37 protein-coding genes and 1 other RNA gene are annotated in these 40709 nt (G+C 60.8%); 28 read left to right on the plus strand and 10 right to left on the minus strand.

Annotation, left to right across the window (positions count from 1 at the left end; translation table 11 throughout):
* From GOB87_RS11775 to cas2e, 5 genes are all read left to right on the plus strand, one after another.
* On the plus strand, positions 1-460 hold a 460-nt coding region (locus GOB87_RS11775; RefSeq protein WP_194303332.1), incomplete at its 5' end, for a type I-E CRISPR-associated protein Cas7/Cse4/CasC.
* 6 nt (positions 461-466) lie between these two features.
* Positions 467-1252: a type I-E CRISPR-associated protein Cas5/CasD gene (cas5e, locus tag GOB87_RS11780; RefSeq protein ID WP_166316927.1), complete on the plus strand. Its 786-nt coding sequence runs from the start codon at positions 467-469 to the stop codon at positions 1250-1252.
* Positions 1249-1938 carry a type I-E CRISPR-associated protein Cas6/Cse3/CasE gene (gene cas6e / locus GOB87_RS11785; protein ID WP_166316930.1) on the plus strand — a complete coding sequence of 230 codons (690 nt, stop codon included), beginning with the start codon at positions 1249-1251 and terminating at the stop codon, positions 1936-1938. The genes cas5e and cas6e overlap by 4 nt, the downstream gene beginning before the upstream one ends.
* A gap of 13 nt (positions 1939-1951) precedes the next feature.
* Positions 1952-2911 carry a type I-E CRISPR-associated endonuclease Cas1e gene (cas1e, locus tag GOB87_RS11790; RefSeq protein WP_166316933.1) on the plus strand — a complete coding sequence of 320 codons (960 nt, stop codon included), beginning with the start codon at positions 1952-1954 and terminating at the stop codon, positions 2909-2911.
* Positions 2892-3233 carry a type I-E CRISPR-associated endoribonuclease Cas2e gene (cas2e, locus tag GOB87_RS11795; RefSeq protein WP_166316936.1) on the plus strand — a complete coding sequence of 114 codons (342 nt, stop codon included), beginning with the start codon at positions 2892-2894 and terminating at the stop codon, positions 3231-3233. Before cas1e ends, cas2e begins: the two co-directional genes overlap by 20 nt.
* Positions 3234-3739: 506 nt before the next feature.
* Here the strand turns inward: cas2e and GOB87_RS11800 are convergent.
* The 4 genes from GOB87_RS11800 to GOB87_RS11815 all read right to left on the minus strand — a co-directional run bounded on the left by GOB87_RS11800 (position 3740) and on the right by GOB87_RS11815 (position 6715).
* Positions 3740-4252 (minus strand): cupin domain-containing protein, encoded by a 513-nt coding sequence (locus GOB87_RS11800; RefSeq protein WP_194303333.1) that lies wholly within the window; start codon positions 4250-4252, stop codon positions 3740-3742.
* A gap of 112 nt (positions 4253-4364) precedes the next feature.
* Positions 4365-4838: a TspO/MBR family protein gene (locus GOB87_RS11805; RefSeq protein ID WP_166316939.1), complete on the minus strand. Its 474-nt coding sequence runs from the start codon at positions 4836-4838 to the stop codon at positions 4365-4367.
* 228 nt (positions 4839-5066) lie between these two features.
* Positions 5067-5783, minus strand: coding sequence for a YfdX family protein (locus tag GOB87_RS11810; protein WP_166316942.1), 717 nt, complete (start codon positions 5781-5783; stop codon positions 5067-5069).
* 140 nt (positions 5784-5923) lie between these two features.
* Complete coding sequence (locus GOB87_RS11815; protein WP_166316945.1) at positions 5924-6715, minus strand: inositol monophosphatase family protein; 792 nt, start codon at positions 6713-6715, stop codon at positions 5924-5926.
* 227 nt (positions 6716-6942) lie between these two features.
* Here GOB87_RS11815 and sucC point away from each other — a divergent pair, with 227 nt between their 5' ends.
* The 3 genes from sucC to GOB87_RS11830 all read left to right on the plus strand — a co-directional run bounded on the left by sucC (position 6943) and on the right by GOB87_RS11830 (position 9715).
* A complete protein-coding gene (gene sucC, locus GOB87_RS11820) occupies positions 6943-8142 on the plus strand; it encodes an ADP-forming succinate--CoA ligase subunit beta (protein WP_166316948.1) in 1200 nt (399 codons plus the stop codon).
* Positions 8142-9017 carry a succinate--CoA ligase subunit alpha gene (gene sucD, locus GOB87_RS11825; RefSeq protein WP_166316951.1) on the plus strand — a complete coding sequence of 292 codons (876 nt, stop codon included), beginning with the start codon at positions 8142-8144 and terminating at the stop codon, positions 9015-9017. Before sucC ends, sucD begins: the two co-directional genes overlap by 1 nt.
* A gap of 104 nt (positions 9018-9121) precedes the next feature.
* Positions 9122-9715, plus strand: coding sequence for a phosphatase PAP2 family protein (locus GOB87_RS11830; protein ID WP_166316954.1), 594 nt, complete (start codon positions 9122-9124; stop codon positions 9713-9715).
* Positions 9716-9783: 68 nt separating this feature from the next.
* Here the strand turns inward: GOB87_RS11830 and clpA are convergent, their stop codons facing one another.
* Positions 9784-12129: an ATP-dependent Clp protease ATP-binding subunit ClpA gene (gene clpA, locus GOB87_RS11835; protein WP_166316957.1), complete on the minus strand. Its 2346-nt coding sequence runs from the start codon at positions 12127-12129 to the stop codon at positions 9784-9786.
* Between the two features lie 293 nt (positions 12130-12422).
* Here clpA and ffs point away from each other — a divergent pair.
* The 6 genes from ffs (at position 12423) to GOB87_RS11865 (ending at position 16772) form a co-directional block, all read left to right on the plus strand.
* An RNA gene (ffs, locus tag GOB87_RS11840) (signal recognition particle sRNA small type) lies at positions 12423-12518 on the plus strand.
* Positions 12519-12610: 92 nt separating this feature from the next.
* Positions 12611-14560: a DNA polymerase III subunit gamma/tau gene (locus GOB87_RS11845; RefSeq protein WP_166316960.1), complete on the plus strand. Its 1950-nt coding sequence runs from the start codon at positions 12611-12613 to the stop codon at positions 14558-14560.
* 39 nt (positions 14561-14599) lie between these two features.
* Entirely contained in the window at positions 14600-14923 is a 324-nt protein-coding gene (locus GOB87_RS11850; protein ID WP_166316963.1) for a YbaB/EbfC family nucleoid-associated protein, read from the plus strand.
* A 28-nt stretch (positions 14924-14951) separates the two neighbouring features.
* Positions 14952-15545, plus strand: coding sequence for a recombination mediator RecR (recR, locus tag GOB87_RS11855; protein WP_166316966.1), 594 nt, complete (start codon positions 14952-14954; stop codon positions 15543-15545).
* Positions 15546-15558: 13 nt separating this feature from the next.
* Positions 15559-16368: an SDR family oxidoreductase gene (locus GOB87_RS11860; protein WP_166316969.1), complete on the plus strand. Its 810-nt coding sequence runs from the start codon at positions 15559-15561 to the stop codon at positions 16366-16368.
* A 5-nt stretch (positions 16369-16373) separates the two neighbouring features.
* Entirely contained in the window at positions 16374-16772 is a 399-nt protein-coding gene (locus GOB87_RS11865) for a dihydroneopterin aldolase (protein ID WP_166316972.1), read from the plus strand.
* A gap of 42 nt (positions 16773-16814) precedes the next feature.
* Here the strand turns inward: GOB87_RS11865 and GOB87_RS11870 are convergent, their stop codons facing one another.
* Together GOB87_RS11870 and GOB87_RS11875 are read right to left on the minus strand one after the other, a co-directional pair.
* Positions 16815-17234: a hypothetical protein gene (locus tag GOB87_RS11870; RefSeq protein ID WP_166316975.1), complete on the minus strand. Its 420-nt coding sequence runs from the start codon at positions 17232-17234 to the stop codon at positions 16815-16817.
* Positions 17235-17244: 10 nt separating this feature from the next.
* Positions 17245-18612 carry a hypothetical protein gene (locus GOB87_RS11875; RefSeq protein WP_166316978.1) on the minus strand — a complete coding sequence of 456 codons (1368 nt, stop codon included), beginning with the start codon at positions 18610-18612 and terminating at the stop codon, positions 17245-17247.
* 1133 nt (positions 18613-19745) lie between these two features.
* Here GOB87_RS11875 and GOB87_RS11885 point away from each other — a divergent pair.
* From GOB87_RS11885 to GOB87_RS11950, 14 genes are all read left to right on the plus strand, one after another.
* Positions 19746-21002, plus strand: coding sequence for a sarcosine oxidase subunit beta family protein (locus GOB87_RS11885; protein ID WP_166316984.1), 1257 nt, complete (start codon positions 19746-19748; stop codon positions 21000-21002).
* A gap of 88 nt (positions 21003-21090) precedes the next feature.
* Positions 21091-21396, plus strand: a complete 306-nt coding sequence (locus GOB87_RS11890; RefSeq protein WP_166316987.1) for a sarcosine oxidase subunit delta — start codon at positions 21091-21093, stop codon at positions 21394-21396.
* Positions 21393-24401, plus strand: coding sequence for a sarcosine oxidase subunit alpha family protein (locus tag GOB87_RS11895; protein ID WP_166316990.1), 3009 nt, complete (start codon positions 21393-21395; stop codon positions 24399-24401). The genes GOB87_RS11890 and GOB87_RS11895 overlap by 4 nt, the downstream gene beginning before the upstream one ends.
* Entirely contained in the window at positions 24394-24918 is a 525-nt protein-coding gene (locus GOB87_RS11900) for a sarcosine oxidase subunit gamma (RefSeq protein WP_166316993.1), read from the plus strand. Before GOB87_RS11895 ends, GOB87_RS11900 begins: the two co-directional genes overlap by 8 nt.
* Positions 24919-25055: 137 nt before the next feature.
* Positions 25056-26426: an L-serine ammonia-lyase gene (locus tag GOB87_RS11905; protein ID WP_166316996.1), complete on the plus strand. Its 1371-nt coding sequence runs from the start codon at positions 25056-25058 to the stop codon at positions 26424-26426.
* Between the two features lie 116 nt (positions 26427-26542).
* Entirely contained in the window at positions 26543-27799 is a 1257-nt protein-coding gene (locus tag GOB87_RS11910; protein ID WP_166316999.1) for an aromatic ring-hydroxylating oxygenase subunit alpha, read from the plus strand.
* Entirely contained in the window at positions 27796-28902 is a 1107-nt protein-coding gene (locus GOB87_RS11915) for a hybrid-cluster NAD(P)-dependent oxidoreductase (RefSeq protein ID WP_166317002.1), read from the plus strand. The genes GOB87_RS11910 and GOB87_RS11915 overlap by 4 nt, the downstream gene beginning before the upstream one ends.
* 3 nt (positions 28903-28905) lie before the next feature.
* A complete protein-coding gene (locus GOB87_RS11920; RefSeq protein ID WP_166317005.1) occupies positions 28906-29904 on the plus strand; it encodes a GlxA family transcriptional regulator in 999 nt (332 codons plus the stop codon).
* On the plus strand, positions 29901-31952 hold the full coding sequence (locus GOB87_RS11925) for an NADH:flavin oxidoreductase (RefSeq protein WP_166317008.1): 2052 nt from the start codon (positions 29901-29903) through the stop codon (positions 31950-31952). The genes GOB87_RS11920 and GOB87_RS11925 overlap by 4 nt, the downstream gene beginning before the upstream one ends.
* A 2-nt stretch (positions 31953-31954) precedes the next feature.
* A complete protein-coding gene (locus GOB87_RS11930) occupies positions 31955-33850 on the plus strand; it encodes a DUF3483 domain-containing protein (protein ID WP_166317011.1) in 1896 nt (631 codons plus the stop codon).
* The gene (locus GOB87_RS11935; protein ID WP_166317014.1) at positions 33847-35064 is read left to right on the plus strand and encodes an electron transfer flavoprotein subunit alpha/FixB family protein; all 1218 of its coding nucleotides are present in this window, start codon (positions 33847-33849) and stop codon (positions 35062-35064) included. Before GOB87_RS11930 ends, GOB87_RS11935 begins: the two co-directional genes overlap by 4 nt.
* Positions 35061-35828: an adenine nucleotide alpha hydrolase family protein gene (locus GOB87_RS11940; RefSeq protein WP_166317017.1), complete on the plus strand. Its 768-nt coding sequence runs from the start codon at positions 35061-35063 to the stop codon at positions 35826-35828. Before GOB87_RS11935 ends, GOB87_RS11940 begins: the two co-directional genes overlap by 4 nt.
* Before the next feature lie 140 nt (positions 35829-35968).
* Positions 35969-36742 carry an MgtC/SapB family protein gene (locus GOB87_RS11945; protein WP_166317020.1) on the plus strand — a complete coding sequence of 258 codons (774 nt, stop codon included), beginning with the start codon at positions 35969-35971 and terminating at the stop codon, positions 36740-36742.
* Positions 36743-36969: 227 nt separating this feature from the next.
* Positions 36970-37968: an aldo/keto reductase gene (locus tag GOB87_RS11950; protein WP_166317023.1), complete on the plus strand. Its 999-nt coding sequence runs from the start codon at positions 36970-36972 to the stop codon at positions 37966-37968.
* A gap of 42 nt (positions 37969-38010) precedes the next feature.
* Here GOB87_RS11950 and purU read toward each other — a convergent pair whose 3' ends face one another.
* The 3 genes from purU to GOB87_RS11965 form a co-directional block, all read right to left on the minus strand.
* The gene (gene purU, locus GOB87_RS11955; RefSeq protein WP_166317026.1) at positions 38011-38859 is read right to left on the minus strand and encodes a formyltetrahydrofolate deformylase; all 849 of its coding nucleotides are present in this window, start codon (positions 38857-38859) and stop codon (positions 38011-38013) included.
* Positions 38860-38874: 15 nt separating this feature from the next.
* A complete protein-coding gene (locus tag GOB87_RS11960; RefSeq protein ID WP_194303334.1) occupies positions 38875-39960 on the minus strand; it encodes a GlxA family transcriptional regulator in 1086 nt (361 codons plus the stop codon).
* 163 nt (positions 39961-40123) lie between these two features.
* Positions 40124-40534: a ketosteroid isomerase-related protein gene (locus tag GOB87_RS11965; RefSeq protein WP_166317032.1), complete on the minus strand. Its 411-nt coding sequence runs from the start codon at positions 40532-40534 to the stop codon at positions 40124-40126.
* Between the last annotated feature and the right edge of the window lie 175 nt (positions 40535-40709).

Genomic DNA, 40709 nt, shown 5'->3' on the forward strand with positions numbered 1-40709 from the left:
CAATCTGCTCAAAACGCAGACTGGACGCCATCGCAAAAACCGTCAATCAAATCGCCAAAACCCAGAAATTACCGGCCAAGCACATCAATCAAGGGTTCTTCGATCCCTCCATCTTGGCGACGAGAGCCAGACTGGTGTGGCGGAAGCGGCACTCGGCGCGCTGGCGCAGGCAGCGGCGGTCATCGCCCCTTCCGGCAAGCAGAACAGCTTCGCAGCATTGGCGCGAGCAGGCTATGTGCTGGCGGAAAAAGGAGATGCGCAGCCGCGCACGCTGGCGGGAGCGTTTGCGCATCCTGTCGGTGGGATGGATCTCATGAAAGATTCCATCGCAGCTCTGAAGACGTTTCGTGGTGAACTTACGCGGGTTTACGGGCCGGGAGCAGAGACAACATGCGAACTGGAATTGGGTAATACTAAAAGCGCCACGCTGGCCGACATCGTCACATTTTGCCGGACCTAACCGGATATGGGGCAATTCCTGACATTCGCCATGGTCGCACCCATGGCATCGTTCGGGGCGCTTGCTGTGGGTGAGCGTCGTGATGGATGGGACAGGCCAGCGCGTTCCGCTGTGCTGGGGCTGGTGGGAGCGTGTCTGGGCGTGCTGCGGACGGACGAAAGCGCACAATCCGCGCTGGCGACGGAGTATGGTCTTGCTGTTCTCTGTCAGGCATCGGGGCGTTTGTTGACCGACTATCACACTGCGCAGACTGTTCCGTCCCGGCGTAATTGGCGGCCCGCGACGCGCGCGCAGGAACTGACCGATATGCCCGATGATTTGGCTACGATCCTGTCTCGCAGGGACTATCGGATCGGAAGCTGGCATCTGGGCGCCATGTGGGTACGGGGCGAGGCGGCGCGGTGGTCTCTGGACGCATTGCACGATGCAATGAATGCGCCGGTCTTTACGCCATCATTGGGGCGGAAAGCCTGCCCTCCCGGTTTGCCGTTGGCTCCCGCTCTTGTGAAAGGCGAGAGTGGCGTCTCCGTTCTTCTGGACCGCCAGAAAAATGGCCCCGAAGCACGTCTGCGTGGGCATTATGGCTCCTTTCGAGAGGAACTCACAGCCTGTCGGAAGGAAAATCGGGAAACGCTTGTCGTGCTCGATGCGTCGGATGTGGCGGAACATGGTGCTGGGCATCGTGTTTTGCGTCGGGAAACGCGACGTGACCAGCCGATATCGCGTGCGCGTTGGCAGTTTGGCCTCCGGGAAGAAGCTCTTCTCCTGTGTGGCACGGAGATGCGCGCATGAGTGAAGGTTTTCTCTCTCGTGTGTCTCTGCGCCGGGATGCGCCGGTGCAGGCCATTGCGCGGTTGCTGGTGCCAGAAGGGGAAGGCCGGCAGCATGGAGCCGCACACCATCTGCTCTGGACCCTGTTTGGAGACGACGCCCAGCGCTCGCGCGATTTTTTGTGGCGGCAGATGGATGCCGGACGTTTCATGGTGCTGTCCATGCGGCAGCCCGTGGATGCGCACGGGCTTTTCGATATCGAGACCCGCGATTTCGCACCGTGTTTGAAGGAAGGCAGCCGTTTGCGCTTTCTCCTGCGGGCCAATGCAACGGTCGATCGCAAGACGCCCGGACGCGCGCGCAGCCAGCGGCACGATGTGGTGATGGATGCCCTGCATCGTCTGCCATCCGCAGAGCGTGGTTGTGCACGGGAAGGTCTTGTTCCCGCTGTCATGGGGGCGTGGCTTGAACGAGTGGGTGATCGCGCCGGTTTTGCACCGGACCTTGAGACACTTGTCATAGAAAATTGTGATGTGTGGCGTATTCCTCGCGCGCAGGGGCGCAGTCAGGCGATTTTTGGGGTGGTGGACATGACGGCGGACCTGACTGTGCGCGCTCCTGATATTTTTGTGCCTGCGCTTATGCGGGGATTCGGACGGGCGCGGGCATTTGGGTGTGGGTTGATGCTCGTTCGCCGCGCATCCTGACGGGAGAAAATCCATGTCCCGTCCCATCCCGGGGCTGCCCCCGCCACGTCCGATTCCCATGAAAGAGCGCTCGTCCATTCTGTTCGTGGCCATGGGCCAACTCGACGTTCTGGGCGGCGCCTTTGTGGTTGTGGACCAGAAAGGCGTGCGCACCCACATTCCTATCGGAGGCATTGCCTGCCTCATGCTGGAGCCGGGCTCCCGGGTAAGTCATGCAGCCGCAGCACTCGCGGCCCGGGCCGGAACGCTTCTGATCTGGGTGGGGGAGGCAGGCGTGCGGCTGTATGCGTCCGGTCAACCGGGCGGCGCACGGGCGGACAGGCTTCTTTTTCAGGCTCGTCTGGCGCTCGATGACACAGCGCGGCTGAAGGTCGTGCGCAAGATGTATGCCCTTCGTTTTGGAGAAGACGCGCCAGAACGAAGATCCGTGGATCAGTTGCGCGGTATCGAGGGGGCCCGGGTGCGTGAGACCTATAAGATTCTGGCTCGTTCACATGGTGCGCAATGGGATGGGCGTCGCTATGATCCTCATGAGTGGGACACTGCCAACGTGGTTAACCGCTGTCTGTCGGCCGCCACAGCAGCGCTTTACGGGGTTACGGAAGCCGCCATTCTGGCGGCTGGATACGCCCCGGCCATCGGTTTTCTTCATACGGGAAAACCCCAGAGTTTTGTTTATGACATCGCGGATATCGTGAAATTCGAGGTTGTGGTGCCGGAAGCGTTCCGCGTCGCGGCAGCGGTCCAGCGCGAGCGTCCGCTGGATGGGCAACGTGTGACCGATCCGGTGGCAACCGTCCGGCATCGTTGTCGTGATCAGTTCCGGCGTACGAACATTCTGGGGCGCCTTATCCCTTTGATTGGAGAGGTGCTGGAGGCTGGTGGTCTTGATGTGCCACCTGCGCAAGAGGAGGCCATGCCTGTGGCGTTTCAGGATTCCAAGGGGCTGGGTGATGCTGGTCATCGTGGTTGAAAATGCCCCGCCGCGTCTGCGGGGACGGTTGGCGGTGTGGATGCTTGAAGTGCGGGCCGGTGTTTATATTGGCAGCTACGGCCGTCGCGTGCGCGAAATGATCTGGGGGCAGGTTTGCGCCTATATCGAAGAGGGCAATGCCGTTATCGCTTGGGCGGCGGCGAATGATGCGGGATTCGAATTCGATACCTGTGGCCGGAACCGTCGTGTGCCGGTGGATATGGATGGATTCCGGGTCGTTGCTTTCGGTCCTGAGGCTGCTCTTCCGATGCAACTCGGACCGGCTACAGCCACCCTTCCACGGCGTCGGGGCAGAGGATAAAAGAGGCTTCATTATCGGTGGAATCTTTGACATGTAAATAATGCTGTGGAATCAAGTGTTTCCACGAAGAGTGTTCCCCGCACACGCGGGGATGAACCGTCGTTGGACATACGCTTCCCGTCGCCATTGATGTGTTCCCCGCACACGCGGGGATGAACCGGGCTGGGCTATCATATCCGCCTCGGCCTCGCGGTGTTCCCCGCACACGCGGGGATGAACTGTTCTATAATCTGGAGTTGGGGACGGGCTGCGACGTTGAAAAACATTTCTGCGAGCGGATGAAAAACGGCGCGGCACGTGAAGTAAAACCGATTGCTATGGGACAGTCTTGACGTTGATGTGAAAGACTGAGCCGCGTGAGCAGGGCCTATCAGAACCCTGCATAGTGCCCCTTGGGAGGTGGCTACGGCAGATAGAATAACACCGTGTCATCACGCTGCTTTATTTTCATGATGCACAGAAAGGATGGGGTGTGTCATCCGAAAACTTTTATGGATCGACTGCCCTCACCGAAAGCGACAGGGCCGGTCCACTGTCGGTGTTTCATCCGTCTGGATAACCATCAGTTCCACTGGCCCATCTCCCACATTACCCGCGAAATGCCCGACATGGCCTTTCGCATCCTTGCGGCTGGCCTGATCTTCTCCAAGCGAGACATCTCCCGGTCCCATGACCGCCTTCGTGCCGTCCATGGCTGTGACATACCATGAGCCTTTCAGCGGAATGATCCACTGCACCTTCGGGTCGGGGTGCCAGGTGCCGTTCCAGTGGGCGGGCTGGACGGTGAAGATCACCTGACTCTGACCGCTTGGAAGCCGGTTCTGCCATTGCGGTCCAGCCGGTTTCGACATCGACTTGAGATCGAAATTTTGCAGTGGGCACCGCGTATTGTGACTGACGCCGTTGTGGTCGGTCCAGTTGTGCCAGTACCACATGGTGGGCGGTGGTGTATCTGAGGCAGCGTGTGCATAAGACAGCGGAATGAACAGAAAAAGCGCGAGGATGGGATGTAAGCGCATCAGGCGAATCCTTTTGCGGCCTCCGGAATGGAACAGGGGCAGAATCGTTCCGACATGTTTTTCATGAAATGTCCTGAACATAGGGGCACAAAATCTTCTCTGTCCTGAAATCTCAACGATTGCGCCGCCAGACTTCATGTTGCAGCACGGATGCAAAAGCGAGCCAGAGCAGCAGCGGCGTCAGACGGCGCGATGTCGTGCGGTCCGCTGCGGTAACAAGCGCTGCTGCCGAAGCAAGTGTGCCAAGCGTGACACCGAACGCGACGTCGGGCCGTTTCCATCCGAACATCACCTTGGGAAACAGCAGCATTCCGCCCAGCGTGACAAACCATGCACGAACGGCGTGAGAGCGCTGACGCGAGGGAGGGGCTGTCAGCAGACGCGCGCCTGCATCGATCAGCGTGGCGTCGAGGCTGCTCCAGACAATGGCAAAGACCGGTGCGGGCGGTGTGTACCATGGCTTGGTGAGACCACGATACCAGTCGCGTGTGGCGGGATGTGTGGAGGTCGGGCTGTAACGGCTGCCGAGCATCTGGACTGCGCCGACCGCAACCGTCGTCAGGGCCGTCGTGAAAAGACGTTTCATGTATTGGGTCCTTTCCCGGACTGTGGTCTCTGGCCCGGGGTATGGGGACAGGGCGCGTCATGCGCGATGTCAGAGAAACGCTACGGGAAGGGGTGAGGTTGCGCCGTCGCTTTGGTTCGGATGAGAACGCTTTATGCTGGGAGACGACCAAGATGTCTCATATGAAAATGGCGCATCGTCCGTGAGAACGATGCGCCATGATCGAAACAAACTGAAAGAGCTGGAAAATTATGGCGTAGCAGGAGCTTTTGCCGCTGGGGCCGGAGCGCCCGCAGGTGCGGCCTGTGCGTCCAGAAGATCGTCAGCCACAAACACAACGCCGTTGAGAGCCTGATCCAGTGCGGACAGCGCGCTCTGCGGATCACGGCCTTCCGTGAACACTTTGGCCCGGTTCAGAGCGCCTTGCGTTGGGGCAAGAGGGGCGAGTGCTACGATGAAGTCGAGCTTGTCATCCACGACCTGCATCGTCTCGGCGGCCTGCTTGGGCGAGCCACTCTTGAGCTGCTTGTTCGCGCTGGCCACAGCGGCCTTCTTTTCAGGAGCCAGCGTTTCCGTCTCAAGGAACTCACCCCCGACCGGGATCCAGACCTGCTGCACCGCCGAGGGTGTGTGGGTCGGCGCAGCGGGATGCTGGGGAGCCGGCGTCAGGGCCGTCTCGGCCGCGACCAGCTTGGTGTTGTCCGTGCTGGCGGTCTGCAGACGCTGGGCTGCGTCGGTCAGCGCCGGAATGGCGGCGTCCGTCTGACCGGAGGCCAGCAGATCACGTGCCTGAAGCATGTCCGCGAATGCGCGCTGACCATCGGCAGAGAGATGACGCAGGGCGCGACCGGCCTTGTACTGTTCCCACTTCGTGTGGACGGTGCTGGCGGCATGGGAAGGCGCGCTCACAAGAGCGGGGGAGAGAGCGAGTGCCGCAGCGAAAGCCAGCGGGGACATGCGCTTCATCATGAGAAACTCCTTGGACGTACACGATTCGGGCGGCCCTGACGGCGCACCCGGAATGCATGTCATATCGTAACGCGAACATGACGTTTCAATGCCATCCATGGAGCGGGCAGGTGCCATGCGCGGAGGGACACAGTCCTTCAGGGAAGCAGTTTCATCTTTGAGGCTGTCGCCACGGCCTCGGCAATGTGCGGCGCAACGGCAAGGATGGAGGCGCCTCCCTCAAGACCTCCTTCTTCAAGGAAGGGCGAAACCCGTGCGCCGGCTTCTGCGAGAATGGGCAGGGCGCCGGCCACATCCCACAGGTTGATGACGATCTCCAGATAGCCATCCAACCGTCCGCAGGCGACATCGGTGAGCGCGAGAGCGCCGGAGCCGCCCGAGCGTGGCATGGCCCCGAGATCCAGAAACGCGCCGATGCGATCCATGAACACGTCTTTCGGTACACGATTGCTCCAGCCCATTTCCAGCATGGCGCTGCGTGTGTCCTTCACGGGAGAGGCCTGCATTTTCGTGCCGTTGAGGTGCGCGCCATGACCGATAAGGGCGGTATAGGTTTCATTCAGCGCTGGAGCCGCCACGATGCCCGCGACAGGCTTATTGTCTTCCAGCAAGCCGAGGGAGACGCACCAGCGGTTGCGTCCGCGTGCGTAGTTGGAGGTGCCGTCGATGGGATCGACCACCCAGAGCAGGCCGCCCTTGCGGGTCATGCCGCCTTCTTCGCCCTGAAACCCATCATCAGGGAAAAGCGTGGCCATACGCTGCGAAATGAAGGCTTCCACCGCGCCATCGGCTTCGGTCAGCCAGTCCTGAGCGGATTTCTGAATACCGACCGGGCCGCCCGGCGGTGGACGCATGGACATGGCGAGGCGCGCAGCATCGGCTACGACGGCGCGGGCGGCTTCAAAACGGCGTGCGATGGCTGCTGACATGCGTGTGTTTCGGCCCGCTCACGTCCGGGCCGCCTCTTTGCTGTGAACGATGTTCCGACTTCCAGATACGCAGGAGCATGGGGCTTCGTCGAGAGCGGGGAGGATGAGGCTGCTCTGTCCGCTCGCGATTCGTTGTTTGGCGCGGCTGCGATGGCATCCGTATGCCGGATGGAGAAAACGCGCGGCCAACGCCGCATCCTTCCGAACCGGTGACAGGTGGCAGGGCAATGAATATCCACGAATATCAGGCGAAGGCGGTTCTGAAATCCTACGGGATGCCGGTGCTGGCCGGACAGGTCGTCCAGTCGCCGGACGAGGCGCGGGATGCCGTGCGGGCTCTGGGTGGCAAATTATGTGTCGTGAAAGCGCAGATCCATGCGGGCGGACGGGGTAAGGGGCATTTCCTCGATCATCCCGATCTGGGCGGCGTGAAGCTGGTGCACTCGCCGGATGAGGCGAAGGCTGTGGCCTATGACATGCTCGACCGCGTGCTGGTGACGAAGCAGACCGGTCCGAAGGGACGTGTTGTTCATAAATTGTATGTGGAGGCAGGCTGCGACATTGAGCGCGAGCTATATTTTTCGCTGCTTGTGGACCGCACGCTGAGGCGGATTGTGATTGTGGCGTCGGACGCGGGCGGCACGAGCATTGAGGATATGGCGGCGAAAACGCCGGAGAAGATTCACAAGGTCTCGGTCGATCCGGCGCTGGGGCTGGCGGACCATCAGGCCCGCGAACTGGCGACGCGGATCGGGCTGCATGGGCCGCTCATCAATGGTTTCGCGAAGGTGGCACGCAGCGCCTACGAGGCTTTTGTGGCGCTCGATGCTTCCTTGGTGGAGACCAACCCGCTGGTCGTGACGAAGCAGGGCGATCTGGTCGCGCTCGATGCCAAGATGGCGTTCGATGACAACGGTCTGTTCCGTCATCGCGAGTTGCTGGAACTGCGCGACGAAAGCGAGGAAGACCCGCGTGAGCGAGAAGCCGAGCGGTTTGGCCTGTCTTATGTCGGACTGGATGGCACCATCGGCTGCATGGTCAACGGCGCGGGGTTGGCGATGGCCACAATGGATATCATTCGGGAAGAGGGGGAAAATCCGGCCAATTTCCTCGATGTGGGGGGCGGTGCCTCGAAAGAGAAAGTGGCGGCGGCGTTTCGCATCCTGCTGGCCGATCCGCATATCGAGGGGATTCTGGTCAATATTTTCGGCGGCATCATGCGCTGCGATCTGATCGCGGGTGCTGTGATCGACGCCTGCCAGAAAACCGGCTGTCGGGTGCCGCTTGTGATCCGGCTTGCGGGTACGCGGGTGAAGGAGGGTATGGCGTTGATCGAAAAATCCGGGCTGGACGCCATCGTTGCCACGGATCTGGGAGATGCCGCCCGCAAGATTGTCGCGGCCGTGCGGGCACGGAGGGCTGCCTGATGTCCATTCTGATCGATCACGACACGAAGGTTCTGGTGCAGGGTTTCACCGGCGCGCAGGGGACGTTTCACTCCGAGCAGGCGCTCGCGTACGGCACGAAGATCGTGGGCGGCGTGACGCCGGGACGCGGTGGAGAGACACATTTTGGGTTGCCCGTGTTCGACACGATGGCGCAGGCGATGGAGGCCGCAAAAGTGGACGCGACGGTCATTTATGTGCCGCCAGCGGGGGCGGCCGATGCCATTCTGGAAGCCATTGCCGTTGAGGTGCCTCTGATCGTGTGCATCACGGAAGGTATTCCCGTGCAGGATATGCTGCGGGTGCGTATGGCGCTTGATCGTTCGAACTCATTGCTGGTCGGGCCGAACTGCCCGGGCGTCATCACGCCCGGCCAATGCAAAATCGGCATCATGCCGGGACCGATCCATCGCCCCGGCACGGTGGGCGTCGTTTCGCGCTCCGGCACGCTAACATACGAGGCCGTAGCCCAGACGACGGTGCTGGGCATGGGCCAGAGCACAAGCGTGGGCATCGGCGGAGATCCGATCAAGGGGCTGGATTTCGTCGATGTGCTGGAGCGATTCATGGCCGATCCGGGAACGGACTCCATCATCATGATCGGTGAGATCGGCGGGCAGTCCGAAAACGACGCGGCGCGGTTTATCAAGGACAGTGGGCTGAAAAAGCCGGTTGTCGGGCTTGTGGCCGGGCTGACTGCGCCCCCCGGACGCCGCATGGGTCATGCGGGCGCGGTCATCTCGGGTGGCGGCGACACGGCGGCGGCCAAGATCGAGGTGCTCAGAAGCGCTGGTGTGCACATCGCTCCCACTCCCGCAGAGTTGGGCACGACATTGCGGGCCGCACTCGGCGGGTAAGGGTTTCTTCTTCTTTGGGATGGTTTGCCTGCTGCTCATCTGCCGCTATGACGGGCGCGGTTATGGACGACCGGGCAGCGTGAAGGAAGTCGGGTGGGTGTTGCATGGAGAATGCCGCGGTGATCGGGGCATTCAGCGATCTTGCGGATCAGGCCGTTCTCATTCCTGCGGAAGTGGCGGTCTTTCTGTCACTCATATGCATCCGACGCTATCGTCCGGCTTTCGTCTGGGCTTTCGTCGTGTGCACCGCGTCTTTCGTCACATTCGTGCTGAAACTGTGGTTTGAACGCTGCGGTTTACCCGCACACCGCGTGCTTTACAGTCCTAGCGGTCACACCATGGGCGGAACGCTGGTGTACGGGGGTCTTCTGGCCCTGTTCTGCCAACGGAAATGGGTCGTGACGCTGGGCGCCGTCATGCTTGCCTCGGCCTTTGCCGCCTCACGCCTTTATCTTCATGTGCATACGCCCGCCGAAGTAGTGGCGGGGGGAAGTATCGGCCTGCTGGCGGTGGGAGCCATGCGGTGGTTGCTCGATGGACAGCGTGTGGCCGTTGCTCCTGCCCGATTGGCAATGCTTCTGTTCGTGGTGGGAAGCCTTGTGGTGGTTTGTTACGGCCATCGGTCAGGGGTGGAGGAATGGATCTCCCGACTGGCCCGAAGTTCCGTGATGCCTCACGCCGCCTGCGCGAAAGGCTGATACGAAAAAAGCGCCCCGCGTGATGACGGGGCGCCTTTTGAGGCTTTTGCTGCAAAGCCGAGAAGAGGTCAGGAATTGGAGTCCAGCTTTTCTTCGCCCTCTTCTGCCGCATCGGTGGAAGCGGATGTGTTGGTCTCCATGTAATCGAAGGCCAGCGCCCCGTCCTTGACCGAAATCTTGACCGCGCCACCCTTTACCAGACGCCCGAACAGAAGCTCTTCGGACAGTGGCTTCTTGATGGAGTCCTGAATGACGCGGGCGAGAGGCCGTGCGCCATACAGACGGTCGTAACCACGTTCTGCGAGCCATTCCTTGGCCGCCGAGGTCATCTCGATCGTCACATTGCGGTCGGCAAGCTGGGCTTCGAGCTGAAGCACGAACTTCTCGACCACGCGCCCCACTGTCTCCGGCTGGAGATTGCTGAAGGGGATGATCGCGTCCAGACGGTTGCGGAACTCCGGTGTGAAGAGGCGCTTGATCGCTTCTTCGTCCTCGCCCTCTCGGGAGTCACGCCCGAAGCCGATGGCCTCCTTGCTCAGATCGGCCGCACCAGCGTTGGTCGTCATGATAAGGATGACGTTGCGGAAATCGACCGTCTTACCGTTGTGGTCCGTAAGCTGGCCGTGATCCATGACCTGCAACAGCACGTTGAACAGATCCGGATGCGCCTTCTCGATTTCGTCGAGCAGCAGAACCGCGTGCGGGTGCTGATCGATGGCATCTGTCAACAGACCGCCCTGATCGAAGCCGACATAGCCCGGAGGTGCGCCCAGAAGTCGCGAGACCGAGTGGCGTTCCATGTATTCCGACATGTCGAACCGGATCAGTTCGATGCCCAGCGTGTTGGCGAGTTGACGGGCCACCTCCGTCTTGCCGACGCCCGTGGGGCCGGAGAACAGATAGTTGCCGATCGGCTTCTCGGGCTCGCGCAGGCCAGCACGGGAGAGTTTGATCGCATCCGACAGGGCTTCGATGGCCTTGTTCTGGCCGAAGACCATGTTCTTGAGATCACGCTCAAGCGTGCGCAGCACTTCCTTGTCGTCCGCCGAGACCGTCTTGGGCGGAATGCGGGCGATTTTGGAGATGACCTCTTCCACATCGCGCAAGGTGATGGTCTTGCGGCGCTTGCTTTCGGGCAGGAGCATCCGCGAGGCGCCCGCTTCATCAATGATGTCGATGGCCTTGTCCGGCAGCTTGCGGTCGTGAATGTATTTCACCGACAGTTCCACTGCGGCGCGGATGGCCTCGTCCGTGTAGCGGACCTTATGATGTTTTTCGTAGTTGGTCTTCAGGCCGCGAAGGATTTTCACCGCATCATCAAGGTTGGGCTCCTCCACGTCGATTTTCTGGAACCGGCGCACGAGGGCGCGGTCCTTCTCGAAGTGCTGGCGGAACTCCTTGTAGGTGGTGGAGCCGATGCAGCGCAGCGTGCCAGCCGCCAGTGCGGGCTTGAGCAGGTTGGACGCATCCATCGCGCCACCCGACGTTGCTCCCGCACCGATAACGGTGTGGATCTCGTCAATGAACAGGATGCCGCCGGGGTTCTGCTCAAGGTCGGTGACAACCGCTTTCAGCCGCTCTTCGAAGTCGCCACGATAGCGGGTGCCCGCTAGAAGCGAACCCATATCGAGCGAGTAGATCGTGCAGTTGAGTAGCACTTCCGGCACGTCGCCTTCGACGATGCGCTTGGCCAGACCTTCGGCGATCGCGGTTTTGCCCACGCCCGGATCGCCCACATAGAGCGGGTTGTTCTTGGTGCGACGGCACAGGATCTGGATCGTGCGTTCAACCTCGGCATCACGGCCGATAAGAGAGTCGATCTTGCCGTCCGTGGCTTTCTTGTTGAGGTCCACGCAATAGGCGGCCAGCGCCTCTCCGCTTTTAGCGGTGCCGCGTCCTTTTTCCTCGCGTTCGCCGCCATCCTTGTCGGGGGCGGATGCGGAAGGAGCGCCGTTCGAACTGCGGCGAACCGAGCGATCAGGCGCCTTGGCGATGCCGTGCGAGATGAAATTGACCGCATCCAACCGTGTCATGTCCTGCAGTTGCAGGAAATAGACCGCGTGGCTTTCGCGCTCGGCAAAGAGAGCCACCAGCACGTTCGCGCCCGTCACTTCGTCCCGTCCGGTGGACTGGACGTGGATAGCCGCACGCTGGATCACGCGCTGGAAGGCGGCGGTAGGTTTGGGTTCGGTCGGACGTTCTGCCGTCAAACCTGCGAGATCCTTGTCGAGGAACTCGGTCAGGTCCGCGCGCAGCTTGTCGAGGTCCACGCCGCAGGCGCGGAAGACCGTGACAGCGTCCGGGTCATCAATGAGGGCGATGAGCAGATGCTCAAGAGTAGCGTATTCATGATGCCGCTCGCCCGCCAAGGTCAGCGCCCGGTGCAGCGTCTGTTCGAGATTGCGTGACAACATGAGTCGGTACTCCTTTCAGCGGCGACCGTATTCGGACACGCCGCGAGGACTCGGTCCTGTCATCATATTTGGGCGGTTGCTGGAGAATTGCCAGCCATAAGGAAGGACTTGCCGAAAAAAAATCATGACCAATCTGGTTCGGATGGGCGAAGCCTCTCAACATCGAGGCGGGAAGTATGGTTTCTGCGCGACCGAGATTGGTAAATGGTTACGAAATCGGGCGATGTGAAGCTTTGTTCCTCGAATGGATTGGCCTTTGCGTCCTGTGACGGCGTGTGATACGCCCTGCGGCGGGAGATCCGTGGCGGACGGATGCCCCGCTTACCCTGGTCAGATCCGGAAGGAAGCAGCCAAAGCGGGTTTCATTCGGGTCGTTGCGGGTCTCTCATCTCGATTTCCCGCTTGATGCGACGGAACGCCGGGACTGGATGTCCCGCCCCGGCTTTGCACCGGACGGGGTCCGGAGGGGTTTGCCGGAGCCATGTCAGAGACCGACACCTCAACAAACGATGATCTGCCCATGCCGCCTTCCGATGGAGGGGGCTTTCTTTTCGGCGATCAGCCCGAACCGGCGCCTGAGCCTGTTCCCGTGACGACGCCAACTCCTGAAAAAACAGGTTACCGGGTTCTTGCCCGTAAGTATCGCCCGGCGACGCTCGACGAACTGATCGGGCAGGATGCCCTCGTCCGTACGCTGCGCAATGCGTTCGCCACCGGTCGCGTGGCGCACGCTTTTATGCTCACGGGTGTGCGGGGTGTGGGCAAGACGACCACGGCCCGTATTCTTGCGCGTGGTCTGAACTGCACAGGCCCGGACGGGAAGGGCGGGCCGACGGCCGATCCATGTGGCGTGTGCCCCAATTGTGTGGCCATTCTGGCAGACCGTCATCCAGACGTTCTGGAAATGGATGCGGCGTCGCGCACCGGTGTCGATGATGTGCGCGAGATTATCGAGGCGTGTCACTTCCGACCCATTCAGGGTCGTATGAAAGTCTTCATCATCGATGAAGTCCATATGCTGTCGCGTAACGCCTTCAACGCTCTTCTCAAGACACTCGAAGAACCGCCTTCGCAGGTAACGTTCGTGTTTGCGACCACGGAACTGCGCAAGGTGCCGGTTACTGTGCTGTCGCGCTGCCAGCGTTTCGATCTACGCCGTATCGCGCAGTCAGAGCTTGTGGATTTCTTCGGGCGCGTGGCGGCAAAGGAAGAGGTGAAGATCGCCCCCGATGCGTTGCGGCTTCTGGCGCGCGCGGCGGATGGGTCCGTGCGTGATGGTCTTTCGCTGCTGGATCAGGCGATCGCACAGGGCGATGGTAGCGCCACCATCTCGGAAGAGAGTGTGGCCGCCATGCTCGGCCTGTCGGACCGCACCGCGGTGTTCGACCTGTTCGGGTATGTGATGAAGGGTGATGTCCCGGCCGTAATCGCGCTGTGCGATGACACCTGCAATCGCGGTGGCGATCCGGGGATCATGCTGCGCGATCTGGCCGAACTGACCCATATGGTGACGCGCCTTAAAACGGTGCGCAGTCTTCAGGAGACGATGGACCTGCCCGAAGCCGAGCGCACGCGCGGTGTGGAGTTCGCGCAGGCGCTCTCACTCTCCGCTCTGTCGCGATTGTGGCAGATGCTCCTCAAGGGCATCGCGGAGGTGGACGGCGCGCCCCTGCAGCGGGAAGCGGCCGAGATGGTGCTGATCCGGCTGTGCCATGCCGCGACATTGCCCGCGCCGGAAGATCTGCTGAAGCAGTTTGAGCGCGGCGGTGGCGCAGGACAGGGAGCAGGTGTTGCCAGCGCAAATGCTGGGCACGGAACCGCACCTAGCGCTCGGTTGTCGTCTCCCTCGCGGGGGGAGGATGGTGGACAGCGACGTGTGGCCAATGGGGGCTGGACCGGGGAACACGAGGAGCCTCCGCCGCCTGTGCCCCTGATGCAGGCTGAACCGGCGGTCCGAGCAGAGCCGCCACGCTCATGGCGTGCGCTTGTCGCTTTTGTGAAGGAGTGTCGTGAAGCCACGTTGCATGGGCATCTGCTGCACTCCACGCATCTGGTGACATTTGCGGCACCAATGGTGGAAATCCGCGTGGATCGGCCCGCGCCAGCGGATCTGCCGAAACGGTTGCAGAATCTGTTGCGGCATCATTTCGGCCCGGCATGGACGGTTCGCATGGTGGATGCGCCGGGCGAGCCGACACTGGCCGAGCAAAGCGCTGAAATCATTCAGCTCCATCGGCATCGCTCCGCAGGGCATCCTCTGGTTCAAGCCATCATGGAGGCGTTTCCGGGGGCGCAGTTGGGCGATGTGAAGGACCATACGCTGGACGATCATTACGGCCTTCCTGCGGAAGAGCCGCCCGTGGTGGGACTTGACCCCGAGCCGTTCCATCCCGAAGACAGCATGGATGAGCCGGATCCGCTGAATGACTGAACGCGCTTCCGACAGGATTTTGGATACAGGAACACGCACATGAAAAACCTTGCCGGCCTGATGAAGCAGGCCTCGCAGATGCAGTCCAAAATGGAGCAGATGCAGTCAGAGCTGGAAAAGCTGACGATTGAGGGATCGTCCGGCGCGGGTCTGGTCACTGTTGCTCTGAGCGGCAAGGGCGACATGCGTTCAATCAAAATCGATCCCAAACTGGCCGATCCGGACGAGATGGAAATGCTTCAGGATCTGATTGTCGCGGCCTGCGCCGATGCGCGTGTGAAGCTCGACAAGAAGGCGTCCGAGGAAATGCAGAAAGTCACGGGCGGTCTGAACCTGCCGCCGGGAATGAAGCTGCCGTTCTGAGTGGCACCGCGTTCGTCTCGGGGCGTTCATGGCTGTTGCCGATATAGATCATCTGATCGGGTTGATCGCCCGCCTGCCGGGGCTTGGCCCCCGCTCGGCGCGCCGGGTCGCGCTGGCGCTTCTGCGTGATCCGCAGGGGAGGCTGTTGCCGCTGGCGCGGGCGATGGAAAGCACGGCCTTGTCGGTGACGACATGCTCCGTGTGCGGCAATCTGGATGTGAGCGATCCGTGCCATATCTGCACCGATCCTTCCCGCGCGCATGATCTTGTGTGTGTTGTGGAGAACGTCGGCGATCTGTGGGCGTTGGAACGCGCGGGCGCACATCGCGGTGTGTATCAGGTGCTGGGCGGTGTGCTGTCCGCCCTGCGCGGAATAGGGCCGGATGATCTGAACGTCCGTTCCCTCTTTGAGCGTCTGGCGAAAGGTGAGGTGAGGGAAGTCATTCTTGCGCTGGGTGCCACGGTGGAGGGGGCGGCGACGATGTTCTGGCTTCAGGAGCGGATTGCACCCTTCGGTGTGACGGTGAGCCGTGTGGCGCAAGGTGTGCCGATGGGTGGCACGCTGGACGTGCTGGATGACGGAACGCTGGCGGCGGCGCTGACTGCGCGTCGGCCGGTCTGAGGGAGATACCGCCATGCTCGACCCAAGGAACCTGCTGACGATTGATGCTGCCATTCCGCGCGTGGCGCTCGTGACAGGTGGCGCGCAGCGGTTGGGGCGGGCGATTGTGCTGGGTCTGGCTCAGGCGGGTTTTTCGGTGGCCGTACATTGCCGGTCGAGCGTGGAGGAAGCGTACGAACTTGTCCGTGAAATTGAGATTCTGGGTGTTCGTGGCTGTGTGCTGCAAGCCGATCTGGCGGATGAGGCGCAGGTGGTCGGGCTGGCTGCGCAAGCGTCTGAACGGTTGGATGGATCGGTTGGGGTGCTGGTCAACAATGCCTCCGTGTTCGAGCGCGATGAATGGAATACGGTGACCCGAGCAAGCTGGGAGGCGCATCTGGAGCCCAATCTGCGTGCGCCTTTCGTGCTCATGCAGGAATTTGCCCGCCTTCTGCCTGCGGGGAAGAAAGGCATGGTGCTCAATATGCTCGATGAGCGTGTGTGGTCGCTCACACCGCATTTTGTCAGCTACACGGTCTCCAAATCGGCGCTATGGACCCTGACGCAGAGCATGGCGTTGGCTCTTGCACCGAAAGGCATCCGGGTGAACGCCATCGGGCCGGGGCCTGCGTTGCCAAGCCCTCGTCAAACGGACGAGCAGTTCAGACGGCAATGTGCTTCTGTTCCGTTGGGACACGGGACGTCCCCTGAAGAAGTCGCTCGTGCGGCACTGGCGTTTCTTATGTTGCCATCGGTGACGGGCCAGATGCTGGCGCTCGATGGCGCGCAACATCTCCAGTGGCGGCCTGCGCCGGGTGTGTCCGGCGACATGATGGAAGAATGACCGGCATGAATGTTCTGGCTCCATGGCCCGCGGAGATTCCACTGCGGCATCTGTTTGTTCGGGACATGCTGGTCGATGCGCCGATCGGCGTGTTTCCGCATGAGCAGGGCGTGACACAGCGTGTGCGGATCAATGTCGCATTCGGGGTGGAAGACAGTCGCGATCTGACGGTGGGCGCGGACGAGCTTGGGCGTACGGTTTCGTATGAAACGGCCGTTCTGGCCATTCGACGTCTGGCGACTGCGGCTCACACGCAACTGGTGGAGACGCTGGCTGAGCGTATTGCGGTCGAGCTTCTGGGGGATCAGCGGGTGCGTGTCGTGCGGATACGGATCGAGAAGCTCGATGTTTTTTCCGACACGCAATCCGTGGGCGTTGAAATCGAACGCTGGGCCGTCAAATAGAGGCTGCGGATCACAGGGTTTCCCCGCGATCCGCATTCAGTCTCATTCCACGTTGTCGACGCCGTCAATCAGCGTGACACCCTGATTGACAAATACGGTGCCGCCCGCTGCCGTCCGTCCGATAGCGGCCCCATCCTGCCATGAGATGTTGCGGTTGAGCAGGAGTGTGACTTCGGGCTGCGCCATGAGCACAGCCTCCACTTTGCCCGCATGTTCCCAGCGTGAAAGCTGCCAGTACACAACGGGCGTGTCGCTGCCATCCGAACTGGTGAACAATCCGATACCTGCGCAGATGGGCAGCGCGGCTTGGGGGCGCGGAAAAACGAGGTCCACATCCGGACGTGTTTCCGTGCCGCCACCAAGCGGTGAGAATGTGACAGGAACGCGCGTGTAACCGGCGACGCTGAGTTCGGTCCAACCGGGCAGGAGAAGACCGGCCCATCCTTCGAAAAAATGCTTCATGTTCAATGTCTCATCCATATTGTGTGACGGTCATCCAGGCAGGTCCGCCGTCGCCGCCGTTCATGTAAGTGCCGCCGGGCGCGACACAGGAGCCTGAGCCCCCACTGCCGGCATCGCCCGTTTTGCCGGTTTGCCCGGCACCGGATTCCCAGCCGCCCGAGTAATACGGGGGGCGGTCTCCGCCCGCGCCGCCGTAGCCGTAGAAATAGTTTTCGGACACGCCGCTGACATGGCCCGAACGACCGCTGGGGCCGATCCCGGAATTCAGCACGGTGATGCCGGTCGAACTGATGACCTGCACCGCGCCACCCGCACCGGTTCCACCGATGATGGCAACGCCTCCGCCTTGGGCCACGCTGCCGCCGGAACCACCGACTGCCACGACCATGCTTCCAAAGGCGGCATTGCCACCGCTGTTACCGCTCATGGCCGTGGAGGCGGATTGTCCACCGCGCCCGCCAGCGCCGAGTGTGGCGGTCACGGGCCATTGCAGCTCGCTGGCGGTCACCAGAAAACGGCAATAGCCACCACCGCCGCCGCCGCCGGCTCCTGCAATTTCGATGATGGCGAAGCGGGTACGCGAATTGAGGGAGAGCTGGATGACGTTATAGCCACCGGCTGATGCCGCCGGACCGAGATAGGTGTCGCACGCCAGAAGATTGGCTGAGGCCCAGTTCGTGACGAAAGCGGTCGTGGCCAGTTTTTGTGAGGAATCGCCCGAAGCTGGCGTGGGGGCGGTGGGGGTGCCCGTGAAAGCGGGAGAGTTGATCGGCGCGAGATCGGGGATCTTGGTGTAGAAAAGCGCCGTGTTGTCCAGTGTGATCATCGACTGGGTAACGCTCGTCGCGTTTGCCGGAAGATCGATACGCCAGACAGGAACGCTTCCACTTGGAACGGTGCCGGTCGTCAGCGCAAGAGTGGCGATGGCGGTCCGTTCCGTGGGCTGACCGGTGCCGGTATCGGTGGCTCCGGAAAGAGTGCGGGTGGAATCGGATGCATCCAGATAGCGCAGCATGGTGGCGCCAGTGTCCACCATGGAAAGCGTGGCGTAGATGTGGAAAGTCTGGGCCGTGGTGGCGGTTGTCAGCGTGAAGCTCGTCTGTGCGGCATTATATTGCCGCATGATAAGAGTGCTGTCGGCGGCAAGCGAACCATAGGAAGAAGCATCGGCTACGGACGAGGCGTTGATCTGGCCCGCCCCGATCTGGACGAGAAGATTCGTACCTGAACAGGTGGCCGTCAGGCCGGTGGCAAATGGCCCAGTACTGCCCATCGTGAGGGCAATGACCTCACCTATGGCGCGTTCAGTGTTGCGTTCTGCGATGAGGGTATCGGTATCCGCGACGATCTGGGCGGGATAGACAATGACGCGATCCATGATGGCAAATCCTTCAGATGGTCGCGCCGGGACGGTAATCTGGAAGGCTGCTGAAATAAGTGTTGAGGGATTCCACGGATACGAGTGTCCGTCCTCCCAATTTCTTGGCCTGGATATGTCCGTCTGACAGAAGTTTATAGCAATAGGTGCGGCCTATGCCGTAATTTTTGCAGACATTTGAAATATTGAGAAACCGCGTTTCTCCAGTCCTCTTGTTGTTCACGGTGTTTTTTCCTCATTGCACGCCACCATACATGGGCGGCCAGGAAGAATATGCCGTGTCCCAAGAGGGGGAGGCCATGAAAACTGATCGAAGAAAATGTCCACAACCATGGATTGTTTTGTTTGCAATCTTGGGTTGTTGGTGACAGAGTAAGGCGTGTCTTTCGTTTCTTCCGCAAAAGAGCAGGGGCACCGGGGCGGTTCCAGAACGGGAGCCGTCCCGTTCATTTTCTGAAAATATCGTCAGACAGAAACGTAAGAGATTGTCCCTGAGATTCGATCGGTGTGCGGAAACTCACTTGTTATAAGAAGAGCTTACCGGTCAGCCTGATCTTCCGTGCGGCACACAAGGAGCGAAGCACCAATATACACAACTGCGACCACTGGCACCCCGAGGGCACCAATCAGCATCCAGTGGTGAGCAAGAAAAGTCATCATCGCGTATGCCTTTTTGTACCCTGCCTTGTAAGTGGGAGTTAATAACGGGCCGGGCTTCCTTCTTTGAAAGCTTTCGCCTTTCTAGTGTTAAGTTTAGACCCAGTCAGCTGGATCGTAAATGAGAAGGGTGGCGCATCGATCATCATGCACTTCGACCAGCCGTTGCTGCAAAAAGATCCGATGTACCGGTAGCCTGCCTAAAATGGACCTATCACTGCAGGTATCTGTTTGAAATCTCTGGTATTATCTCAGGAAATAGCGAGTTATTGCAACCAGATACAAGAAAACCGTGACGTCGTTCCTCTCTGTTATCTACATCACAGTTGCCGCAGATTGGATCAAACGCTGACAGGCTCGAACGACAAAGAAGTTTCGATGTCGCATCGATGCAAATCATGTGTCTGATTCACACCAGCGCGGGACTTGAGCGGGGCGCATCCTGCTTTCAACAACCTGTTGGATGCGGGACGGATATGGAAAGATTTTCAGCTCTTTCCCTGGCCAGAAAGGCCATCGGGGGACATCTGGGGTGGAAGCCGCAATGGCGTTCCGTCGAACAGCCCAAGAAGGCGTATGACATTGTCATCGTCGGCGGTGGCGGCCATGGGCTGGGGGCGGCGTATTACCTCGCCAAACAGCACGGACTACGTAACATTGCGGTGGTCGAGCGTGGCTGGCTGGCGGGTGGCAACACGGCTCGCAACACGACCATCATCCGCTCGAACTATCTGTTCGACGAAAGTTCGAATTATTACGAGCATTCGCTCAAACTATGGGAAAATCTCTCACAGGAACTGAACTACAACGTCATGTTCAGTCAGCGGGGGTGCCTTATGGTGGCGCACACGGTGCATGACGTGCAGGTGTTCAAGCGTCATGTCCACGCCAACCGATTGAACGGAATCGACAATGAGTGGCTGACGGCGGAAGAGGCGAAGGAATTCTGTCCACCGCTCAATATCTCGCCCAACATTCGTTATCCCGTGCTTGGTGGCGCGCTTCAGCGGCGCGCGGGTACGGCGCGGCATGACGCGGTGGCGTGGGGATTTGCCCGCGCGGCCAGCGACATGGGTGTGGACATCATCGAGAATTGTGAAGTCACGGGCATCACCCGCGCAGCCGACGGGCGTGTGACGGGTGTGGAGACGACCAAGGGACCGATCCTTGCCGGGAAGGTGGCTGTGTCGGCGGCTGGTCACAGTTCGGTCGTGATGGAAATGGCGGGCATCCGTCTGCCACTACAGAGCAACCCGCTGCAGGCGCTGGTGTCCGAGCCGGTCAAGCCCGCGTTCCCCACCATCGTGATGTCGAACACCATTCACGCCTATATCAGCCAGTCCGACAAAGGCGAGATGGTGATCGGCGCGGGCACGGACTCGTATGTGTCCTATACCCAGCGTGGCGGTCTGCACATTCCGGCGGAGACGCTTGCCGCCATTTGCGAACTGTTTCCGATGTTCCGCCGTCTGCGCATGATGCGTTCGTGGGGTGGAATCACGGATAACACCCCTGATCGCTCGCCCATTACGGCCAAGACATCCGTGCCGGGTCTCTATGTCAATTGCGGTTGGGGCACGGGCGGCTTCAAGGCGACGCCGGGGGCTGCGAACCTTTTTGCCTGGACCATTGCGAAGGATGAGCCACATCCGATCAACGCGCCGTTCACCATCGAGCGATTCCGTGATGGCGTGATGATTGACGAGGCGGCCGCTGCCGCCGTCGCGCACTGATCCGCGCCATGACAGTTATTGTCCGACAGAATCTGCTGGGAACGGCACGAGTTTTCACATCCGATCTGCTCCAAGGAGCGTGTGCGTCATGCTGCTGATCCGCTGCCCGTATTGCGGGGACCGAGCCGAAGTCGAATTCGCCAACGCGGGGGAGGCGCATATCGATCGTCCCGCCGATCCCATGAGCCTGAGCGATGAGGAGTGGGCGCAATATCTCTATATGCGCGACAACCCCAAGGGTCTCATCGCCGAACGGTGGCGCCATGCCCATGGTTGTAACCGTTTCTTCAATGCCATTCGTGACACGCGCACGGATCGCTTTGTTACGACCTATGAAATCGGACAGCCGCGTCCCGAGGTTACGCCGGAACAGGCTGAGGAGGCCGCACGATGAGTCGTTCCTTCCGTGTGCCCGGTCGGGGACGCGTCAACACGCGCCGCCCGGTTCAGTTTTCTTTCGATGGTCGCACCTATCAGGGCTGTGAAGGCGATACGCTTGCGTCCGCCCTGCTTGCGAGCGGCAAACACCTGATGGGGCGTTCCTTTAAGTATCACCGCCCGCGTGGCCCGATCTCGGCAGGCTCGGACGAGCCGAACGCCGTTGTGGCCGTGGGGGCCGGTCCGGCGCTCCAGACGCCGAACCTTGTGGCGACGCAGGTCGAGATTCATGACGGGCTGGTCGCGCAGAGTCAGAACCGGTTTCCCTGTCTCGAATTCGACATGGGGGCGATGAACAATCTGGCCTCGCCACTGATCCCATCGGGCTTCTACTATAAGACGTTCATGTGGCCGCGGAACTTCTGGACCAAGGTGTATGAGCCGATCATCCGCCGTTCCGCCGGTCTGGGTGTGGCGCCGACCGCGCCGGACCCGGACAGCTACGCCTTTCAGTACACTTTCTGCGACGTGCTCGTGGCTGGCGGTGGCCCGGCCGGACTGGCGGCAGCTCTCGCAGCGGCCAAGGCTGGTGCGGAAGTCATCCTTGCCGATGAAACCAACGAGTTTGGTGGAAGCCTTCTGTCCGATCAGACCTCGCGTATTGATGGCATGGCCGTATCGGCATGGGTCGAGCGCACGGTGGCCGAACTCGCAAAGCTGCCGAATGTCCGGACCTTCACGCGCACAACGGTCTTCAATTACGGTCCACACAACATGGTCGCGCTCAATGAGCGTCTGACCGATCATCTGGCGGCACCCAATCCCGGCACGCCGCGTGAGCGTCTGTGGCAGGTACGCGCGAAGGAAGTGGTCATCGCCTCAGGCGCTATCGAGCGGCCGCTGGTGTTTGAGGGCAACGACCGACCCGGTGTGATGCTGGCGAGTGCGGCGCAGACCTATCTCAACCGTTACGGCGTGGCCTGCGGTCGTCGCGTGGTCATCGCCACGGCCGATGACTCCGCTTATCGCGTGGCGCTGGATCTTCTGGATGCGGGCGTGCAGGTGGCGGCCATTGCCGACATTCGTGTCGCCCCGGATTCTGAACTGCTGCGCAAGGCCCATGCGGCGGGCATTCCGGTGTTGACCAATACGACCGTGCAGCGCGCTCATGGTTCGCAGCGCGTGCACAGCGTCGAACTTGCACCTGTCCTGCCGGGCGGCGATGTGGGTGAGGGCAAGCATTACCGCTGTGATCTTCTTCTCATGGCCGGGGGCTGGACACCGAGCCTGCACCTGTTCTCCCAATCCAAGGGTAAGGTGGTGTACAATGCCGAACTGGACACGTATCTGCCGGGCGAGTCTGCGCAGGCAGAGCGGTCGGCAGGCTCGTGTCGGGGGCTGTACGATCTGGGCGAAGTGCTGGCCGATGGTCTAAAGGCAGGCGCCGAGGCTGCCCGGAAAGCCGGGTTCGATGGTGCCGTCGATCTGCCGCTTTGGGAGGTTAGGGCCGACGTTGTCGGGCGTGGTGGCTTCACAGGCGCGTTGCCCCGTCGCGGCAAGGGCCTGACGGCCATGGCGTTCGTGGACTATCAGAACGATGTGACGGCCAAGGATGTGAAACTTGCTGTGCGCGAGGGCTTCCGTTCCATCGAGCACATCAAGCGTTACACCACGACGGGCATGGCGACCGATCAGGGTAAGACGTCCAATCTCAACGCGCTGGGCATTGCCTCGTCTGCGCTGGGACGGCCCAAGCAGAAGATCGGCCTGACCACGTTCCGCGCGCCCTACACACCTGTCACGTTCGGTGCGTTCAGTGGCCATGAGCGTGGCAATCTGTTCGATCCGGATCGCCGCACGCCCATCGATTCTTGGGCACGCACGAAGGGCGCGGTGTTCGAGGATGTGAGTCTGTGGCGCCGTGCGCGGTACTTCCCGCATCCGGGCGAGGACATGGACGCGGCTGTCGCGCGTGAATGTCTGGCCGTGCGCCGTTCAGTGGGCATCTTTGACGCCACGACACTGGGCAAGATCGAGGTCGTAGGGCCGGACGCCGCCGAGTTCATGAACCGGATGTATGTCAACGGCTGGACCAAGCTGGGTGTCGGCAAGTGCCGCTACGGTCTGATGTGTCGCGAGAACGGCTTTGTCTACGACGACGGCGTGGTCGGTCGCATCGCCAAGGACCGTTTCCATGTCACCACCACAACGGGCGGTGCTGCGGGCGTCCTGACCATGATGGAGGATTATCTCCAGACCGAGTGGCAGGATCTCGATGTGTGGCTGACGTCCACATCCGAGGAATGGGCCGTGATCGCGGTTCAGGGACCGAAAGCGCGCGAGGTTCTGGCTCCACTCGTGGACGGTCTGGATATCTCGCACGAGACCATGCCGCATATGAGTGTGAAGGAAGGCACGATCGGCGGCATTCCGATGCGTCTGTTCCGTGTCAGCTTCTCGGGTGAGCTGGGCTTTGAGGTCAACGTCCCGTCACGCCACGGTCTGGAAGTGTGGGAGCGTATCTGGGAGGCGGGCCGGCCTTTTGGCATGACGCCCTACGGCACGGAGACGATGCACGTTCTGCGCGCGGAGAAGGGCTACATCATCGTCGGTCAGGAAACCGACGGCACGGCCACGCCGGATGATGCCGGCTGTGGTTGGGCGGTCAGCAAGATCAAGAAAGACTTCGTGGGCAAGCGCTCGCTGGCTCTGTCGGCCATGCAGGATCCGGACCGCTACCAGCTTGTCGGGCTTCTGACCCAGGCGCCGCAGGAAGTTCTGGAAGAAGGCGCGCAGCTTGTCGCTGACCGCAATGAGACCATCCCGATGCACAAGATCGGACATGTCACCTCGTCTTATCACAGCGCCACGCTGGGGCGATCCATCGCTCTTGCCATGGTGTCGGGCGGTCGTGCCCGCATGGGTGAGACGCTGTTCGTGCCCATGGAAGACCGCATGATCCCTGTGACCGTCACCAGCCCGGTCTTTTACGATGCGGAAGGAGCCCGTCTGAATGTCTGATGCACTGACAGTGTCCCGTCCCGGGTTCACGGCTACTCCCGTGAGAGGGGGGCGCCGTTTCTCGTTGCAGGGCCGCGCGACCACCCTCAATGGGACGGCGAAGGCTCTTGGTCTTGCGGAAGTGCCCGCCATGCTGGGTACAGCACAGGCAGGGAAATGCACACTTTTGCGGCTGGCTCCACAAGAACTGCTGATCCTCACCGATGATGCCGGTCTGCCGGGGAAAGTCACGGATTATCTCGCGACCGTTCCTCATAGTCTGGTGGAAGTGTCGGACCGGCAGGTGGGCTGGACGCTTGTGGGCGAGCGTCTGCACGACACGCTGGCAGCGCTCAGTCCGCTGGATATGCGGGCGCGCTCCTTTCCCGTTGGGTGTGCCACCCGCACGCTGTTTGGCAAGGCTGACGGCATGGTGTGGCGCACGAGCGAGGACACGTTCCATCTGGAAGTCTGGCGTTCGTTTGCCCCCTACATCGTGGCCATGCTGGACGCGGCAGCCCTCGACGCCGCCTGGTAAAAGCCGTCGCTCCTCTTTCTGGCGCTTACGCGTTGGAAGGATGAGCGTAGCGCAGGTCGGTCGTTCGGCGCGTTTTCTGGAGCAGCGGGACAGCCAGCGTTCCCCGCACGACCAGCGGAGACAAAGGAGTTTTCGCTATGATCAGCGTTTTTGAAATCTTCAAGATTGGCATTGGACCATCCTCTTCGCACACGGTCGGCCCCATGAAGGCGGCTCATGAGTTTGTGGAGGAGTTGGCGCCTCTGATGCATGACGCTGCTCATCCCGTTCATGTGCAAGTGGTGCTGTATGGCTCGCTGGCTTGGACGGGCGTGGGACATGCAACGGATCGTGCGGTGATCCTCGGTCTTGCGGGATGCCTGCCGGACACGGTGGATATGGCGACAGGGGATGCCGCGGTGGAGCGCGCCCGTACTGCACATGAATCCGGTCCACCAGGCTGCCTGTTTACGTTCGATCCGGCAAAAGACTTGATCTTTGACAAGGAGACGGTGCCTCCCGTCCATCCCAACACGCTTCAGTTCCGGGCTGTGGACGGGGAGGGACATGAGATGCTTCTCCGGCGGTTCTGTTCCATCGGGGGCGGGTTTGTCGTGCCAGAGAACAGTAATGCTACGGCCGTGCCACAGAATGTGGATGTGCCGTTCGATTTCCGTACAGGAGAAGACCTGCTGGCGCGGGCACGGCGAAGCGGCCTGTCCATTCCCGAAATCGTGCTGGCCAATGAAGCGGCATTGCGTCCGGTTGAGGACGTGCGGGCGTATCTGGACCGCATCATCGACGTGATGATGGACTGTATCGACCATGGCATGACCACCGAAGGGGTGTTGCCGGGCCGTCTGGGTGTGAAACGGCGGGCGCCCTCCATACGGGCGCGGCTGGCGGCGGATCGTTTTCGCAATGTCCGCGCTGCGCACGAGATCATGGACTGGGTAAGCCTGTTCGCCATCGCGGTGAACGAGGAGAACGCAGCCGGTGGACGCATCGTGACGGCTCCTACCAATGGGGCCGCCGGCGTGGTGCCGGCTGTGCTGCGCTATTACCGCGATTTTTGCCCCGGCGCGTCCCGTGCCGGGGAACGGGACTTTCTGCTCACGGCTGTCGCCATCGGAGGGTTGTTCAAGCGTAACGCGTCGATTTCGGGAGCTGAAGTCGGTTGTCAGGGAGAGGTCGGGGTGGCCTGTTCCATGGCGGCGGCTGGACTGGCGGCGGCGCTGGGAGGCAATACCGCGCAAATCGAGAATGCGGCCGAGATCGGGATGGAGCACCATCTCGGCATGACATGCGATCCGGTGGGCGGTCTGGTGCAGATCCCCTGCATCGAGCGCAATGCGTTCGGGGCGGTCAAGGCCATCAATGCAGCCTCGCTGGCGCTGCGTGGGGATGGCTCACATCATGTCTCTCTCGATAACGTGATCAGGACCATGCATGAGACCGGCAGGGATATGAACAGCCGTTACAAGGAAACATCTCTTGGCGGTCTCGCCGTGCGGTTTCCTGAGTGTTGAATTTCATGTGGTCGTTACGATATAAAAACATGTCGGAACGTGGCAATCGGGTTTCTGGCGCAGCGCCATACTGACCTTGTCGAACCGGAGTCGGGTCGAGATAGGGGAACGCCATCATGTCGGGTCAGTCTCACGAATCTCTCACCAATCTTCTCGCCCGCCGTAAGCCGGGCTACGCGCTTGAAGCGCCGTTCTATACGGACGATGCGATCTTCGAGGCGGATATGGACTACATCTTTTCCCGTCACTGGATCTATGTCGGCGTGGAGCCTGACATTGCCGAGCCGGGTGACGCGATGGTGGTCAATATCGGCAAGGCTTCCGTCATCATCACGCGCGATGACGACGATCAGGTCCGGGCTTTCCACAATGTATGCCGCCATCGCGGCGCGCGGATGATCCCGGAAGGCAAGACGATGATCGGCAACATCGTCTGCCCCTATCACTCATGGACCTATGGTCTGGACGGCGATCTGAAGTTTGCCGAGCATATGGGCGAGGATTTCGATCGCGCTTGCCGTGGTCTCAAGAAGGTGGCGATCCGCTCGGTCGGAGGTTTGCTGTTTGTCTGTCTGGCCAAAAATCCGCCGGACGACGTCGAAGAGATGGCTCGGGTGATGGAGCCGTATCTGGCACCGCACGATATTCGCAATACGCGCGTGGCTTTTGAGTCCGATCTGATCGAGAACGGCAACTGGAAGCTCACGCTCGAGAACAACCGCGAGTGCTATCACTGCGGTCCGAACCATCCGGAGCTCACTATTCCGCTTTTTGCCTATGGCTTTGGCTATGCGCCTGGCGCGCTGGATGAAGAGCAATTGCGTGATGCCGAGCGGTATGCGGAACTTTCCCGCACCTGCCACACACGCTGGGAAGGGGAGGGTTTGCCCTCACAGGAAGTCGATCATCTCGATGATCGTGTCACGGGCTTCCGCACGGAACGCCTGCCCATCGATCAGTCGGGTGAGAGCCAGACGCTGGACACGAAGGCGGCCTGCCGTATTCCGCTGGGGGCATTGAAGGACAAGGTCGTGGGAGGGCTGTCATTCTGGACGCAGCCCAATTCGTGGCATCATTTCATGGGTGACCACATTGTCACCTTCACCGTGCTGCCCATTGACGCTTCTCACACCTTGGTGCGCACGAAATGGCTCGTGCACAAGGACGCCGTGGAAGGTGTGGACTACGACCTCCAGCGTCTGACGGAAGTCTGGCAGGCGACCAATCAGCAGGATGCGGATCTGGTCGAGATTTCGCAGCAGGGTGCGGAAGATCCGGCGTTCGAGCCGGGGCCGTATTCTCCCTACACCGAAGGTCTCGTGGAAAAGTTCGCGGCTTGGTACATCGGGCGTATGAAGGCGGCGCTCGGATGACGGAGGCGGCCATGCGGTCGGAACTGGCGGCGCTGGCCTCCGCTTCCCTGTGGGATACGGAGCGTGACGAAATGGTGGTGTGCCGTGAAGTGCATGACGAAACCCATGATGTGCGGACCTTCGTGTTTGCCTCCTGTTCGCCTCGCCGCTTTTCCTACAGCCCGGGGCAGTTCATCACGCTGACGTTGCCCTGTGGCCCGGCGGGTGAGGATATCTGCCGCAGTTACACTCTCTCTTCCGCGCCAACACGTCCGGATCGCATCGCAATCACTGTCAAACGCGTGGTGGACGGGCCGGTGTCCAACTGGCTCCACGACAACCTCAAACCCGGAATGGAAGTGCCTATCGCGGGGCCGACAGGGACATTCACCTGCGCCGAAAGTTCTTCGCGTAAATTTCTGTTTCTCTCGGGAGGAAGCGGCATCACTCCGATGATGTCCATGTCGCGTACGCTGCACGATTTGGGCGGAATGGCGGATGTCGTGTTCCTGCACAGCGCCCGCACACCTGACGATCTGATTTTCGCGCGTGAGCTGGCGCTGATGGAGCATAACTGGCCGGGTTTCCGCACTGCGACCCTGTGCGAAGAGGATCGCCCGTCCGGGCGCTGGCCGGGGCTGCGCGGACGGTTGACGGCGACCATGCTGCCGTTACTCGCTCCGGACTTTCTGGAACGTGAAGTGTATGTTTGTGGACCCGCGCCCTACATGGCCGCCGTGCGCGATCTTCTGCGTGACAGCGGTTACGATATGACGCGCCATCATGAGGAGAGTTTTGACTTCGCCACGCTCATGCAGGGCGAGCTGGAAGAAGCGCTTGCTGTGCCCGAGCCGGGAGAGGCGCGTTACAAGGTCACATTCACCAAGAGCCGTCGTGAGGTCGAATGTGGGGGCGAGACGTCCGTGCTGTCCGCTGCGCGCGCCGAAGGTATGCGGCTTCCGGCGTCCTGTGCAAAGGGGTTGTGCGGCACCTGTAAGTGCAAACTCGTCTCCGGCACGGTGGAGATGAAGCATGAAGGGGGCATCCGCCAACGTGAGATCGATCAGGGCATGATCCTGATCTGTTGCGCAAAACCCACCTCCGACCTTGTGATCGAGCGTTGACCGATGGCCGCTCTTCACGATCTGGGATCATTTCGCCGCTTCGGTTTCCTGACGCTTGCGGGGTATTCCATGATCGCGGTGAGCAACGCCATCGAGGCTCTGCGCATGGCCAATCGGCTGGCGGAAGAGGACGTTTATGAATGGTCCGTTCTGTCACTGGATGGAACGCCCGTGGCGTCCAGCAATGGGCTGTCTCTGATGCCGACGCAATCGGCGAAAAGCATAGAACCTTTCGATGCTCTGTTCGTTTGTGGGGGGGTGGATGTGCGCCGTGCCACGAGCGCCCCCGTGCTGTCGTGGCTGCGGCAGCAGGGCCGACGCAATATTGCGATGGGTGCGTTGTGTACCGGCACATTTGCACTGGCGGAAGCCGGACTCCTTCGAGGCTATCGCTGCGCCATTCACTGGGAAAACCTCTCGGCACTCCAAGAGGAATTTCCTGAAATCGATATCACGGATGATCTGTTCGTAATCGATCGTAATCGCCTGACCTGCACGGGCGGTCTTGCGCCGCTGCATATGATGCTGCGCCTCGTGGAGGCTCGTTTTGGGGCTATGCGTGTGCGTGAAATTCTCAGCCAATTTCTGCTTGATCGCGATCGTGCTGGCAATGAACGCCAGCCTGTGCCCACGCCTCCCGGCACGCCTGAGGCCATGGCCCGGGCACTGGACCTTATCGAGCGCGAAAATGAGAGGGCTTTGCGGATCGAAGAAATCGCGGCGGCAGCGCGTCTCTCCGTCCGGCAGCTTGAGCGTCTGTTTCGACGCCATCTTGGCGTAACGCCAGCCGCTTATCTGGTGGGGGTGCGGTTGGAACGTGCCCGACGACTGCTGCGCCAGACGGCCATGTCCGTCACGGATATCGGTGTAGCCTGCGGTTTTGTTTCAAGCTCTCATTTCAGTTCCGCCTATCGCAGCCGTTTCGGTCGCCCGCCGCGCGAAGAGCGCCGGCAGGGCGCAGCGGCTTCCTCATCGACCCGAACCATGGATCTCCCGGCATGAGTGCGAACATCGAAGCTCTATTTAAACCGTTGCGTATTCGAAACATAACCATCCGTAACCGGGTGATGAGCACAAGCCATGCGCCGGGTTATGGCAAGGACGGCAAGCCGCAGGAACGGTACCAGCTCTACCACGCAGAAAAGGCCAAGGGCGGTATCGGGCTGACCATGTTCGGTGGCTCATCGTCTGTTGCTCATGACAGTCCGGCCACGCCGTGGAATCAGGTTTCCGTCGTGGATGACAGCGTGATCCCCTATTTCCAGCAATTCGCGGACCGTGTGCATGGGCATGGCGCGAAGCTGATGATCCAGATCACGCATATGGGTCGTCGCACACGTTGGGACACGGATGCGTGGCTGCCAGTCATAGGGCCGTCCCCACGCCGTGAGCCCGCGTCGCGTTCCATGCCCAAGGAAATGGAGATCGAGGATATCAACCGTGTGGTCAAGGCGTTTGCCGATGCCGCACGGCGTTGCAAGGAAGGTGGTCTGGACGGTCTGGAGATTTCCGGAGCGCACGGACATCTGCTCGATCAGTTCTGGAGCCCTTCGGTCAATCACCGTGTGGATGGATATGGCGGTTCGCTTGAACACCGGATGCGGTTCGGCATTGAGGTTCTGAGCGCTATCCGAGAGGCCGTGGGTGAGGACTTTGTGGTCGGCATGCGCATGTCGGGCAACGAACTGCTCACCAATGGTCTGTCCCAAGAGGACTGTATCGCTATCGCGTCCGAATATGCCACGCGCGGGCTGGTGGATTTCGTGAATGTCGTGGGTGGACAGGCGCGCGATGAGATGTCGCACGCTGTCAGCCTTCCCAATATGGCTTTTCCTGTCGCGCCCTTCCTGCATCTGGCCAGTGCCATACGGCGAGAAGCTGATGTGCCGGTCTTTCATGCCCAGCGCATTATGGATGTGGCGACAGCCGCCCGTGCGGTGGCGGAAGGGCATGTGGACATGGTGGCGATGACGCGCGCGCACATTGCCGATCCACACATCGTCAACAAACTGGCGGCCGGGCGTGCGGACGACATTCGTCAGTGCATTGGCGCGGGCTACTGCATCGACCGTATTTATGTCGGTGGGGATGCGCTGTGTCTCCAGAACGCGGCCACGGGGCGTGAGGCGACCATGCCGCACGACGTGACGCCAACAACAGGACCAAAATGCAAAATCATTATCGTTGGCGGTGGCGTGGCGGGGCTTGAGGCAGCGCGTGTTTCGGCCTTGCGCGGACATGACGTGGTGTTGTTCGAGCGCGAGAACGAAACTGGCGGTCAGGTCAATCTTGCGGCGAAGGCCGGCTGGCGCGAGGCGCTGACGGGCATTGTGCGTTGGTTGGACGCGCAGGTGCGCAAGCTGGGTGTGGATGTGCGAACAGGCACGGAAGCAACAGCCGAGATGGTGCGTATCGAGAAACCTGATGTTGTGATCGTCGCCACTGGTGGCGCGGCCTGGCGAGGCGAGGTGGAAGGCGCTGATCTGGTGCACACGACGGCGGATGTGCTCAGCGGCGCCGTGAATCCGGCTGGCAGTGTACTGCTTTATGATGAAATGGGACAACACAACGCAGCGTCCGTTGGGGAAGTGATGGCGACGCGCGGCTGTCTCGTTGAGATGGCCACCCATGATCGGCTGATCGCGCAGGAGGTGGGCACCACGAACCAGCCGGTGCATCTGCGTGAACTTTACAAGCACGGCGTGATCATGACGCCCAACATGGAACTGCGGGAAGTAGTGCGTGAGGGCAACCGGCTTGTCGCCGTCCTGCGCAACACCATGACGGAAGAAGAGGAAGAGCGGCTGGTCGATCATGTGGTCGTGGAGTGCGGAACGCTTCCTCGTGAGGCGCTCTACATGGAACTCAAGGAGGCTTCCACCAATCATGGCCAGACCGATATTCCAGCGCTTCTGAATGGTGTGACACAGCCTGCGGTAGCGAATTTGAAAAACGGCGAGTACGCGCTGTTTCGTATCGGAGATGCTGTGGCCGGTCGCAACATTCATGCGGCTCTCTACGACGCCTTGCGTCTGTGCAAGGATTTCTGAGCGTGAGACAGCGATCCGGGGCGATTGCGGCAGGTCTGGTCTGGGGATTGGGGGCGGCGCTTGCACTGTCTGCCGTTCCGATGGTCCGTCGCTGGCGAAAAGGACAGGCGAAGCCCGTGGATATGGTGCGCGGTCTGGCCGCCGTGCCGAAACGCTATCTGGTGGATGTGCATCACGCGGTGGAGCGTCGTCCGGGCGCGGCCCGTATGCACGCGTTGGTCGCAGGCGGCACGCTGGCGGGGACGACACTGCTGGCGGCTGGGATAGTGTCGGCATTTCGAAATAACCGCTTCTACTGGGCAAGTGTCGGTGTGTTCTTCACGACGGCCATTGCTGGCACGTGGTTGGTCCGTAAGCGCCGTTCGCCACAGAAGCCGAGTTATCTCTCGGGAGGAAAGTTCCTTTGGCTGCCTTACGCTCTTGGTGCTTGGAACGTGGGTGGTAGCCTATTGGCTCTCGGACAGATCGTTGGAGCCGGGGGTGTTCTGTTTTCAGCGGTGCCGCTTTTTCTCATGTTGGTGGGCGGTGCCGGGATCGTGGTGCAGGTGGCACGTGGACCGATGCGTCATGCTTTCTCCGGTGTGACATGGCTGGCCGCGCATTCCCGGCCCGAACGGTTTGGCGGTGGGCGTAGCACGGAGTTGCGCCCGCTTGATCTGGCTGCGCCAATGCTCGGGGCAATGGTGCCAAGTGATTTTGGCTGGAACATCCTTGCATCGTTCGACGCCTGTATCGAATGTGGACGGTGTGAGCAGCACTGTCCGGCCTTTGCCGCCGGGCAGAGGCTGAACCCGAAAGCGCTTGTGCAGGGACTGGCGCTTGCAGCGCGTGGTGAGGAGGCCAGCGCCTATACCGGCTCTCCTGCGCCGCATGCGCCGCCAGTGGCGGGGAAGGGAAGCCTGTCATCGCCCGTCATTGGCGTGGACGGTATGATTCATCCTGACACATTGTGGGCCTGCACGACCTGTCGGGCCTGTGTCGAGCAATGTCCGATGATGATCGAGCATGTGGACACCATTGTCGATTTGCGCCGCGCACAGACACTCATGTTGGGTGAGGTTCGTCCGGGAGCGGCGGAAGCATTGCGTCATCTGCGCGAAAGTGCGGAATCCGGTGGTCGTCCGTTGTCTGCGCGTGCGGACGGGCTGGCGGGTGAGAACGTGCCGGTTCTGGAAGAAGGTGGTGAGACGGACGTGCTCCTCTGGCTGGGTGAGGGAGCATACGAGCTGCGCTACGCCCGCACCCTGCGCGCGCTTGTAAAGCTGCTGAACATGACGGGCGTGAACTTCGCCATTCTGGGCGAAGCTGAACTCGATTGCGGTGATCTGGCGCGGCGTCTGGGAGATGAGGCGACGTTCCAGATGCTGGCCGGAGAGGTGATCGACACGCTTGGCCGTCGTCGTTTCAAGCGCATCGTAACGGCGGACCCTCATGCGCTGAACGTGCTGCGCAACGAATATCCAGCACTGGGCGGTACGTGGGAAGTGCTGCATCATACGGCACTGCTGGATGAACTGGTCTCCGCCGGTCGTCTGAAGCTGGATGCGAGAACTTTGCCGCCCGTGGCGTATCATGACCCGTGCTATCTCGCGCGGTATAATGGAGAAACCGATGCTCCGCGCCGCTTGCTGGCAGCCTGCTGTTCGCAGACGGTGGAGATGGAACGGCATGGCAGGCAGGCGATGTGCTGTGGCGGCGGCGGCGGTAATCCGGTCAGCGATGTGGACGTGGTGGAACGTATCCCCGATCTGCGGATGCAGCAGGCCGCACAGTCGGGAGCGGCCATTGTGGCTGTGGCCTGTCCCGGATGCACCGCGATGCTCGAAGGAGTGCCGGAACCACGTGCCGAAGTGAAAGACATTGCGGAACTGGTTCTCGATGCTGTGGTGGCGGTATGAGCGGCGTGCGCCATCGCCGCCATCCGCGTGCGGAGCGTGCGGCACGAGTTGTGTCAGGAAGGACGCGGCCACGCTATGACATGGCGGGTGGAGGTGCGGATGTCGTCGCACCGTCAGGACGTCGTCGTCGCGACCCGCGCAATGAACGGGCCCGCCTTCTGACGACTGGGCGTGAGGGGCGTCCGCGCCTCGTGCGGGCGGGACTGAGCAAATTGGCAGCAGCCTCTATTGCGACTGTGTCGTCCGTGTCCAAGAAAATTCGTATTGAAAATCCGGAGTTCCTGATTGCCGTTATCCCGGATATGATCGATGGGCGTCTGGACCGTTTCGATCGGCAGCTTCTGGGAGCGGCCCGCAAGCTTGCGGATGCGGGCGGGGGCGCGGTGGTCGTTCTGGGTGCGCGTTCCGCTCCACCGATGCACGAGACACTTGGGCAGGCTGGTGCCGATCGTGTGGTGCTGACCGGTGCAGATGGGAGTGATCCTGAGGCACGTGTGGATGAACTGGTCACTCTTCTGGATCGTCTTCCCCCCCGTCATGTGCTGCTTTCTGAAAGCGAGGACGGCGCGGATCTGGCGCGTCGTCTTGCGGCCCGTACGGGGGGAGCGCTGGCTGCGGGTGTGGAGGTTCTTGGAGCCAGACAGATCATCCGTCCCTGTGGGGCCGGTCGTCAGGAACGGGCCAGCGAACCTGCGTCGCTGATGACACTGGCGCCTGACCGCATCGCGGCGTGGGATGGCGCGGAGCATGAGATTCTGCCTCTTGAGATCGAGAACGTTGCGCCAACGGCGAGGAACCGTGTGCAGGTGGGCGCACTCCGCGCGGCGGATCCGGCCACGATGAATCTCGGCGTCGCGCCCTTTGTCGTGGCGGCGGGACGAGGTGTGACGGATTTTGACGGGTTTCGCGCGACCGTGGCGGCTCTTCATGCGACGCCGGGAGCCAGCCGGGTGGTGTGTGACAATGGAGACATGCCGCGCACTACGCAGGTCGGCGCGTCCGGCACCGTGCTGGATGCGGTGTGCTATGTCGCGTTCGGCATTGCGGGGGCGCCACAGCATCTTCAGGGGCTGGGGCGCGTGGAGCACGTAGTGGCCGTCAACACCGATCTGCACGCCGCCATGGTGAAGCGGGCCGGGTTGGCCATCATTGCCGACGCTCAGCATGTAATGCCGGTTTTGTGCGAGATGCTGGCAAAGGAGCGACAGGCATGAAGGCTATCGTTCTTCTCTCTGCGGGCATCGATCCGGTGTCCGGTCGTCCGGCTCCTGTAGGGGGAGAAGTCCGCGCTATCGGGCTTGCGCGGGCGCTTGGTGCGAAGACTCTCATCGGTTTGCATGCCGGTGCATCCGTGCCCGCACTCGCGGATTATGGTGGCTATGGTCTGAAGGAGATCATTTGCCTGTCCGGTGGTGAGCACGATCCCGTAGCGGCACTGGCGCAGTTTCTTATTCGCGCATCGAATGTGAGTGCGCCGGACCTTGTGCTGGCGGGTACACGCGGGTGTGGCGGCGCGGATACGGGTCTTCTGCCTTACAGGCTGGCGGAAAAGCTGGGCTGGCCGATTGCGACGGGTATTGCGGCGCCTCTGGAGGAGCAACCTGCGGCCGGTCGTCTGGCGTTGGCGCAGGCGCGCGCAAGGGGAGCCGTTCGTCCAGTCCATGTGACGCTGCCCTGCGTCGTCACGGTCTCAGACATGGCGGAGTGTGTGCCGTCTTTCGTGTTTGCAGATAAACGCGCCGTACAGGTGAGAGACGAAAGGGCGGAGAGAACCCCGCAAGGCGAGATGGAAGAGGGACTATTGCGCCCCTATCGCCGCCGTCCGAAACTGATTTCGGCTGCCCGGACGGGGGGAACGGGTGGGCAGCTTCTGGTCGATCCGACGCCGGAGGAGGCAGCCGCCGCGATTATTGCGCATCTTCGGTCTCTGGGTGTTCTGGCGGCGGCTGATGAAGCGTCATCTTCGAAAATGACTTGATTGAAAAAAGGCATCCGGGACGCGAAAATATGATGCGCTGACGGGAATCCTGTTGTTTTCACATGATGTTCATGGCGCAGTGTGTAGGTCTGTGCTGATGTTCTTCCCCTGAACACTTGGTCGGGGGAGACAGTACAGGCATGACGGCAGGAAGTGGACAGGCGCTGGCCGATCTTGCTCTGGCTTTCGTGCTGTCGGCGGCGGTGGGGCTGGAACGGGAGTTCCGCCAGAAGAGCGCCGGTCTGCGCACCTACACGCTTGTCGGCCTGGCGGCGGCCCTGTTCATGCTGGTTTCCAAGTTCGGTTTTTCGGATGTGGTGGATAATCCGCACGTTGCGCTGGATCCTTCGCGCGTGGCGGCACAGGTGGTCTCGGGCATCGGCTTTATCGGTGGCGGCGTGATCTTCATGCGGCGCGATGCGGTGCGTGGATTGACGACGGCGGCATCGGTCTGGCTGACGGCAGCCCTTGGCATGGCCTGTGGGGCGGGATTGCGCGAACTGGCGGTGGCGGCGGCTGTTGCCAATTTTCTTGTCATGCTCGTGTTCCCATACCTGCTTCGCTACATTCCCCGACAGCAGCGTGCCGTGACGCAGCTTGAAGTGAGTTATCTGGATGGGCGCGGCATTCTCCGGCTTGTGCTTGTCACCTGCACGCGGCTTCGTTTTGCCATTGATCACGTACAGATCCAGCGCAATGGGATTCATCGGCAGGAACTGGAATCCCGTCAGGATGCGGCGGATCGGCAGGGGACGGTCGGGCCGCTGGACGGGCCTTCGGTGCAGGGGAGCCCTGTCGTGGTTCTGTCGCTGCAGGTACAGGGTAGTCGCCCCGTTTCCCATCTGGTTACAGCCCTTTCCCTGATCGATGGGGTCATGGAAGTGGGCACGGAGTCTGATGCGGAGAGCGACTGACCGACATGGCAGGCTCCCATCTTTTCCCATGAACTCCGCAGCCCTGCCGTGCGTAAGGACAAGGCAGACGGTCTTGTCCGGCAAATAGCGGGCAGGGTAGCTTTTTTGTGCAATCCGTCGTGGTGGGGCGAGGATCGGACGGCCTTCATGCCTGTGCAAGCTCATCCTCTGCTCTCGCCGTGATACAGGCGGATTCCAGATTTTTTCACCCTCACAGGAGTGAAGTCGTGAGCACTGACACCATTCATATTGCCGGCATCGATACACCTGTCCGCCGTGTGGCTTTGGGCACATGGGCTATCGGTGGCTGGATGTGGGGAGGCCCCGATGATGACAACGGGGTGCGCACCATCCACAAGGCGCTTGATGAGGGCATCAATCTGATCGACACGGCCCCGGTTTATGGTTTTGGACATTCTGAGGAAATCGTCGGGCGGGCGCTGGCGGAAAAGCCGGGGCACCGCGCATTGATCGCCACGAAACTGGGCTTGAATTGGAGTGGTGAAGGCAATGACCGGAAGGTCTTTCGGGATTCCCGGCCTGAGCGGATACGCAAGGAGGTGGAAGACTCCCTGCGGCGTCTGCGGGTCGAGGCCATCGATATCGAGCAGATTCATTGGCCGGATGACAAAACGCCCATTGATGAGTCCGCCCGTGCGCTTGAGAAGTTGCACAAGGACGGCAAGATCCGTGCGCTGGGTGTTAGTAATTTTTCTCCCGCGCAGATGGACATCTTTCGTGAGGTGGCGCCCATCGCCACGATCCAGCCACCGCTCAATCTGTTCGAGAGGACGATCGAGAAAGACATTCTGCCCTATGCCGAGAAGCATAAGGCGGTGATTCTCGCTTATGGCGCGCTGTGCCGTGGGTTGCTGACGGGCAAGATGAACGCCAGCACGTCTTTCCCAAAGAATGATCTGCGTTCAGGTGATCCAAAGTTCCAGAAGCCCAATTTCGAGCATTATCTCGCGGCTGTGGAAGATTTCCGCAAACTGGCCGAGAAGCGTGGGAAGTCGGTCATGGCATTCGCCGTGCGCTGGGTGCTCGACCAGGGGCCCGTTATTGCGCTGTGGGGTGCGCGCAAGCCGTCGCAGGTGGAAAACGTCAACGATGTGTTCGGCTGGAGCCTGACGGATGAGGAACGTCGCGCGGTGGACGAAATCCTTGCCCGGCATGTGCCCAAGCCTATTGATCCGACGTTCATGGCCCCTCCGAACCGGGACTGATCTTGGGAGGGTGTATCAGGGCGTGTTGGAACGGATCGTTTTTCAATCAGGAAAAACAACGGTACGGGCGCCATTGAGAATGACCCGCCCCTGTAGATGATAGCGAACGGCGCGGGCCAGCACGCGCCGTTCCACATCCCGTCCTTTACGGATCAGAGTTTCTTCCGTGTCAGCGTGATTGATACGCTCCACGTCCTGCTCGATGATTGGGCCTTCATCAAGGTCGGGGGTCACATAATGGGCAGTTGCGCCAATCAGCTTTACGCCGCGTTTCCATGCCTGAAGATAGGGACGTGCTCCCTTGAAACCCGGCAGGAAGGAGTGGTGGATATTGATGCATTGTCCCTGCAGGTGAGTGGACATTTCATCTGAGAGAACCTGCATGTATCGGGCCAGCACGGTGAGTTGTGTGCCTGTGCTCTGGATCAGATCAAGCAGCCGGGCTTCCTGTTGTGGCTTCGTGGTGGGGGTGACGCGGAGATGGTGGAATGGGATTCCATAAAGATCCACCGCACCAAGGCTTTCGCGCGGATGATTGGAGACGATGGCAACCGGCTGCATCTTCAGTTCTCCAATGCGCCAGCGGTAAAGCAGGTCGATCAGACAGTGATCGAATTTCGAGACCATGAGTAGCACGCGCTGTGGTTGAGTCTGATCGTGGAGCGTCCATCGTGCCTCAAGTCGCGTCGCCAGTTCCGTCAGTTCGGATGTCAGTGTTTCCTGTTTGCTTTCGTCTGTGAGAACGAAAGCGATTCGCATAAAGAACAGGCCGGAATCTGTCTCGTTATACTGGTTGATTTCCAGAATGTTGCCGCCTGCTTTGAACAGAAGGTCTGAGTAGCGCGAGACAATGCCCATGCGCGTGTTGCAGGTCATGCAGAGGACGAACATGCGCAGATCCGATGCTCAGGAAGGTTCAAACAGTCTGACCCCGGCCCTTTCACTCCGTTGGCTGGCAGCCAGCATGGAGGGAAATGAAACGGATGGCGCGCCTGTCCGACCTCGTTCGGCACTGGGGCTGTGGCCGAACATGGTTTTGAACTGGCGTGAGAAATGGGCGCAATCGGAAAAGCCTGTCTCGATGGCGACTTGCGTGATCGACATTTCGCCCTGAGAGAGCAGGGCCTGAGCGTAGCGCAGCCGGATCATGCGATAGAAAACAGCGGGACGGACACCGAGCACGGACTGGAACAGACGTTCGAGTTGCCGTGGAGAGATGCTGAGCCGACGCGCCACATCGCTGATGGAGAGCGGTTCGATCATGTTCTGCTCCATCTCCATCATGGCACGCCGCACACGGGCGTCGCTGACATGCCCGATTTCGGCGGCGATGGGAGGATGCGGTTGCAGGGACGGAGCCACGCCGTGGCCCTGGCGTTCGAACAGAAGAATGTGGCTGGCTTTGCGCGCTAGGGGACGGCTGAGGTGTTTTTCGATCAGATGGAGCGCCAGATCAGCGGCTCCGCCGCCTCCCGAACAGGTGATGCGCTTGCCATCGACAAGATACATCTGTTCGCTGCTGACGGCCTGATCGGGAAATTCCTCCATGAAGTCCTGTCGGTGATACCAGCTCACGCAGCAGGTGTGATTACGCATCACGCCTGCGCGGGCCAATACAAAAGTGCCCGTGCAGATGCCGATCAATGGCACACCGAGAGATGCGGCACGCTGGATGTAGCGGAGCGTGACCTCGTCCACCGTGCGGCGTCCATGCAGCAGCCCCCCGACAACGGCGATGTAGTCGAACTGGGTGGGATCGACCAGATCCGACGTCCGGCTGACCGATATTCCGCAGCTTGCACGGATCGAGTCCGGTCGGTGGCTCATGATCTGCCAACTGCACAGGATGGGACGGCTCTTGTCTTCCTTGTCGGCGGCCAGTCGGAGATGGTCGATGAAAAGGGAGAACGCAGAAAGCGTGAAATTTTCTGCCAGAATGATGCCAACCCGAAGGCTGGGCATTTCAGGCGGGGCAGGTGATCGTCGCTGCATCACGTCGCACCTTACATTCGTTCGGCCCGAGCCCGTGCGTTGTGGAGCACAGGCTCTTGGGGACTTCCAGTAGAGCAGAACAGTCTAGACTGTATTGAAAACGAAACGAGATCATTTTCGTATTCACGACCGGAAATAATGAAAAGACGACGCGGCGGTGAGGTCAGCCAGTCACCTGCCGCTCCCAGTCAGGAAGGTTGTAATAGTTGGAAATGCGCGCGACTTTCCCGTCACGCACGGTGAAGAATGCACCGGCAGGTAGTACGTAAGTCTGCCCCCGCGCTTCGGGAAGGCCGTCATCGGTGGACAGATAGGTGCCATGGACCATGAACTCGGCGGCAGCCCGTGTGCCGTCCTCGTTCACCATCACCACAACATCGGCGATGCGTTCCCGGTAACAGCGGTCCATGCGTTCGAGAAAGGCGCGGAAAGCCGGCTTGCCAGTTTCCTGTCCTCCCTGATTGATCCCGTGCAGCACATCGTCGGTCAGAAGTGCCAGAAAATCGTCACGGTTTCCTGCGTTGAAGGTTGCGTAATAGGCTTCGATGAGGGCGCGGGTAGTGGCTTGGGTCATATGGCCTCTCTCTCCTTGAAGACCAGAATAGTCAGGTCTGTGCCAAGGGGACGTCATTAGTTTCACTTATAGATAGGGAATTTTTTACAGAGTTCCCGGACTCTTTCGTGGACATTGTTTTCCACGTCTGCGTTGCCTTCACCGCCGGAGGCGGCAAGGGCGGTGAGCACCTCGT

The organism is Acetobacter estunensis (assembly GCF_011516945.1).
In the GTDB taxonomy this organism is placed as follows: Bacteria; Pseudomonadota; Alphaproteobacteria; order Acetobacterales; family Acetobacteraceae; genus Acetobacter; species Acetobacter estunensis.

Excerpts from the sequence above, each read along its gene's own strand:
- cas5e (WP_166316927.1), top strand. The coding sequence starts at position 467 with ATGGGGCAATTCCTGACATTCGCCATGGTCGCACCCATGGCATCGTTC.
- cas6e (WP_166316930.1), top strand. The coding sequence starts at position 1,249 with ATGAGTGAAGGTTTTCTCTCTCGTGTGTCTCTGCGCCGGGATGCGCCG.
- cas1e (WP_166316933.1), top strand. The coding sequence starts at position 1,952 with ATGTCCCGTCCCATCCCGGGGCTGCCCCCGCCACGTCCGATTCCCATG.
- cas2e (WP_166316936.1), top strand. The coding sequence starts at position 2,892 with ATGCTGGTCATCGTGGTTGAAAATGCCCCGCCGCGTCTGCGGGGACGG.
- GOB87_RS11800 (WP_194303333.1), bottom strand. The coding sequence starts at position 4,252 with ATGCGCTTACATCCCATCCTCGCGCTTTTTCTGTTCATTCCGCTGTCT.
- GOB87_RS11805 (WP_166316939.1), bottom strand. The coding sequence starts at position 4,838 with ATGAAACGTCTTTTCACGACGGCCCTGACGACGGTTGCGGTCGGCGCA.
- GOB87_RS11810 (WP_166316942.1), bottom strand. The coding sequence starts at position 5,783 with ATGAAGCGCATGTCCCCGCTGGCTTTCGCTGCGGCACTCGCTCTCTCC.
- GOB87_RS11815 (WP_166316945.1), bottom strand. The coding sequence starts at position 6,715 with ATGTCAGCAGCCATCGCACGCCGTTTTGAAGCCGCCCGCGCCGTCGTA.
- sucC (WP_166316948.1), top strand. The coding sequence starts at position 6,943 with ATGAATATCCACGAATATCAGGCGAAGGCGGTTCTGAAATCCTACGGG.
- sucD (WP_166316951.1), top strand. The coding sequence starts at position 8,142 with ATGTCCATTCTGATCGATCACGACACGAAGGTTCTGGTGCAGGGTTTC.
- GOB87_RS11830 (WP_166316954.1), top strand. The coding sequence starts at position 9,122 with ATGGAGAATGCCGCGGTGATCGGGGCATTCAGCGATCTTGCGGATCAG.
- clpA (WP_166316957.1), bottom strand. The coding sequence starts at position 12,129 with ATGTTGTCACGCAATCTCGAACAGACGCTGCACCGGGCGCTGACCTTG.
- GOB87_RS11845 (WP_166316960.1), top strand. The coding sequence starts at position 12,611 with ATGTCAGAGACCGACACCTCAACAAACGATGATCTGCCCATGCCGCCT.
- GOB87_RS11850 (WP_166316963.1), top strand. The coding sequence starts at position 14,600 with ATGAAAAACCTTGCCGGCCTGATGAAGCAGGCCTCGCAGATGCAGTCC.
- recR (WP_166316966.1), top strand. The coding sequence starts at position 14,952 with ATGGCTGTTGCCGATATAGATCATCTGATCGGGTTGATCGCCCGCCTG.
- GOB87_RS11860 (WP_166316969.1), top strand. The coding sequence starts at position 15,559 with ATGCTCGACCCAAGGAACCTGCTGACGATTGATGCTGCCATTCCGCGC.
- GOB87_RS11865 (WP_166316972.1), top strand. The coding sequence starts at position 16,374 with ATGAATGTTCTGGCTCCATGGCCCGCGGAGATTCCACTGCGGCATCTG.
- GOB87_RS11870 (WP_166316975.1), bottom strand. The coding sequence starts at position 17,234 with ATGAAGCATTTTTTCGAAGGATGGGCCGGTCTTCTCCTGCCCGGTTGG.
- GOB87_RS11875 (WP_166316978.1), bottom strand. The coding sequence starts at position 18,612 with ATGGATCGCGTCATTGTCTATCCCGCCCAGATCGTCGCGGATACCGAT.
- GOB87_RS11885 (WP_166316984.1), top strand. The coding sequence starts at position 19,746 with ATGGAAAGATTTTCAGCTCTTTCCCTGGCCAGAAAGGCCATCGGGGGA.
- GOB87_RS11890 (WP_166316987.1), top strand. The coding sequence starts at position 21,091 with ATGCTGCTGATCCGCTGCCCGTATTGCGGGGACCGAGCCGAAGTCGAA.
- GOB87_RS11895 (WP_166316990.1), top strand. The coding sequence starts at position 21,393 with ATGAGTCGTTCCTTCCGTGTGCCCGGTCGGGGACGCGTCAACACGCGC.
- GOB87_RS11900 (WP_166316993.1), top strand. The coding sequence starts at position 24,394 with ATGTCTGATGCACTGACAGTGTCCCGTCCCGGGTTCACGGCTACTCCC.
- GOB87_RS11905 (WP_166316996.1), top strand. The coding sequence starts at position 25,056 with ATGATCAGCGTTTTTGAAATCTTCAAGATTGGCATTGGACCATCCTCT.
- GOB87_RS11910 (WP_166316999.1), top strand. The coding sequence starts at position 26,543 with ATGTCGGGTCAGTCTCACGAATCTCTCACCAATCTTCTCGCCCGCCGT.
- GOB87_RS11915 (WP_166317002.1), top strand. The coding sequence starts at position 27,796 with ATGACGGAGGCGGCCATGCGGTCGGAACTGGCGGCGCTGGCCTCCGCT.
- GOB87_RS11920 (WP_166317005.1), top strand. The coding sequence starts at position 28,906 with ATGGCCGCTCTTCACGATCTGGGATCATTTCGCCGCTTCGGTTTCCTG.
- GOB87_RS11925 (WP_166317008.1), top strand. The coding sequence starts at position 29,901 with ATGAGTGCGAACATCGAAGCTCTATTTAAACCGTTGCGTATTCGAAAC.
- GOB87_RS11935 (WP_166317014.1), top strand. The coding sequence starts at position 33,847 with ATGAGCGGCGTGCGCCATCGCCGCCATCCGCGTGCGGAGCGTGCGGCA.
- GOB87_RS11940 (WP_166317017.1), top strand. The coding sequence starts at position 35,061 with ATGAAGGCTATCGTTCTTCTCTCTGCGGGCATCGATCCGGTGTCCGGT.
- GOB87_RS11945 (WP_166317020.1), top strand. The coding sequence starts at position 35,969 with ATGACGGCAGGAAGTGGACAGGCGCTGGCCGATCTTGCTCTGGCTTTC.
- purU (WP_166317026.1), bottom strand. The coding sequence starts at position 38,859 with ATGTTCGTCCTCTGCATGACCTGCAACACGCGCATGGGCATTGTCTCG.
- GOB87_RS11960 (WP_194303334.1), bottom strand. The coding sequence starts at position 39,960 with ATGCAGCGACGATCACCTGCCCCGCCTGAAATGCCCAGCCTTCGGGTT.
- GOB87_RS11965 (WP_166317032.1), bottom strand. The coding sequence starts at position 40,534 with ATGACCCAAGCCACTACCCGCGCCCTCATCGAAGCCTATTACGCAACC.